Origin of the sequence: Streptomyces sp. NPDC051243, assembly GCF_044455405.1 — a bacterium.
Classification (GTDB): Bacteria; Actinomycetota; Actinomycetes; order Streptomycetales; family Streptomycetaceae; genus Streptomyces.
Genome location: NZ_JBITES010000025.1, coordinates 1 through 56,470 on the forward strand (window position 1 = coordinate 1; position 56,470 = coordinate 56,470).

General features: G+C 71.1%; 54 protein-coding genes (1 of these 54 cut by a window edge). 27 read left to right on the top strand and 27 right to left on the bottom strand.

Annotated elements, in window-relative coordinates:
* Positions 1–362 precede the first annotated feature (362 nt).
* From ACIBAG_RS42620 to ACIBAG_RS42640, 5 genes are all read right to left on the bottom strand, one after another.
* On the bottom strand, positions 363–1,418 hold the full coding sequence (locus ACIBAG_RS42620) for a hypothetical protein (RefSeq protein ID WP_399113114.1): 1,056 nt from the start codon (positions 1,416–1,418) through the stop codon (positions 363–365).
* Complete coding sequence (locus ACIBAG_RS42625) at positions 1,418–2,080, bottom strand: RNA polymerase sigma factor (protein ID WP_399113116.1); 663 nt, start codon at positions 2,078–2,080, stop codon at positions 1,418–1,420. Before ACIBAG_RS42625 ends, ACIBAG_RS42620 begins: the two co-directional genes overlap by 1 nt.
* A gap of 838 nt (positions 2,081–2,918) precedes the next feature.
* Positions 2,919–4,424, bottom strand: a complete 1,506-nt coding sequence (locus tag ACIBAG_RS42630) for an ATP-binding protein (protein ID WP_399113117.1) — start codon at positions 4,422–4,424, stop codon at positions 2,919–2,921.
* Positions 4,425–4,915: 491 nt separating this feature from the next.
* Positions 4,916–5,815: a hypothetical protein gene (locus tag ACIBAG_RS42635; RefSeq protein ID WP_399113119.1), complete on the bottom strand. Its 900-nt coding sequence runs from the start codon at positions 5,813–5,815 to the stop codon at positions 4,916–4,918.
* 269 nt (positions 5,816–6,084) lie between these two features.
* Entirely contained in the window at positions 6,085–6,702 is a 618-nt protein-coding gene (locus tag ACIBAG_RS42640) for an RNA polymerase sigma factor (RefSeq protein ID WP_399113121.1), read from the bottom strand.
* A gap of 301 nt (positions 6,703–7,003) precedes the next feature.
* On the opposite strand from ACIBAG_RS42640, the gene ACIBAG_RS42645 reads away from it, so the two are divergent.
* Positions 7,004–7,888 (top strand): septum formation family protein, encoded by an 885-nt coding sequence (locus ACIBAG_RS42645; protein ID WP_399113123.1) that lies wholly within the window; start codon positions 7,004–7,006, stop codon positions 7,886–7,888.
* A gap of 236 nt (positions 7,889–8,124) precedes the next feature.
* Positions 8,125–10,872 carry an FG-GAP-like repeat-containing protein gene (locus ACIBAG_RS42650; protein WP_399113124.1) on the top strand — a complete coding sequence of 916 codons (2,748 nt, stop codon included), beginning with the start codon at positions 8,125–8,127 and terminating at the stop codon, positions 10,870–10,872.
* Positions 10,873–10,946: 74 nt separating this feature from the next.
* On the opposite strand, the gene ACIBAG_RS42655 is transcribed toward ACIBAG_RS42650, so the two are convergent.
* A complete protein-coding gene (locus ACIBAG_RS42655) occupies positions 10,947–11,342 on the bottom strand; it encodes a hypothetical protein (RefSeq protein ID WP_399113126.1) in 396 nt (131 codons plus the stop codon).
* A 195-nt stretch (positions 11,343–11,537) separates the two neighbouring features.
* On the opposite strand from ACIBAG_RS42655, the gene ACIBAG_RS42660 reads away from it, so the two are divergent.
* Positions 11,538–12,026 carry a DUF1877 family protein gene (locus ACIBAG_RS42660; protein WP_399113128.1) on the top strand — a complete coding sequence of 163 codons (489 nt, stop codon included), beginning with the start codon at positions 11,538–11,540 and terminating at the stop codon, positions 12,024–12,026.
* Between the two features lie 22 nt (positions 12,027–12,048).
* Here the strand turns inward: ACIBAG_RS42660 and ACIBAG_RS42665 are convergent, their stop codons facing one another.
* From ACIBAG_RS42665 to ACIBAG_RS42680, 4 genes are all read right to left on the bottom strand, one after another.
* Positions 12,049–12,660, bottom strand: coding sequence for a hypothetical protein (locus ACIBAG_RS42665; RefSeq protein ID WP_399113129.1), 612 nt, complete (start codon positions 12,658–12,660; stop codon positions 12,049–12,051).
* A 118-nt stretch (positions 12,661–12,778) separates the two neighbouring features.
* A complete protein-coding gene (locus ACIBAG_RS42670; RefSeq protein WP_399113131.1) occupies positions 12,779–13,291 on the bottom strand; it encodes a hypothetical protein in 513 nt (170 codons plus the stop codon).
* Positions 13,292–13,382: 91 nt separating this feature from the next.
* Positions 13,383–14,069, bottom strand: a complete 687-nt coding sequence (locus tag ACIBAG_RS42675; RefSeq protein WP_399113133.1) for a DUF4328 domain-containing protein — start codon at positions 14,067–14,069, stop codon at positions 13,383–13,385.
* Positions 14,070–14,187: 118 nt separating this feature from the next.
* Positions 14,188–15,786 carry a family 20 glycosylhydrolase gene (locus ACIBAG_RS42680; protein WP_399113285.1) on the bottom strand — a complete coding sequence of 533 codons (1,599 nt, stop codon included), beginning with the start codon at positions 15,784–15,786 and terminating at the stop codon, positions 14,188–14,190.
* 230 nt (positions 15,787–16,016) lie between these two features.
* Between ACIBAG_RS42680 and ACIBAG_RS42685 the strand changes: the two genes are divergently transcribed.
* The 10 genes from ACIBAG_RS42685 (at position 16,017) to ACIBAG_RS42730 (ending at position 24,246) form a co-directional block, all read left to right on the top strand.
* Positions 16,017–16,556 carry a 2-oxo-4-hydroxy-4-carboxy-5-ureidoimidazoline decarboxylase gene (locus ACIBAG_RS42685; protein ID WP_399113287.1) on the top strand — a complete coding sequence of 180 codons (540 nt, stop codon included), beginning with the start codon at positions 16,017–16,019 and terminating at the stop codon, positions 16,554–16,556.
* Between the two features lie 251 nt (positions 16,557–16,807).
* A complete protein-coding gene (gene sdhC / locus ACIBAG_RS42690; RefSeq protein ID WP_079056196.1) occupies positions 16,808–17,188 on the top strand; it encodes a succinate dehydrogenase, cytochrome b556 subunit in 381 nt (126 codons plus the stop codon).
* Between the two features lie 5 nt (positions 17,189–17,193).
* Positions 17,194–17,676: a succinate dehydrogenase hydrophobic membrane anchor subunit gene (locus ACIBAG_RS42695; protein WP_398820704.1), complete on the top strand. Its 483-nt coding sequence runs from the start codon at positions 17,194–17,196 to the stop codon at positions 17,674–17,676.
* A 22-nt stretch (positions 17,677–17,698) separates the two neighbouring features.
* A complete protein-coding gene (gene sdhA, locus ACIBAG_RS42700) occupies positions 17,699–19,453 on the top strand; it encodes a succinate dehydrogenase flavoprotein subunit (protein WP_399113135.1) in 1,755 nt (584 codons plus the stop codon).
* Positions 19,453–20,214, top strand: coding sequence for a succinate dehydrogenase iron-sulfur subunit (locus ACIBAG_RS42705; protein ID WP_399113137.1), 762 nt, complete (start codon positions 19,453–19,455; stop codon positions 20,212–20,214). The genes sdhA and ACIBAG_RS42705 overlap by 1 nt, the downstream gene beginning before the upstream one ends.
* 438 nt (positions 20,215–20,652) lie before the next feature.
* Entirely contained in the window at positions 20,653–21,063 is a 411-nt protein-coding gene (locus ACIBAG_RS42710) for a VOC family protein (RefSeq protein ID WP_399113139.1), read from the top strand.
* A 118-nt stretch (positions 21,064–21,181) separates the two neighbouring features.
* Positions 21,182–21,589 (top strand): hypothetical protein, encoded by a 408-nt coding sequence (locus tag ACIBAG_RS42715; RefSeq protein ID WP_031477656.1) that lies wholly within the window; start codon positions 21,182–21,184, stop codon positions 21,587–21,589.
* Between the two features lie 58 nt (positions 21,590–21,647).
* A complete protein-coding gene (locus tag ACIBAG_RS42720) occupies positions 21,648–22,193 on the top strand; it encodes a DCC1-like thiol-disulfide oxidoreductase family protein (protein WP_399113289.1) in 546 nt (181 codons plus the stop codon).
* A gap of 159 nt (positions 22,194–22,352) precedes the next feature.
* Positions 22,353–23,378 (top strand): trypsin-like serine peptidase, encoded by a 1,026-nt coding sequence (locus tag ACIBAG_RS42725; protein WP_399113141.1) that lies wholly within the window; start codon positions 22,353–22,355, stop codon positions 23,376–23,378.
* A gap of 37 nt (positions 23,379–23,415) precedes the next feature.
* A complete protein-coding gene (locus tag ACIBAG_RS42730; RefSeq protein ID WP_399113142.1) occupies positions 23,416–24,246 on the top strand; it encodes a TetR/AcrR family transcriptional regulator in 831 nt (276 codons plus the stop codon).
* A gap of 18 nt (positions 24,247–24,264) precedes the next feature.
* Here ACIBAG_RS42730 and ACIBAG_RS42735 read toward each other — a convergent pair whose 3' ends face one another.
* On the bottom strand, positions 24,265–26,682 hold the full coding sequence (locus ACIBAG_RS42735; RefSeq protein WP_399113291.1) for an MMPL family transporter: 2,418 nt from the start codon (positions 26,680–26,682) through the stop codon (positions 24,265–24,267).
* A 166-nt stretch (positions 26,683–26,848) separates the two neighbouring features.
* On the opposite strand from ACIBAG_RS42735, the gene ACIBAG_RS42740 reads away from it, so the two are divergent.
* Positions 26,849–27,538, top strand: coding sequence for a response regulator transcription factor (locus tag ACIBAG_RS42740; RefSeq protein ID WP_399113144.1), 690 nt, complete (start codon positions 26,849–26,851; stop codon positions 27,536–27,538).
* 5 nt (positions 27,539–27,543) lie between these two features.
* Complete coding sequence (locus tag ACIBAG_RS42745) at positions 27,544–29,010, top strand: ATP-binding protein (RefSeq protein ID WP_399113146.1); 1,467 nt, start codon at positions 27,544–27,546, stop codon at positions 29,008–29,010.
* Positions 29,011–29,025: 15 nt separating this feature from the next.
* On the opposite strand, the gene ACIBAG_RS42750 is transcribed toward ACIBAG_RS42745, so the two are convergent.
* The 4 genes from ACIBAG_RS42750 to ACIBAG_RS42765 all read right to left on the bottom strand — a co-directional run bounded on the left by ACIBAG_RS42750 (position 29,026) and on the right by ACIBAG_RS42765 (position 33,084).
* A complete protein-coding gene (locus tag ACIBAG_RS42750; protein WP_399113148.1) occupies positions 29,026–29,439 on the bottom strand; it encodes an ATP-binding protein in 414 nt (137 codons plus the stop codon).
* 96 nt (positions 29,440–29,535) lie between these two features.
* A complete protein-coding gene (locus ACIBAG_RS42755) occupies positions 29,536–31,095 on the bottom strand; it encodes an ABC transporter substrate-binding protein (protein WP_399113150.1) in 1,560 nt (519 codons plus the stop codon).
* Positions 31,096–31,359: 264 nt separating this feature from the next.
* Positions 31,360–32,787: a metallophosphoesterase gene (locus tag ACIBAG_RS42760; protein ID WP_399113152.1), complete on the bottom strand. Its 1,428-nt coding sequence runs from the start codon at positions 32,785–32,787 to the stop codon at positions 31,360–31,362.
* 57 nt (positions 32,788–32,844) lie between these two features.
* Positions 32,845–33,084: an SCO4848 family membrane protein gene (locus tag ACIBAG_RS42765; protein WP_031477638.1), complete on the bottom strand. Its 240-nt coding sequence runs from the start codon at positions 33,082–33,084 to the stop codon at positions 32,845–32,847.
* A 91-nt stretch (positions 33,085–33,175) separates the two neighbouring features.
* Here ACIBAG_RS42765 and ACIBAG_RS42770 point away from each other — a divergent pair, with 91 nt between their 5' ends.
* Positions 33,176–34,462, top strand: a complete 1,287-nt coding sequence (locus tag ACIBAG_RS42770) for a D-alanyl-D-alanine carboxypeptidase family protein (protein ID WP_399113154.1) — start codon at positions 33,176–33,178, stop codon at positions 34,460–34,462.
* On the opposite strand, the gene ACIBAG_RS42775 is transcribed toward ACIBAG_RS42770, so the two are convergent.
* The 4 genes from ACIBAG_RS42775 to ACIBAG_RS42790 all read right to left on the bottom strand — a co-directional run bounded on the left by ACIBAG_RS42775 (position 34,410) and on the right by ACIBAG_RS42790 (position 37,948).
* Complete coding sequence (locus ACIBAG_RS42775; protein WP_399113155.1) at positions 34,410–35,522, bottom strand: YhjD/YihY/BrkB family envelope integrity protein; 1,113 nt, start codon at positions 35,520–35,522, stop codon at positions 34,410–34,412. The two genes, ACIBAG_RS42770 and ACIBAG_RS42775, sit on opposite strands and share 53 nt — an antisense overlap.
* Positions 35,510–35,995 carry a GtrA family protein gene (locus ACIBAG_RS42780; RefSeq protein WP_399113293.1) on the bottom strand — a complete coding sequence of 162 codons (486 nt, stop codon included), beginning with the start codon at positions 35,993–35,995 and terminating at the stop codon, positions 35,510–35,512. The genes ACIBAG_RS42775 and ACIBAG_RS42780 overlap by 13 nt, the downstream gene beginning before the upstream one ends.
* Positions 35,996–36,426: 431 nt before the next feature.
* Positions 36,427–37,419, bottom strand: coding sequence for a decaprenyl-phosphate phosphoribosyltransferase (locus ACIBAG_RS42785; RefSeq protein WP_399113157.1), 993 nt, complete (start codon positions 37,417–37,419; stop codon positions 36,427–36,429).
* Positions 37,412–37,948: a phosphatase PAP2 family protein gene (locus ACIBAG_RS42790; protein ID WP_399113159.1), complete on the bottom strand. Its 537-nt coding sequence runs from the start codon at positions 37,946–37,948 to the stop codon at positions 37,412–37,414. Before ACIBAG_RS42790 ends, ACIBAG_RS42785 begins: the two co-directional genes overlap by 8 nt.
* A 133-nt stretch (positions 37,949–38,081) precedes the next feature.
* On the opposite strand from ACIBAG_RS42790, the gene ACIBAG_RS42795 reads away from it, so the two are divergent.
* Positions 38,082–39,437 carry an FAD-binding protein gene (locus ACIBAG_RS42795; RefSeq protein WP_399113161.1) on the top strand — a complete coding sequence of 452 codons (1,356 nt, stop codon included), beginning with the start codon at positions 38,082–38,084 and terminating at the stop codon, positions 39,435–39,437.
* A 128-nt stretch (positions 39,438–39,565) separates the two neighbouring features.
* Positions 39,566–40,321 (top strand): decaprenylphospho-beta-D-erythro-pentofuranosid-2-ulose 2-reductase, encoded by a 756-nt coding sequence (locus ACIBAG_RS42800; RefSeq protein WP_399113162.1) that lies wholly within the window; start codon positions 39,566–39,568, stop codon positions 40,319–40,321.
* Between the two features lie 125 nt (positions 40,322–40,446).
* On the opposite strand, the gene ACIBAG_RS42805 is transcribed toward ACIBAG_RS42800, so the two are convergent.
* Entirely contained in the window at positions 40,447–41,025 is a 579-nt protein-coding gene (locus tag ACIBAG_RS42805; RefSeq protein WP_399113163.1) for a 2'-5' RNA ligase family protein, read from the bottom strand.
* Between the two features lie 232 nt (positions 41,026–41,257).
* Positions 41,258–42,271, bottom strand: a complete 1,014-nt coding sequence (trpS, locus tag ACIBAG_RS42810) for a tryptophan--tRNA ligase (RefSeq protein WP_399113165.1) — start codon at positions 42,269–42,271, stop codon at positions 41,258–41,260.
* A gap of 131 nt (positions 42,272–42,402) precedes the next feature.
* On the opposite strand from trpS, the gene ACIBAG_RS42815 reads away from it, so the two are divergent.
* The 4 genes from ACIBAG_RS42815 (at position 42,403) to ACIBAG_RS42830 (ending at position 46,264) form a co-directional block, all read left to right on the top strand.
* Positions 42,403–42,963, top strand: a complete 561-nt coding sequence (locus ACIBAG_RS42815; protein ID WP_399113167.1) for an RNA polymerase sigma factor — start codon at positions 42,403–42,405, stop codon at positions 42,961–42,963.
* Positions 42,964–43,285: 322 nt separating this feature from the next.
* The gene (locus ACIBAG_RS42820) at positions 43,286–44,119 is read left to right on the top strand and encodes a hypothetical protein (protein ID WP_399113295.1); all 834 of its coding nucleotides are present in this window, start codon (positions 43,286–43,288) and stop codon (positions 44,117–44,119) included.
* Between the two features lie 585 nt (positions 44,120–44,704).
* A complete protein-coding gene (locus ACIBAG_RS42825; RefSeq protein ID WP_399113168.1) occupies positions 44,705–45,337 on the top strand; it encodes a hypothetical protein in 633 nt (210 codons plus the stop codon).
* 174 nt (positions 45,338–45,511) lie between these two features.
* Positions 45,512–46,264 carry a hypothetical protein gene (locus ACIBAG_RS42830; protein WP_399113170.1) on the top strand — a complete coding sequence of 251 codons (753 nt, stop codon included), beginning with the start codon at positions 45,512–45,514 and terminating at the stop codon, positions 46,262–46,264.
* Positions 46,265–46,292: 28 nt separating this feature from the next.
* Here ACIBAG_RS42830 and ACIBAG_RS42835 read toward each other — a convergent pair whose 3' ends face one another.
* On the bottom strand, positions 46,293–47,741 hold the full coding sequence (locus ACIBAG_RS42835) for a glycine hydroxymethyltransferase (RefSeq protein ID WP_399113171.1): 1,449 nt from the start codon (positions 47,739–47,741) through the stop codon (positions 46,293–46,295).
* 296 nt (positions 47,742–48,037) lie between these two features.
* On the opposite strand from ACIBAG_RS42835, the gene rocD reads away from it, so the two are divergent.
* Positions 48,038–49,285: an ornithine--oxo-acid transaminase gene (rocD, locus tag ACIBAG_RS42840; RefSeq protein WP_399113172.1), complete on the top strand. Its 1,248-nt coding sequence runs from the start codon at positions 48,038–48,040 to the stop codon at positions 49,283–49,285.
* Between the two features lie 80 nt (positions 49,286–49,365).
* Here the strand turns inward: rocD and ACIBAG_RS42845 are convergent, their stop codons facing one another.
* Together ACIBAG_RS42845 and ACIBAG_RS42850 are read right to left on the bottom strand one after the other, a co-directional pair.
* Complete coding sequence (locus tag ACIBAG_RS42845) at positions 49,366–50,550, bottom strand: glutathionylspermidine synthase family protein (RefSeq protein ID WP_399113174.1); 1,185 nt, start codon at positions 50,548–50,550, stop codon at positions 49,366–49,368.
* 55 nt (positions 50,551–50,605) lie between these two features.
* Positions 50,606–50,965 (bottom strand): hypothetical protein, encoded by a 360-nt coding sequence (locus ACIBAG_RS42850; RefSeq protein WP_399113176.1) that lies wholly within the window; start codon positions 50,963–50,965, stop codon positions 50,606–50,608.
* Between the two features lie 141 nt (positions 50,966–51,106).
* Between ACIBAG_RS42850 and ACIBAG_RS42855 the strand changes: the two genes are divergently transcribed.
* Entirely contained in the window at positions 51,107–51,973 is an 867-nt protein-coding gene (locus tag ACIBAG_RS42855; RefSeq protein WP_399113297.1) for a hypothetical protein, read from the top strand.
* A gap of 181 nt (positions 51,974–52,154) precedes the next feature.
* Here ACIBAG_RS42855 and ACIBAG_RS42860 read toward each other — a convergent pair whose 3' ends face one another.
* Positions 52,155–53,705, bottom strand: coding sequence for a PLP-dependent aminotransferase family protein (locus tag ACIBAG_RS42860; protein WP_399113177.1), 1,551 nt, complete (start codon positions 53,703–53,705; stop codon positions 52,155–52,157).
* 47 nt (positions 53,706–53,752) lie between these two features.
* Here ACIBAG_RS42860 and ACIBAG_RS42865 point away from each other — a divergent pair, with 47 nt between their 5' ends.
* The 3 genes from ACIBAG_RS42865 to ACIBAG_RS42875 are packed head-to-tail and all read left to right on the top strand — an operon-like array spanning position 53,753 to position 55,277.
* The gene (locus ACIBAG_RS42865; protein WP_399113179.1) at positions 53,753–54,268 is read left to right on the top strand and encodes a carboxymuconolactone decarboxylase family protein; all 516 of its coding nucleotides are present in this window, start codon (positions 53,753–53,755) and stop codon (positions 54,266–54,268) included.
* Positions 54,269–54,327: 59 nt separating this feature from the next.
* Entirely contained in the window at positions 54,328–54,522 is a 195-nt protein-coding gene (locus ACIBAG_RS42870; protein ID WP_399113181.1) for a hypothetical protein, read from the top strand.
* Positions 54,519–55,277, top strand: coding sequence for an isocitrate lyase/phosphoenolpyruvate mutase family protein (locus ACIBAG_RS42875; RefSeq protein ID WP_399113182.1), 759 nt, complete (start codon positions 54,519–54,521; stop codon positions 55,275–55,277). Before ACIBAG_RS42870 ends, ACIBAG_RS42875 begins: the two co-directional genes overlap by 4 nt.
* Positions 55,278–55,280: 3 nt before the next feature.
* Here ACIBAG_RS42875 and ACIBAG_RS42880 read toward each other — a convergent pair whose 3' ends face one another.
* Positions 55,281–56,258 (bottom strand): ABC transporter substrate-binding protein, encoded by a 978-nt coding sequence (locus tag ACIBAG_RS42880; protein WP_399113184.1) that lies wholly within the window; start codon positions 56,256–56,258, stop codon positions 55,281–55,283.
* A 1-nt stretch (position 56,259) separates the two neighbouring features.
* Positions 56,260–56,470, bottom strand: the 3' portion of a protein-coding gene (locus ACIBAG_RS42885; protein WP_399113186.1) for an ABC transporter permease. Its footprint extends 1,736 nt past the window's final position; 211 of the gene's 1,947 nt are visible here — the last part of the coding sequence; its start codon lies off the right edge, out of view; the stop codon is at positions 56,260–56,262.

Below are 56,470 nucleotides of genomic sequence, written 5' to 3' on the forward strand. Positions count from 1 at the left end.
CCCCGCACGAAGCCGCGCACCGGGACACCGCCTCCGGCGGACACCTCGGGCCGCGGGCCCGGGGGCCCGCCGGGGGGGGGGGGGGGGGCGGCGGCCCCGGGGGGGGGGGGGGGGGGGGGGGGGGGGGCGCGCGGGGCCCCCCCCCCCCCCCCCCCGCCAATGCACGAGCCGCAGGTACGGGGGGAACCCCGGCTCTGTGCGACGGCCGATGACCAGTCGGCTCACTCAGTTCAGCGCCACGACGGCCGAAAACGTCACTGCTTTCGCCGAGAATTTCTCCGGGATTTTTCCTGGGCCGCAAAACCGCAGGTCAGCGGCGTGTGACAGGAGTGAGCGTGGGTGACTCCGAGCGGTGGGTCCGCTCAGAGCATGCTGTACGACGGGCTCGGCACCAGGGACGTGGGCGGTTGGACGGCGTCCGGCAGGAGGCCGGGCACGGTGGACGGGGCCTCCGCGGCGCCGTCCGTGCGGTGGGCGTTGCCGCGGCCCTTGCCGGGCGGGCGGTCCTCGTCGCCCTTGTCCTTGCCGTCGTCGTCCTTGCCCTTGCCGTCGTCGTCACCCTTGCCCGCGTCCTGACCGTCGCCACCCGTGGGTACGTCGCCCGTGGCGCGCGTGCTCTCGCCGGCGCCGGTCAGCACGGTCTTGCAGTAGTTCCACACCTGGGCGGAACTGCCCGCCGCGCCTTCCAGGGCACGGCGGCGGTCGCGGGGCAGTTCCTTGCCGTCGCGCATGTCGCGGCAGGACTGGACGGTGTTCCACCAGCCGCCGGTCGGCCGGTCCTGTTCGGCGCCCGGTGTGCCGCGGTCCGTGGCGGGGCCACCGGGGCCGGGGTCCTGGCTGGTGCCGGATCCGGTGGGGCCGCTCGACGTGCCGTCGGGGGTGGGCTCGTCCTGCGCGCCGATCTCCGGCGAGGGCGAGACGAGGGGACGCTCCGGGGGCACCGCCGCCGAGACCGTGGCGGCGGGGCGAGCGGGCTCGTCCTCGCCGAACGGCGTCCGCAGCACTCCGGTTCCGGCCGCGACCGCGACTCCGCCGACCATGCCCACGGCCAGCGCGGCGGCGAGGCCGAGCCGCAGGGGACGGCCCCAGCGGGGGCGACGGGCGGCGCGGCCGGAGACGGCGCCGATCCGGACCAGTCCGACGTCGGAGGTCTGGGCGGCCCGGGCGCCGGAGCCTTCGCCGGCGGTCTCGAAGGCCTCGTCCCGGTTCGCGCGGGCCGCGCGGAACGCCGCCAGCGCGGCGGTCTCCCCGGGGAGTTCCACGCTGCTCAGCGGGGGTTCGGCGGTCAGCGCCTCAAGTGTCTTGGCGAGCTGTTCGGCCTGGTCGCGATGGGCCGCGTCGACAGCTTCGAGTGACTCTCCGCGCAGCAATCGCTCCGCCGTTTCGCGGTCCAGCCACCTGTACTGCTCGTCGGCCATCACACATCCTTCTGCGTCCGCGAACGCATATGCGTCACACTCGCAGACGTCACCGCGCGGTCGCGGGTTCCTCGCTGGGGAGGCAGGGCGTCGAGCACCCCGGCCGATTCCGGATCGTCGCCGAGCAGCTCGGCCAGCCGCTTCAGACCCCGGTGCGCGGCGGTCCGTACGGCACCCGGTCGCTTGCCCAGCGTCTCCGCGGCCGTCTTGGCGTCGAGCCCCACGACCACGCGCAGGACGACCGCCTCGGCCTGGTCCTGCGGGAGCCGCGCGATGAGGGAGAGGGTGCCGTCGGTGGCCAGCGCCTCCATGGCCTCGCCCGCGGTGTCGGACTCGGCGGCCCTCCCGGTGAGCTCCGTCTCGTCGCCGCCGATGGCGGGGCGGCGGCCGCGCATGCGTATGTGGTCCAGCGCGCGGTTGCGGGCTATTCGGGCGGCCCAGCCGCGGAAGCGGTCGGCGTCCCCGCTGAACCGCTCCAGGTCACGCGCTATCTGCAGCCATGCCTCCGAGGCGACGTCCTCGGCGTCGGGGTCGCCGACCAGCGTCCGCACGTACCCGAGCAGCCGCGGGTGCACCGAGCGGTACACAGTCCGGAAGGCGGTCTCGTCCCCGTCCTGTGCCGCAAGCACCGCGGCGGTCAACTCCGCGTCGTCCCCCAGCACCTGCTGCGCGCCCTTCTGCGCCTAAACCGGCACCGCTCTCGCGGACCGGGTTCTCGCCGTCGTGGTTGCTCAAATCGATGGTTGCGGTCTTCAAGACCGCAGGTCTTGCGGTGGTCTCGTCTCCTCCGCTGTCGGCGCGAATGGCACGTTACGGCCTGAAACCGCTGCTCGTCCATGTCCGTACAACATGCAACTACCTGGGAACCCGCGTTCCGTCCGGCCAGGTGTGACACAAAACGCAGTCTCGGCGCTGTAGAGAGTACGGGCCGCTGCGCGGCCCGCACCGCGCGACGGCCGGGGCCTCTCCTGTGGGGGGTGGCGGCCCCGGTCGTCTCCGCGGTTTACCCACTCTGACCTGGGGCGATGCGCGGAATCGGTGACCACCGTGGTCAACGCGTGACCAACCGGCCGGATGCCTCGTGTGATCCTGTCCAGCACTAGGCACTGAACCGTCAGATGCGGCTCTGGAGTCTCTTCGACTCGGCGCTCACCGTGCTCGGCCATGGCGCGGTCCGGCCGGTGAGCCTTTTCCAAACTGATGTGACCGACCGCGAGTCCGGCTGTCCTGCGCAAGGACGAAGCCGCCAGGCAGCAGAAGATCGGAACACGGTAGCGGCGGCTTTCCGCCGCACGTCAGGTCCTGCTCGCCTGATCCACCTGGGGTGTTTGCCGCTCCATACCGGAAGCCGTCAGACCCCAGACCATCATCAACGGCCGAAGGGCCACCGCGGCAGCCTGAGGCGGGGCTCGCCAAGAACCCTGCGCACCATGTCCTTGGAAATGTCGTGGCGGCCCCGGTTGTAATAGATCCCAAGCTTCAGCACAAGCCCTGGCTGGGTCAACTGCCGTAGAGGGCGGGCAGGTCGACCAGGAGGAGGTCGTCACGACGATTGGCCAGGTCGACCAGGTCGGGATAGAAGCCGTACAGGGAGTACAGGGCCAGAGTGGTGGCAGCGGTGTCGTACCCCTGATCAGCGAGCAGGCCACGGATACGTTCGAGGCGCTCCAGGTCACCGGTCCCACGACGGGCGGCGGTCACCTTGGCTTCGCCCAGCAGCGCGATCCTCGCGCGGGGGGCCTGCGGGCGCTCGCCGGCGGCCAGGGCGATGACATCGATCTCGTGCTTGGTCCGGGCTGCCTGGTCGGCGACCTCGGTGGTGCCGACCGGGCCGGGCAGTCCACCGGGCAGCAGGGTGTGGGCGTAGCGGCGGGTGAAGTCGCGGGCCAGGTCCTCAAAGTGCGGTCCGAGGATCTTGGAGTTGAAGGTCGGGGCGGCCTGCTGCCAGACCTGCTCGGCGAAGCCCTGCTCCACCGCGGCTGCCTGCGGGAGGGTAATGAGCTGATTGAAGCGGATGAAGGGGTCGGCGAGGGTGATGACGGGGTGCTTGGAGCGGAGGATGTCCTGCTCGCGCCGGATGTAGCCGGTGGATTCCAGGACCCCGAGGGGGTGAGCGACAGCGTTGCGCGGACGCTCCAGAGCGGCACCGATCTTGCTGGGCGTGGTGGCGCCGTTCGCGATGGCGGTGAGGATGTCGTAGTACAGCGTGTGCTGCGTGATCCTAGGATCCTCGCGCAGCAGGTACTCGGTTTCGGTGCGCGAGTACACCGCCCGGCCCGGATCGAGCAGTGTCCGGGTGAGCCACGTGTCGAAGCCGTCATCCGGATGCGGTCGGCCCGCCACCGGCCGGTAGCCGGGTGCCCCGCCAAGGACCGCGTGCACCTTCAGCGCCGTCAACGGGTCTGCGATCTGCCAGAAGTCCCGGCTGTCCCGGTAGTCGAAGGCACCTAGCCGTAGATCGACCACGGCCCTGCCCCGCAGCGGCTTGGTCCCCGAGAGCAGTTCGTGCATGACGCTCATAGCGGAACCGCACAGGATCAGCCGGGGCCCCGGCCCAGCACCAGGCTGAGCGCCGCGCTGGCGTTCGTCGTAGAGCTGCTGCAACAGACCCGGGATCTCAGGCGAATGCTGGAGCAGGTACGGCAACTCGTCAATCACCAGAAGCGGATGCGCCGAACGGGCCGTCACATCAAGGGCATTGGACAACACGTCACGCCAGTCGGTCAGGCGCAGACTGCCCGGCCTCAGACCGGCATGCGTGGCAACCGCGTCACTGAACCGCTGGATCGCAGGCAGCCGCCCCTCCTCCCGGACCGCTGTGACGTACAGGCCGCCGACTTGCTCGGACAGGGCCTGAAGGAGGTACGACTTCCCGTGCCGCCGCCGCCCGGACACGATGCCGAGCCGCATCGCCGGGTCCGGATCGGTGAGGAACTCTGCGAGCAGATCCCACTCCCGGTCCCGGTCGACCACGTCGTCCGGCTTGGTGGGCAGGCTCTTTCTCACACGTCCTCCAGCACATCAACTGCGTCGAACTACGTCTAAGTCTACTTCGACAGATATCGACCTACTGGAATTCTTCTCCGAGCACGATCATTCCGACGGCCGGCAGTGGCCGCCCCTGACCGCTTACTGGTCACGTGATTCTGGCTGTTCCTGACCGCTACTGGTCACGCGCTGCGGCGAGACAGCAAAGCACCTGGTCAGAGGCCCTTTATGCCGTTACCGGGCCGGGGGTGGCGGCCCCGGTCGTCCCGCGAACAGCCGCGCTGACCGGGCATTGACCCAGGCGCGAGACGCCCGAGGCCGAGGAGCCGGGCGGTTCCCGACGCGAGCTGCAGTTCCCGACGCGCGCTTGCGAGCCCCTCCCGGCCGACTGCCGCGGTTCGTCGACACCGCGGGCAGTCAGCGGTGTCGTCATCTCGGCACTGAGCCGGTGGGGGCCGCCTCGACCCGGGACCGGTGGCCGTCGCATCGGTCGGGAGTCGCTCTTTGCGTCAGTTCTTCTTCCCCGTCTCGGCGCTGGTGCCGGACCCGCTCCCGGCGGCCGCACCAGTGCCGGATCCGCCCGTGCCCGATCCGCCCGTGCCCGATCCGCCGGCGTTCGATCCCCCCGTGCCGGACTCGCTCGTGCCGGACCCACCGGTGCCGGACCCGCTCGCACCGGACTCACTCGCATCGGACCCGCTCGCGCCGGCCCCGCTCGCATCCCTTTGGTCCTGCCCGTTGTCCGCCGCACCGTTCGGGTCGGCCGTCCTGCCCGGCGCATCCGCAGCCGCCGCCAGTTGCTGCGCACAGTAGGCGGCGACCTTGTCCGCGCCGCCCGCCTCGGTGACCAGCCGCTGCCAGGCCGTCGAGTCCAGGGCGCTGCCGCGGCCGTCGACCTGCTCATAGGCGCGGCACTTGGCCTCGGTGTCCTGTGCGGTGGCCGGGTTACCGGGCTTCCCGGAGGAGGTGCCGGGCTCGGCGGAGGGGTTGGCGGCCGGCCGGTCGGGGGCGCCGGCCGTCGGAGTGGTACCGACCTTGTCGTCGGGGGAGGCGTCCGGGGTGTCCGACGAGCCGATCGCCGCGAAGGCCACGCCGCCGAGCGTGAGGCTCGCGACGAACAGGGAGAGCGCCGTCTTCACCGAGCGGGCCAGTCGCCGTTGCTCACGGGGCCGCCAGTCGTCCCGGCGCCGGGTGCGCGCACGGTGTGCCCCGGCGTCCCGGGCGGCCCGGAAGGCGGCCACGGCACGCTGCTCGGCCTCGTTGTCCACGCGGTGCCCGCGCAGCACGGCGGCGGAGAGCAACGCCTCCAGCGCGGCGCCGTCGAGCGCCACGGCCGGGCCGGGCGCGTGCTCGAAGACCCGGCCGGACGCGTGGTCGGCCTGGTGACCGGCCCCGTGGCCATGGGCCATGCCGTCAGGGTGCACACGCCGACGGCCGGTGGACCCACCGCCGCTCTGCTGTTCACCCATGTCCGCTTCCCGTTCCTGTCCGACCTGATGTGTAGGGGCCTACGTGATGCACGCGTCGTATGTGATCTACGTAACCTGTGTGACCGCTGTGACTGACAACCTCGTAGAGCCTGTACGTTCCCGACGCCCCGTACGACTCACCGCACACACCGCCTCGCCTCAACGAGGCGCCGTTGTGCCGTCCTGGCCACCGCAGTCGCCCGCACTGTTCATTTCGATTCCCCCAGCGTCCGGGGGCCGTCTTCCGTCACACCTGCGACGCCCATCTGCTTGGCCAGCCGCTTCAGCCCGCGGTACGCGGCCGTCCGCACCGCGCCCGGGCGCTTGCCGAGGACGCGTCCGGCGGCGGGGGCGTCCAGGCCGACGACCACCCGCAGCAGCACGGCCTCGGCCTGGTCCCTCGGCAGCCCGCGGACCAGCTCCAGGGCCTGCTCGGTGGAGATCGACTCCAGAGCCTGGTCGTGCGTGCTGTGCGGGCCGGGCATGTCCAGTACGTCCTGTTCCAGCACCGACGACCGGGGCCGCGCCTTCTGCCGGCGCAGATGGTCCAGCGCCCGGTGCCGGGCGATGGTCGCGCTCCAGCCCCGGAACCCGGCTCCGTCACCCTTGAACCGGCCGAGGTCGCGGGCGATCTGCAGCCAGGCGTCGGACGCCACGTCCTCCGCGTCGTCCCCCACCAACCCCCGCAGGTATCCGAGCAGTTGCGGCTGGACCAGCCGGTACGCGACCGTGAAGGCGGCCTCGTCACCCTCCTGGGCCCGCGCGACGGCCGCGCCCAACTCCTCGTCGTACGCGTGCACGCGGCGGGGTTCCGCTCCGTGGCCCAAGAACTGTCCTCGTCCGTACCGGTTCGTGACGAATCCGCACCCAGCGGCACGCCCACCCTTGCCGACGTTCCTCCACGCTCAACAGCGCCAGGACCCACAGAAGTGTCACAGGAGACGTAGGAAACCCGTCGCCCGTCCGCATCACAAGGCAGCGGGGAACCGCACCTGATGAGACCGACTACAACCATTGCGGCCGGCCGGGAGTCCAAGACCCCGCGAGCGCCGCACAGTCCATCCACATGAATGGCATACGATGCGCGCGCCGCCCCTCATAAAGTTCTCCTAAGAGGATGTACACGTCATGTCAACGCGTAGCCCGTTCCGCTCCGTTCGCGGTATATCTGCCGTCGTCGCCCTGCTCGCGATCGGCGCGGTGGGGTGCTCGGAGGTCTCCGACGCCGTCGACAGCGCCAAGGACGGTGCGAAGAAGGTGGCCCGCCAGCGGTCGGTGTTCTCGCTGGAGATCGGTGACTGCTACAACCCGAACAACTCGGGCGAGGGCACGGAGGTCCTCGTCGAGATCGTGCCCTGCACCGAGGCGCACTCGGGCCAGGCCGTGGGCGAGTTCAAGATCGACGACGAGAAGACGTTCCCCGGCGACGACGCGGTCTCGGCGATCGCCGACGAGCGTTGCCCGGTCGAGGCGAGCAAGTTCGCCGCGGACACCTGGGCGCTCCCCAAGGGGGTCGTCCTCTTCTACTACACCCCGACCCAGGAGAGCTGGGCGACCGGTGACCGCGCCGTGAGCTGCACTTACACCAAGGAATCGGGCACGTTCAAGGGCTCGCTGAAGCCCGAGTCCCTCAAGCCCGGGCAAAGCACGTACCTGAAGGGCTCGAACGCCGTTTACGAGGCCCTGTGGGCGAACCAGCCCGAGAAGGAGACCGTCGACGAGGATCTGCCGGGCTACAAGGCGCAGGCCAAGGCCGTCGCGGCCGCCCTCGACGCGCACCTGGCGGGCCTGAAGGGTGTCGAGGGCGCGGAGGTCGGCAAGCTCCGCGACCAGCTGACGAAGACGGCCGCGGAGTGGAAGAAGGCCGCGAACGCCGCCGACGCCGACGCGTTTTACATCGCCTACGACCCGGCCTTCACCGGTATCGACCCGAACAAGACGGTCGCCGCCCGCAAGGAGCTGGGCCTGGCCACCACCGTCCCGGCCGACGAGGCCGAGGTCTGGGCGAGCTGACGCCCCTTCGAACCAGCGGGGCCGCGTCCGCCAAGGACGCGGCCCCGCTTGCGCGTTCGGCCCGAGGTCGGGCCTCTTCGGTGACGTCGCCGAGGGTCCGCCCTGGACGACGCCGTCCCCGCCCGGCCCGCCCCCGCCTTCTCACCCGTGACGTTCCCGACCACTTGTGCGCTGTGTGTAGGTGCCACCTGTGGGACAGGTGATGCGAAGGTGACCATTCACTAGGGGTGGGGTAGTTGAGTCCTCGCAGGACCCATGCGTACAAACCGCTCAGCCTGAAGAGACGTTCGTGGCTGACGGTGGGCGCCGTCGTGCTCAGCGGTGCGGGTGTCGTGACGTACGCCATCGCGGATCCGTCCGCGCCGGCCACCGACGCCGGGCGGGAGCGCCGCGAGCCGTCGATCCACACGCTCGAGCTCAAGGACCGTGGCTCCGGCCGCAAGGGCCTGGCCAAGCAGGACACCGACCGCTTCACCGCCGTCGTGCTGACCTGGAACGATCCGGAGGCGACGGCCAAGGGCACGCCCGAGGTGCGCACCCGGGACACCGAGACCGGCAAGTGGTCCGGCTGGCAGAAGGTGACGGTCGAGCCGAGCCAGGCGGACGGCGCGGAGGGCGAGCGGGCGGCCCTGCGCGGCGGTACGGAGTCGGCGTGGACCGGCGACTCCGACGGCATCGAGGTGCGAGTCGTCGACGCGGCCGGCACCGAGGTGGGCGGCCAGCCGGCCGGCATGGACATCAGGCTGCTCGACCCGGGCACCGACCCGACGGACGCCGCGATACGCCCGGCCGCCTTCGCGGCGGAGGGGACCACCGCGCCGGCCACGGACACCCCGGCGCCGACGGACCCGGTCACCCCGCCGGAGACGGCCACCCCCACGGACCCGGCAACCCCCACGGACACCGTCACCCCCACCGACCCGGCCGCACCGACAGGCACCCCGGCGCCCGCGGACACCCCGACGGCGACCGGGACGCCCACCACGTCCACCTCCCCGACCCCCTCCCCCACCCCGACCTCCACGGTCCCCGCGCCCCGGCCCTCGACGGTCGTCGAGCCGCCGGTCATCACGCAGGCCGAGTGGGGTGCGTCGACGGACTACAACGGCACCCCGGAGTACGGCACCGGGATCAAGGCAGCCGTCGTCCACCACACCGGCGTCGACACCGACAACGGCCTGTCCTGCGCCGAGTCCGCGGCCCGGCTGCGCACCATCCAGCAGGCACACATCAGCAAGGGCTACTTCGACCTGGGCTACAACTTCGTCGTCGACAGGTGCGGCCAGATCTTCGAGGGCCGCAGCGGCGGAACGGACCTGCCGGTGATCGGCGCGCACAACGCCGGGTTCAACACCGACACGGTCGGCATCTCGTACATCGGCAACTTCGAGAAGGCCACGCCCAGCCGGGCCGGGATGGACGCGATCTCACGGATCATCGCCTGGAAGTTCGGGATGTACGGCATCGACCCGACCGGCAGGGTGACGCTGACGTCCGGCGCCGAGCAGGGCTACAGCGGCAACAAGATCCCGAAGGGCACGTCCGTCACGCTGCCGCGGGTCTTCGGCCACCGGGACACCAACAACACGGCCTGCCCCGGCGTCGGCCTCTACCCCAAGCTCAGCCGGATCGCCCAGGTCGCCAAGACCCCGGGCATCTCGCACGCCCTCGCCACCTCCGACCTCGACCGCGACGGCATCACCGACCTGGTCACCGGCACGCCCCGCGCGCTGAGCGACGGCGGCACGGTCACCGTCGTCCCGGGCGGCCTCGACGGCCCGGTCACCGCCTCGAAGCGGACGCTCACCCAGAACAGCACCGGCGTCCCCGGCTCCCACGAGTCCGGCGACGGCTTCGGTGCCGCCACCGCCTGGGGCGACGTCAACGGCGACGGCTACGCCGACCTCGCGATCGGCGCGCCCGGCGAGGACGACACCAGCGGCAACGCGGACCGGGGCCAGGTCACGGTCATGTACGGCCCGGCGCTGAACACCGGCTTCGCGTACACCACTTCGGGCAGCGTCACGGCGGCCGGCGCCAGGCTCGGCTCGACGGTCACCGTCGGCGACTTCAACGGCGACGGCAGGGCCGACGTGTTCGCGGCCGGCACCGGCAAGGGCGGCAACTGGCATGTGCGGCTGACCGGCGGCGCGACGACGTCCGGCACGCTCAAGACGGCCACCGGCGCCGTCGCCCACCTGGACGCCGCGACCGGCGACTTCAACCGGGACGGCTACGCGGACGTCGCCCTCAACTACCGCGACAGCGGCGGCATCGGCCGCGTGCTCCGCTTCGCGGGCTCGGCGACCGGCCTCACCAAGGTCGGCGTGATCTCCGTCAAGGGCGGCCGCTCCATCGCGGCGGGCGACATCGACAACAACGGCTACGACGACATCGTCATCGGCCAGCCGGTGACCTCGGAGTCGGGCGGCGTCTCGGGCGGCCAGATCACCATGCTGTTCGGCACGTCGACCGGCTTCACCACCACCGGGATGAGGACCATCCACCAGGACACGGCGGACGTCGCCGGCGCCAACGAGTCCGGCGACCTGTTCGGCGCCTCGGTCTCGGTGGGCGACCACAACGCCGACGGCTACGCGGACGCCCTGGCCGGCATGCCCGGCGAGGACGTCACGCGCGACGGCGTGAACCGCTCCGACGCGGGCCAGGCGCTGCTCTTCAAGGGCACCTCGTCCGGCCTGACCGGCACCGGCTCGACCTGGATCTCGCAGGACCGGTCGGGTGTCCCCGGCGTCACGGAGTCCGGCGACCTGTTCGGCTCGTCGGTGTCGCTGACGGACCTGTCCGGGTACGGCCGTGCGGACCTGACGTTCGGTGCGGAGGGCGAGGACGCCGGCGACGGCATCCTGATGTACCTCCCGAGCAACAGCACGGGCCTCGGCTTCACCACGATGGCGGTGCACACCCGGACCGCGCTGGGCACCCCGGCCGGCGCCCGTCTGGGCCGGACGCTGACGCCGTAACGGCCGAGAACACCTGGCCCGGCCGGGACCCCGCCCATTCAGGGGTCCCGGCCGGGCCATGTCCGAGCGCCGCCCTACCGCCGCGGCAGACCGCGCGTCGCCTCCCGGCACAGCAACCGCAGCGACCCGTCGCCCGCGAAACACCGCCGCGCCTCGTCGATCGGGTCCCACAGCCGGCCGTCGGGCGTACGGAGCCAGTGCTCGCCGCCCGATGCCCACCACTCGGCGCCGGTCTGACGGGCGATCACCTCACCGGCGTACGCGCCGAGACCGCGCAGCGTGGCCTCCACGGCGGGGTACGGGGTTCCCTCGCCGCGCAGGCCCTCGATCAACCGGTCGACCCGCCACAGGCTCTGCGCCGAGTAGTCGAGCCGCAGCCGCGCTCCCTCGCGCATCATCGCCACCGCGTCCGCCGCCCACCGCATCGGCTTGGTGGCTGCTGAGGGCCTGGTCTCCTGCTGAGTCGTCACATCCTGGAGAGCGTGGGCGAACAGCTTTTCGTCACGCGGATCCGGCGGCTTCCCAGGACCGGTGCAGGACCGCCGCACCACGCCCGGACGACGGTCACAGGACCCCCTCAGGAATCCGGGTTTACACCCGACTCCCCCCGGGTTGACGCGAGGGTGACGATTCGCCGCTCTCGTGCGCTCCAGTCACTGATGAGCATGTACTTCCATCTCCGCGCCGTGCCGCCCTCGGCACTGCGCAACAGCGCGACCTGGTTCCAGCGCCTGTTCGAGGACGACTGGGACACCGTGCGGGAGCGGATCGGCCGGCATCGCGAGGAGGTCCTCGACAAGCTGTACGGCGACGTCGAGCTCCTCTATTGCGGCATCCCCCCGAACCACGCGTCGGAAGGCCCTCGCACCCACGTGGTGCTCGGCGGCCGCCCGGCGTTCCACACCGACCCGGCCATGCCGCCGTTCCTGCTGCTCACCGCGGCACAGGTGTCCGGGGTCGCCGACTTCCTCGAGTCGGCCGACTTCGACGACCTGTGGCGGCAGGCGCGCATGCGGCTGCTGCGGCCGTACGACACCTCGGAGGTCGAACCCGAGGCGCGCGGTCTGTTCGCGGCGACCCACCGCGACCTGACCGCGTTCTACGCACGGACGGCCGAATACGGGGACGCGGTGGTGAAGTGGCTGGTGACCTGACCGTCTCCGGACGGCCGGGGCGTCAGCGCTTGCCCCGGGCCCGCCGCGACACGACCGCCCGCAGCACCCGCCGTCCCTCCGTGGACACCTCCAGCGCCCGGCGCAACCCGCCCGCGCCGTGTCCGGCGAGCAGTTCCAGAACGCTGACCTGACGGCGCAGTTCGGCGGCGACGAGCGGCGACATGCCCTCCGTACGGCCCGTGGCGGGTGCCCCGCCGGCTCGCACGGAATCGAGCGCCCGGGGCAGGGCGTCCGCCGGGGAGGCGTCGGCCTCCGCCGGGTCGAGCAGCCGGTGTATCTGCAGCGAGGCGACCGAGCAGGCGTCGGCCCAGATCCGCGCCTCGGCGGCGGACCGGACGGCCGGGGCGGCGGCCAGCATCCGCCGGGCGAGCAGCGCGGCCTCGTCCTCGATGTCCTCGTCGTCCACGATCTCCGCGACGCCCAGCTTCGTGCGCGCCTGCTCCAGCAGCCCGCCCCAGGCGGCCGGGTCGCCGCCCACGGCGAGATTCGCCCACAGCGGCCGCAGCACCTCGTCGTCACCGCCCAGCAAGGGCACACACCGATCCAAACAAGCCAACCCGCTGGCGGCCAGTCCGCGCTCGTCGGCCTGAGCGATCAATTCCACCAGGCTCATCCACGCCTCCCTAAGCGGGTGATCTCTGAGGGTCGGGGGTCCCCGCACAGGCCCCTGGCAGGCCCCTTCCCTTACGGAGCCAACACCTCCCCTTACTGCGTGCGACGGCCCGTGAGTGTCACAGCGGCACGACGCCGAGCCGGTCGAGCAGCCGGAAGAAGATGTTTTCGGCCAAGGGGTCCGCTGGGTCCACATCAGCGGTGAGTACGTCGACGACCGACTCGGCGTTCACCTCGTGCCCGGCCTCGGCCGCCCAGGCGACGGCCCGCTCGGCGGCGTCACCGGGTTCGAGGAAGTAGTCGTCCACGGTGAGGTCCGCGTCCCCGGCGCCGAGGTATCCGGCCATCGCGGCACGCGCCAGACAGGTCGTCCACGCCCCGCTCTCCGGCGCCGCGGCCTCCACGACCACGCAGTCGCTGTCCATGACGTATCCGAAGAGCGCGGGCGCCCCGCTCTCGCAGGCCAGGTCGTTCATGTTGCCGACCTCGCCGTCCCCGCTCGGGTACTCCCACACCTGCCAGCCGCCGGGCGCCTGCTTGCGCAGGGTCATCCCCTCGGCGCCGGCCAGCGCGTCCAGCTCCGCCAGCGGCCGCTCCCCGCGGCCCACGACGAAATACCCCCAATAACCCATTTCCGGCTCCCCCGGCGTCTCGGCTGCGGCTCGGGGCCGAATACACCACAGCCGTACGGCAGTTCGCAGCCGGATGGAAAAATCCGGCGTTTCAGGCGGGCACGGAGGCGGGGCCGCCCAGGGCCTTCTCATGCTGCATCCGCGTCAGCCGCAGCACGACGGCGATGGCGAACGCGGCGGCCACGATGTCCACGACGTCCGAGAACATCATCTGCCCTACCGCGCCCTGGATCTCCTGGGCGGTCTCGGCACGGCGGTACGCGGTGGCCGCGGTCCGGCCGGAGAGCAACGAGATGACCCAGAACGTCCACCAGGTGTTGACCAGCCCGTGCGACCGGGGCGCGCCCCAGGGGCTGCTGGCGTCCCAGATGTCCAGCGTGATCCGGCGCGGGAACCAGAGGTTCACGATCGGTACGATCCAGCCGCCGATCGCCCAGCCCCGCTTCTTGCTGTGCCCGTACGGGTCGAACACCTCGGCGTTGACCCGCACCCGGTGGAACCAGCACAGGAAAAGGACGGCTGCCGTGAGCAGCGCGACCGTCTGGACGGTGCCGGCGATGGCGTAAATCCGGTCCGCGCGGTCGGCTCGCCCGTCGAGCAGTGCGCCGCTCGCCAGGTCGCCCGCCACGTCGTACATGACGATGTCCGCCCAGACCGCGAACAGGTCGGCGGCGATGACCGCGCCGAGCCCCGCGACGGCGACCCACCCGATCCCGACCGGCGAACGCAGCCAGGCGGCCGGTGCGGCGCTGATGCGGGCATGCGGATTTTCGATCATGGTGAGGCATTCCCCCCGGGCGCTGAGAAAACGGAACGCGGCGCCCGGCTCTCCCCAGAACCTCACGCACGGTATGCGGAACATACGTCCACCAGCCCCGTACGTCCACTGCGTAACCTCAGCCCAGCCGGTCGGCCAGCGCCTTGAAATCCGTCCAGGAGAGCGCGGGCCGGTCCGCGTCCCACAGTTTCTGGACCAGCGCCCGCAGCGGCATCCGGATCCCGGCGGCGACCTGGGCCTGGGTCTGCGAGTTCGCCAGATCGCACCACACCGCGAAGGAACCGCCGAGGATCTGGTCGTCGTACGCCTCCGACACGGCCACCGTCCCCCGCACCACCCGCGGCGTCCACTGCTCGTAGATCCGCTGCCCCGTCGGATAGACGAAGGTCTGCGGCTGGCCGAGCACGTAGTAGAGGAACTCGTCGTTGTAGTTGATCAGCTTCCGTCCGGCCCGCAGGTACTCCACCGGCACCCGCGCCCCGATCTCCTTGCCGGTCCAGTACGCCACCTGGATGTCCTTGTCCGGCTGGACGGAGGTGTTCCGGAAGAACCCGTCGTTCCACGCCCGCACCGTGCGGTCGTGGGCGCGAACGGTGGCGGCGCGGTCGTTCAGCCACCCGGTGGCCAGGTCGGCGACGCCGGCGCCGGAGCCGTGGGCCTGGCGGGCGGCGGTGGCGAGCTGCGGGTAGGAGGCCTCGGGGTTCGACACGACGAGGGCCTGGTACTCGTCGGCGCCGAGATGCCACTGGCCGCCCGGGAAGAGACCGGCGTACTCGTTCAGCAGGTCGTCGACGATCTCGGCGGACTCGGGCTTGGAGATGTCGATGGCACCCCGCGTGGCGACCCCGTTCACATTGCGCAGCTGCAGATCGGGGTGCGCGGCGATGACGGCCCCCAGATGCCCGGGCGAGTCGATCTCGGGCACGACGGTGATGTGCCGACTGGCCGCCAGCTCGACGATGTCCCTGACCTGGGCCTTGGTCAGATGCTGCGGCGAGACGACCTCGGGATGCGAGTCGGACTCGATCCGGAACCCTTGGTCATCGGAGAAGTGCAGCCCCAGCTGGTTGAACTTCAGGTCGCCGAGCTCCCGCACCCGGTCCTCGATCCAGTCGGCGGTGAAGTGCTTGCGGGCGATGTCGAGCATGAACCCGCGCACCGGCTTGGCGGGCTGGTCACGCACGACACCCTCCGGCGCCGCACCACCGCCCCGCACCTCCTGCTTGAGCGTCCGCGTCCCGTAGAAGACACCCGCCTCGCCGGGCGCGTCGATGGCGACCCGCCCGTCCCGCACGGTCATGGTGTACGACTCCGGGCCCGCGCCCTTGCCCTCGCTCAGCGCCAGCCGCACGTCCCCGGCCCGTGAGTCCTCCTTCTCGCCGGCATACGTCAGCCCCAGCTCACCGGCGACGAGCCGCCCCTCGTCGGCGAGCTTCGGGTCGGTCACGACGACGCGCTCCCCGCGCGCGGGACGCCAGCCGGGCCCCCGCGCGGCGGTGTGGGAGCTCACCGCCGGAATGGTCTGCGGAGCCGTGGAGAGCGGATACGACCGAGTGGGTGACGGAGTGGGCGCGGCCGGCTTCCTCGGTGCGGACGGTGAGGCGGCCTCGGAGGTCACCGGCGCCGACCGTCGCTGCTCGGACTCGCCCGGCCCTCCGTCGCCGCCCGTGGCCAGGAGCCCGAGGCTCACCCCGGCCGCGACCGTCACGACGACCATCGCGACGATCAGCACCCACGTCTGCTTCAGCGCCCTCTTCGCCGGTGACCGGCGCCTGTGCTTGTGCTGGCTCACTTCGTCAACCTAGCTCCGTGACCACGTTCGGGCGTCCACCACACGTTCCGAAACTCTCCCGTTCGGCTGAAATTCGGGCATCCGTCGGACACGTCACGCCCGCTCTCGATAACGTGGCGACCACTCCTTTCCCAAAATCCCCTGCCGAAACCCACGTGACGCCCACACACCTTCCTGGCCGAGTCGCCATGCGGTCACTCCCCGAGCAGACCCGCACTCCACCGTCCCCGAACGCGCTGGAGTCCTTCAACACCGCCCCGGCCGACGAGATCAGGCGCGCCCTGCTGGCCTGCCTGAACAGCCCACGCTGGGCCGACCGCATCGCGGACCACCGCCCGTATCCGGACGTGGACGCCCTTCTGGCGGCGTCGGACGAGGCGGCGTACGACTTGGCTCCGGAGGATCTGGCGGCCGCGCTGGCAGCAGAAACGTTGCCGGTGTTGCCGGACGGGATCTACGGAGCCGCCCACACGGCACTCAATGCCGCAAATGCCGCATACGAAGCGAAATTCGGGCATGTATTCATCATCTGCCTGGATGACCTGGCACCGGCGGAGGCCCTGGACCACGTACTGCACGCCATCCGGTCTCGATTGGCAAACGATCCGGACGACGAACGGGTCCTGACGGCGGAGGAACTCCGGCGCCTGGCAAAGGGACGGCTGGTTCGCGCCCTCAGGGGCGCGGGGCTGTAGTCGATCTGCGGCTACCGCCGCGCGGGCGCGACCAGCCCAAACGGCGCCGCACCCGGCAACCACCGGGACGCACCACCCCAATAGCCGCGCATCACCCATCCGCGTGCCACTTTGATCACATCCCCAGGACCCCCGCTGAGCCGCACAGCGACACGTGGATACGATGCTGGGGGCCGGTGGACCGTACCCGGCCGGGCCCGACCGACAGCACAAGCCGGCAGGCCCCGATCCCCGCTCCCGGAGGAACTTCCGTGCCGGCTGGAACGCTGTACCGCGGCCGGGAAGGAATGTGGTCCTGGGTGGCTCACCGAGTCACCGGCGTCCTCATTTTCTTCTTCCTGTTCGTTCACGTGCTGGACACCGCTCTCGTCCGTGTCTCTCCCGAGGACTACGACAAGGTCGTAGCCACGTACAAGACGCCGATCGTCGCGCTGCTGGAGTACGGCCTCGTCGCCGCCATCCTCTTCCATGCGCTCAACGGCCTGCGCGTCATCGCCGTCGACTTCTGGTCGAAGGGCCCGCGCTACCAGAAGCAGATGCTCTGGTCCGTCGTCGGCCTCTGGCTGGTGCTGATGCTCGGGGCGATCTACCCCGTTCTCGGCCACGCCGCTCAGGAACTGTTCGGGAGCTGACGCGTATGTCCACCACTGAGAAGACCGCCACCGGTATCGGCCCGGTCGAGGGCGAGTCCCTCTACAACGTCGACAACCCGGCCCCCTACATCGAGGCGCCGCGCAAGCGCACCAAGAAGACCCCGAAGTCCACCCGGGGCAACTTCGAGATGGCCGCCTGGCTGTTCATGCGCCTGTCCGGCATCGTGCTGGTCGTCCTGGTCATCGGCCACCTGCTCATCCAGCTCGTGCTGGACGGCGGCGTGTCGAAGATCGGCTTCGCCTTCGTGGCGGGCCGCTGGGCGAGCCCCTTCTGGCAGGTCTGGGACCTGCTGATGCTGTGGCTCGCGATGCTCCACGGCGCCAACGGCCTGCGCACGGTCATCAACGACTACGCGGAGCGCGCGAACACCCGGCTGTGGCTGAAGGGCCTGCTCTACACCGCCACGGTGTTCACCATCCTGCTGGGCACGCTGGTGATCTTCACCTTCGACCCGAACATCCGCTAGGCACGGGGCTGAGGTACTCCTGATGAAGATCCACAAGTACGACACCGTCATCGTCGGCGCCGGTGGCGCGGGCATGCGCGCGGCCATCGAGTCCACGAAGCGCAGCCGCACCGCCGTGCTGACCAAGCTCTACCCCACCCGCTCCCACACGGGCGCCGCGCAGGGCGGCATGGCCGCCGCGCTGGCCAACGTGGAGGAGGACAACTGGGAGTGGCACACCTTCGACACGGTCAAGGGCGGTGACTACCTGGTCGACCAGGACGCCGCCGAGATCCTGGCGAAGGAGGCCATCGACTCCGTCCTCGACCTGGAGAAGATGGGCCTGCCGTTCAACCGCACCCCGAACGGCACGATCGACCAGCGCCGCTTCGGCGGTCACAGCCGTAACCACGGCGAGGCCCCGGTGCGCCGCTCCTGCTACGCGGCCGACCGCACCGGCCACATGATCCTCCAGACGCTGTACCAGAACTGCGTCAAGGAGGGCGTGGAGTTCTTCAACGAGTTCTACGTCCTGGACCAGCTGATCACCGAGGTGGACGGCGTCAAGAAGTCCGCCGGTGTGGTCGCGTACGAGCTGGCGACCGGCGAGATCCACGTCTTCCAGGCGAAGGCCGTGATCTACGCGTCCGGCGGCTGCGGCAAGTTCTTCAAGGTGACGTCCAACGCGCACACGCTGACGGGCGACGGCCAGGCGGCGGTCTACCGCCGTGGCCTTCCGCTGGAGGACATGGAGTTCTTCCAGTTCCACCCGACCGGCATCTGGCGCATGGGCATCCTGCTGACGGAGGGCGCCCGTGGTGAGGGCGGCATCCTCCGCAACAAGGACGGCGAGCGCTTCATGGAGAAGTACGCGCCGGTCATGAAGGACCTCGCGTCCCGTGACGTCGTCTCGCGTTCCATCTACACGGAGATCCGCGAGGGCCGCGGCTGCGGTCCCGAGGGCGACCACGTCTACCTCGACCTCACGCACCTCCCGCCGGAGCAGCTGGACGCCAAGCTGCCCGACATCACCGAGTTCGCCCGTACGTACCTCGGCATCGAGCCGTACACGGACCCGATCCCGATCCAGCCGACGGCCCACTACGCGATGGGCGGCATCCCGACGAACGTCGAGGGTGAGGTCCTGGCGGACAACACCACGGTGGTCCCGGGCCTGTACGCGGCCGGCGAGGTCGCCTGCGTGTCCGTCCACGGAGCGAACCGTCTCGGCACCAACTCGCTGCTGGACATCAACGTGTTCGGCCGCCGGGCGGGCATCGCGGCGGCGGAGTACAGCCAGAAGGCGGACTTCGTCGAGCTGCCGGAGAACCCGGCGCAGCTGGTGATCGAGCAGGTCGAGAAGCTGCGTACGTCCACCGGCACCGAGCGCGTGGCGACGCTCCGCAAGGAGCTGCAGGAGACCATGGACGCCAACGTCATGGTGTTCCGCACGGAGCAGACGATCAAGACGGCGGTCGAGAAGATCGCGGAGCTGCGCGAGCGCTACAAGAACGTCTCGATCCAGGACAAGGGCAAGCGGTTCAACACGGACCTGCTGGAGGCCATCGAGCTCGGCAACCTGCTCGACCTCGCCGAGGTCATGGCCGTCTCCGCGCTGGCCCGCAAGGAGTCCCGCGGCGGCCACTACCGCGAGGACTACCCGAACCGCGACGACGTCAACTTCATGCGCCACACCATGGCGTACCGCGAGGTGGGCGACGACGGCACCGAGACCGTGCGCCTGGACTACAAGCCGGTCGTCCAGACCCGCTACCAGCCGATGGAGCGTAAGTACTGATGGCAACCCCCGTTATGGACAAGGCCGAGGCTCAGTCCGCGGACTCCCCGTACATCACGGTCACGTTCCGGGTCCGCCGCTTCAACCCGGAAGTCTCCGCAGAGGCTGTGTGGGAAGACTTCCAGCTGGAGATCGACCCGAAGGAGCGCGTCCTCGACGGCCTCCACAAGATCAAGTGGGACCTGGACGGCACGCTGACCTTCCGCCGCTCCTGCGCCCACGGCATCTGCGGCTCGGACGCGATGAGGATCAACGGCAAGAACCGCCTTGCCTGCAAGACCCTCATCAAGGACATCAACCCCGAGAAGCCGATCACGGTCGAGCCCATCAAGGGCCTGACGGTCCTGAAGGACCTCGTGGTCGACATGGAGCCGTTCTTCCAGGCGTACCGGGACGTCATGCCCTTCCTCATCACGAAGGACACGAACGAACCGACCCGCGAGCGGCTGCAGTCGGCCGAGGACCGCGAGCGCTTCGACGACACGACGAAGTGCATCCTGTGCGCGGCCTGCACGTCCTCGTGCCCGGTCTTCTGGAACGACGGCCAGTACTTCGGCCCGGCCGCCATCGTCAACGCGCACCGCTTCATCTTCGACTCGCGTGACGAGGCAGGCGAGCAGCGCCTGGAGATCCTCAACGACAAGGACGGCGTCTGGCGCTGCCGCACGACGTTCAACTGCACGGACGCCTGCCCGCGCGGTATCGAGGTCACGAAGGCGATCGCCGAGGTGAAGAAGGCGCTGATCACGCGCCGGTTCTGACGGGACACCAGAGGCGCTTCGAGGGGCCGCTCCTTCCACCGGTGGAAGGAGCGGCCCCTCGGCATGAGCTGATCCGGTCCTGGTTGCGTCCGCCCCTTTCACCTTCCCGGCCTTCGACAAGCTGAAGCTGGGCTGGCAGTTGCACCAGGCCGACCCGACACCGTCGTCGTACGGCATCCGGCTGGACGACATCGCAGTCGGCGTACGGAGGGTCGGCGGCTGCGCCTCCTGAGGTCGACCGAGGCCCTCGGCCGGCCCTGTTCACAGCCGGCTCAGGAACGTGGGGTCCGTGATCTTCGTGCCGCCGGCCGCATCGAGCCCGCCGCCGGATCAACTCGCGCGCGCTGAGCCGCTCGTCGGCGATTCCCATGACGACGACAGTACGAGCCACCACTGACAATCACCGGTTCCGGCCGATCATCCCCTTACTCTGACGGTATGTCAGATGAAGAGTCGTACGAGCTGCTCGGGTTCGACAACGTGCTGCTGCCGGTCGGCGACCTCGGCGAGGCCGTCCGGTTCTACGAGCGTGCCGGATTCGCGGTCGGGTTCCGGCTCGACGAGGCCGGGATCGCGCTGCTGAAGGTCGGGGGCGAGATGCCCGGGATCCTGCTGCGGCACGAGGAGACGCTGGCGCACCGGCAGCCCCCCTGGCTGCACCCGCGGGTGTGGCTGGAGGTGCCGGACGCGCGGGCCGCCGCGCGGGTGCTGGCCGGGGCGGGCATCGTGCCGCTCGACGAGCCCTTCTCCGTGACCACCGGCTGGACCGTCGAGATCGCCGACCCCTGGGGGAACGTCATCGGGTTCACGGACTACTCCAAGCGGCGGGAGCTCGGCCGCAGGCCGTGACGCCGGCTCCGGCGCGGACGTGACGGAGGCCTCACCCGATTGAGTTGAACATGTTCAAAGGCGGGGCCTACAGTCATCCCTGTCAGCGTTTTGAACGCGTTCAAGAAGGGGGCAGGCCATGGACCGCACGGTCATCGCCTACGTCATCTACCTGGTCGTCAGCATCGCCCTCACCGTCTGGGTGGCCCGCACACTCAGCCGCAACGGACGGATCTTCCTCGCCGACGTCCTGCGCGGGAACGAGAAGCTCGCGGACGCCGTGAACCACCTTCTGGTGGTCGGCTTCTACCTCGTCAACCTCGGCTTCGTCGCGCTGTACCTGGGCGACGACGACACCGTCGTCGACGCACGCGGGGTCTTCGAGGCCCTGTCGACCAAGCTCGGCGTGGTGCTGCTGGTGCTCGGCGTGATGCACCTCGGCAACGTCTACGTCCTCAACAAGATCCGGCGGCGTGGGGTGATGGAGCGGGAGCAGGTGCCTCCGGTCGCCCCGCAGAACTGGGTCGCCCCGTCGGCCGGGGCGTGACCCCGTGACCGGCAGGACGGACGCCGTCACGACCGGCGGGCACGGCGCCAAGAGCCCCGTGCCCGCCGGGGCACACACCCCGAGCCCCCGGCCCGCCACCCCGGTCCACCGGCTGACGGTCCTCTACGACGCCGGGTGCTCGGTGTGCACCTTCGTGCGCGACTGGCTCGTGAAGCAGCCCAAGCTGGTGCCGCTGGAGCTGGTGCCGGCCGGATCCGAGGAGGCCCGCCGGCGCCACCCCGACCTCGACCACGGCGCCACGCTCGACGAGATCACCGTCGTCGGTGACGCCGGGCAGGTGTACCGGGGTTCCGCCGCCTGGATCGTCACCCTGTGGGCCCTGCGTGAGCACCGGCCGCTGGCCCATCGCCTCAGCACTCCGTCGGGGGCGCGGCTCGCCAAGGGGGCCGCGCTCGCCGCCGCCAAGTGGCGCGGGGCGCCGTGGCCACAGGGGGTGCAGGAGACACGGAGGGGCGGGGCCCAGTGGGGCGGGCGGGTCTATCGGAGCTCGGAGGGGTGGTCGTACGACCCGAGTCGGGGCTGGACGTACAACCCGCCGGGCTGCGACGCGGACACATGCGCCACGCAGCCCGATCCCTCCTGAATGCCCCGCTTTCCGACTCCGTTTTGGCATGCGCCCTTCCAAAACGGTGCTCGGGTTGGCACGCTGCCTCCCGGTTCTCCACTCCGCACTCGCACCGACTGTCTGTCAGCCGGGCGGCCCACCCGGTCGCCCGGTCCCCCCATCGCAGAAGGAGTACGCGTGAGAGGCATACCCGCCGTCACCCGGATACCCCGTCCCTTCCTCGGCGCTCTGGTCGGCGTCACCGCGCTGCTCACCGCCGGTGCCCTGGCCACTCCCGCGGGCGCCGCTCCGAAGCCCGTCACGGCGAACGGCGTCAGCCCGTTCTCGGCCGGCGCGCAGCAGCAGGCCCGCGACTTCTGGACAGCGGAACGGATGCGCGAGGCCACCCCGCTCGACCTGGTGAGCGTCAACGGCCGGATCGACGGCGGCTCGGCACCCCTCAAGGGCACGGCGACCACCGTCGCGCCCACCGCACCGGCCGCGAAGGTCGGCAAGGCCGCCGCCGACATCGGTCTGATGGCCTTCCCGAACAGCGGCGGTCAGTGGACCGGCGGCGGTGCCGTCGTCTCCACGGCGGGCCGTGTGTTCTTCACCTACCAGGGACGTACGGCGTCCTGTTCCGGCAACGCCGTCACCAGCGCCAACAAGAGCACCGTCATCACGGCCGGCCACTGCGTGAAGCTGGAGGGCGCCTGGCACACCAACTGGGTCTTCGTGCCCGGCTACCACGACGGGCAGGCCCCCTACGGCCGCTGGACCGCGTCGAAGACGCTGTCCACACCGCAGTGGACGGCGAGCGAGGACATCAACTACGACGTCGGCGCGGCCGTCGTCGCCCCGCTGGACGGCAAGCTGCTGACGGACGTCGTCGGCGGGCAGGGGCTGGCCTTCAACACCGGCTACAACCTGCGCATGTACGCCTTCGGCTTCCCGGCCGCCGCCCCGTACGACGGCGAGAAGTTCATCTACTGCAGCGGCAACACCAACCGCGACTTCCTGCTCTCCAACGACCACGGGATGAACTGCAACATGACCGGTGGGTCCAGCGGTGGCCCCTGGTTCACGCAGTTCAACGAGTCCACGGGCACCGGCCTGCTGTCCTCGGTGAACAGCTTCAAGTACAACTTCCTGCCGAACCGGATGTACGGCCCGTACTTCGGCGCCGACGCCCAGAACCTGTACCAGACGGCACAGGCCTCCTGACGCTGGGCGGAAAAGGCACTCGTTAGGCTCTGGTTCCGTGTCCTCGAAGAACGACAGCCCTGAACAGGGCGATGCGCCCAGCAAGTCCGAGCAGACCCGCGCGCTGATCCTGGAAACCGCCATGCGGCTGTTCCAGGAGCGGGGCTACGACAAGACGACGATGCGGGCGATCGCCCAGGAGGCCGGGGTCTCCGTCGGAAACGCGTACTACTACTTCGCGGGCAAGGAACACCTGATCCAGGGCTTCTACGACCGGATCGCCGCCGAGCACCAGGCGGCGGTCCGGGAGGTCCTGGCCCGTGAGACCGATCTGGAGGCGCGGCTCGCGGGCGTGCTGAAGGTGTGGCTGGACATCGCCACGCCGTACCACGAGTTCGCGGTGCAGTTCTTCAAGAACGCCGCCGATCCCGACAGCCCGCTCAGCCCCTTCTCGCCCGAGTCGGAGCACGCGCGCGTGGAGGCCATCAGCGTCCATCGGCAGGTGCTGGCGGGCGCGACGAAGACCAAGGTGCCCGAGGAGCTCCGGGACGTGCTGCCGGAGTTGATGTGGCTGTCCCAGATGGGGCTCGTCCTGTACTGGGTCTTCGACCGGACCGAGGGCCGCGAGCGCAGCTACCGGCTCGCCGAACGGGGTGCCCGGCTGACCGCGCGGGGTGTCTCGCTGGCGAGGTTCCGGGTGCTGCGGCCGTTGGTGCGCGAGGTGCACGAGCTGTTCACGGACTTCCTGCCGGGGATGACGAACGCCATTCCGGATCCGGCCAAGAAGAAGGCGGAGAAAACGGAGAAGGGGGAGAAGGGGGAGAAGGTCGGGAAAGGGGACAGGGGCGCCACCGGCAAGGGGGCGCCCGCTGAGCACGAGCGCCCCTGAGACCTCCTGCGCCGACGCTCAGTTGACGGCGTCCACCTCCCCCTCGGCCAGCTCCACGTCGTACACCAGCGGCCCGTCCGCCACGACCACCTGCCCCGCCCGGGAGCCGTACGACTCGGCCGTCGTCGCCAGCAGATACGTCCCCGGAGCCGGCACCGAGACGATGTACGAGCCGTCGGCCAGGGACGTCACCCGGTCCAGCTGACGGCCGCCCTTCGTCAGCAGCGTCACGGACGCGCCGTCGACCGGCTCACCGTCGGCGGTGCGGATGAAGCCGTGGACGACCGAGGAGCTGCCCGCCACGACCGGTCCCTCCTCGGCGTCCACCACCGCCGTCTCCTCCTTCGGCTCGACCGCGAGATGCGGCAGCCGCTTCTCCAGCCAGTCCGGCAGCCACCAGTTGACCTTGCCGAGCATGTGCATCGCGGCCGGCACCAGGGCCGTACGCAGGATGAAGGCGTCCAGGGCGACTGCGGCCGCCAGACCGATGCCCGCCATCGCGCCCTCCATGTCGCCGCTCAGCACGAACGCGCTGAACACACAGATCATGATCAGGGCGGCCGAGTTGATGACCCGGCTGGTCTCCGCGAGACCGACGCGCACCGCGCGCGCGTTGTCCTTCGTGTGCACCCACTCCTCGTGCATGCGGCTCACCAGGAACACCTGGTAGTCCATGGAGAGGCCGAACAGCAGGGACAGCATGATGACCGGCAGGAAGGACGTGATCGGGCCCTCCTTGCCCACGCCGATCAGCTCCGTCCCCCAGCCCCACTGGAAGATCGCCACCAGGACGCCGAACGACGCGGCGGCCGCGATGAGGTTCATCAGCGCGGCGGTCAGCGGCACCACCAGCGAGCGGAAGGCGACCAGGAGGAGCAGGAAGCCGAGCGCGATGATCGTCGCGATGAAGTAGGGCAGGCGTTCGCCGGTCACGGAGGCGAAGTCCTTGAAGACCGCCGTCACGCCGCCCACATGGGCCTCGGTGCCCGACTGCGGGATCACGTCGTCGCGCAGGCGGTCGATCAGCCGGTCGGTCTGCTCGGCCTGGGGTGATGTCGTCGGTACGACCTGGATGACCGTGACGCCGTTCGCGGGCGGGACGGCGGCCACCTGGGCGACGCCCTCGGTCGACCTGATCTCGTTCACCAGGCCGGCGGGGGCGTCGCCCTCGACGACCACCTGCAGCGGGCCGTTGAATCCGGGTCCGAAGCCTTCGGCGAGCAGGTCGTAGGCCTGACGGGTGGTGGTCGACTCCTGGTGGTTGCCCTGGTCGGTGGCGCCGAGGCGGAGCGACAGCACGGGGATCGCGAGGACCGCCATGACGACGACGGCCAGCGCGGCGACCGGGCGCGGGCGCTTTTGGACGTACGACGACCAGCGCGCCGCGAGACCGCTCGTCTCCTCCGGCTCCGGTCCCGCCGCGGCGAGCCGGCGCCGCTGCCGGCGGCTGAGGACCCGCATGCCGAGCAGGCCCAGGAGGGCGGGCAGCAGGGTGATCGCGGCCAGCACGCTCAGGACGACCGTGAGCGAGGTCGCGACGACCACGCCGTCCAGGAACCGCATGTTCATCACCAGCATGCCGGCGAGCGCGATGCAGACCGTGCCGCCCGCGAACAGCACCGCCCGGCCGGAGGTGTTGAGGGCCGTCACGGCCGCCTCCTCCGGCTTCATGCCGCGCAGGATCCCGCGCCGGTGCCGGGTGACGATGAACAGGGCGTAGTCGATGCCGACGCCCAGACCGATCAGCGAGCCGAGCAGCGGGGCCACTTCGGGCACGTCCGTGACATGGCTGAGCAGCATCGTCCCGATCAGGCCGGTGCCGACGCCGGCGATGGCCACGACGATCGGCAGCAGCATCGCGAACAGCGAGCCGAAGGCGAGGAACAGCACGATCGCCGCCGCGAGGATGCCGACGGCCTCCGCGATGCCCTGCGGCGGCTCCTGCGTGCGGGCGATGGCCTGGCCGCCCAGCTCGACCTGGAGTCCGCCCTGTTCCGCGGCCTGCGCCGTGTCGACGACGTCCTCGATCAGCTCCGTGGGGATGGCGTTCGCCTGATCGGTGAAGGTGATCTGGGCGTAGGCGATCCGCCCGTCCCGGCTGATCTGCGCGGCTCCCTGGGCCGCGTACGGGTCGGTGACCTCACCGACCCCCTTCATCCGCCCGATATCCTGAAGCGCGGGCGCGATCCGGGACCGTACGGACTCGTCCCGTACGGAGCCCTCGTCCACCTTCCACACCACCGTGTCGGTGTCGCCCGCGCGCTCCGGGAAGGCCTTCTCCATCAGGTCGTACGCGGTCGCGGAGTCCGTGTCGGGGAGGGAGAAGACGTTCGCGTAGTTCGTGCCGGCGGCCGAACTCGCCGCGCCCAGGCCGAACAGTGCCCCCACCCACAGCAACAGGACCACCAGCCGGTGCCGATAGCACCACCGTGCCAATGCAGCCACGCTCAACGCTCCTTATTCGGTTTCGGTCGGTCCCCCAGGTCCTGGGCAACAGGATCGGCGGCGGCACGCGCGCGTGGCGGGCGACGGCCATGACTCTCAAGGAACTCCAAAGCGGCCGGCCCACCCGGTTGTCAGTGGCCCCGCCGATACTGGGGGCATGACGACGGCTTCAGGCACCGTGCTGGTGGTGGAGGACGAGGAGTCCATCGCGGACGTCCTCGCCATCGCCCTGCGCTACCACAGCTTCGAGGTCATGGTCGCGGGCACCGTCCGCGAGGCGCTCTCCCTCGCCGAGCGCACCAGGCCCGACGTCGCGCTGCTCGACGTCATGCTCCCGGACGGCGACGGCCGGGCCCTCGGCCGTGAACTGCGCGAGCGCCGCCCCGACCTGGCGCTCGTCTTCCTCACCGCGCGCGACTCGCCCGCCGAGATCGTCGGTGCCCTCGGCTTCGGCGACGACTACATCACCAAGCCGTTCAACATCGACGAGGTCGTGGCGAGGATCACGGCGGTGCTGCGCCGCACCCGGCCGGCCGACGTGCTGCCGCAGCAGCCGCCGCTGCGGTACGGCGATCTGGAGCTGGACGAGACGACGTACTCGGTGCGCCGCGCGGGCCGCACCGTCGAGCTCACCCCGACCGAGTACGCCCTGCTGCGCTTCCTGGTGCGCAACGGCGGCCGGATCGTGCCCAAGGAGCAACTCCTGCGCCATGTCTGGCAGTACGAGCACACGCCGCCCGAGTCGACCGTCGTGGAGACCTACATCAGCTATCTGCGACGCAAACTGGACGCCCTGGGACCGCCGGTGATCACCACCCGGCGGGGCGTCGGATACGGGCTGGCATGAGGGCCTTGAGGATCCTCGAGGGGTTTCAGCGCCGGCGCGGCATCCACTCACTGCGCGGCAAGCTGACGCTGGCGAACGTGGCGCTGCTGGCCGTCGGCATCGTCGTCGCGACCGCGGTCAGCCTGATGACCGCGCGGTTCTATCTGCTCGACAAGGTCGACAGCGAACTGAAGAACGCGCGCACGACACTGCGGAACGCCGGGTTCACGCTGCGGCAGATCGAGTCGCTGAGCGAACTGGGCATAGCCCTGGACAAGTTCAACGGCGACGGAGCCACGGACACGGATCCGCTGCCGAGCCCGACCATGGTGTACGTCGCGGTCGACTCCGCCGGACGGCCGGCGGCCCTCGGCCCGCTGGAGCCCACACCGCGCCAGCACGCGCTCGCCGCCGCCACGAGCGACCCGGTCGCCCTCGCCGCCGACGAGGAGCCGCGGGACGTACGGGTCGAGGGCGACCGCTACCGGATGGCCGGCGCGCGGCTGGCGGACGGCACCGTCGTGCTGATCGCCATGCCGACCGAGGGCCTGCACGAGGGCATGGGCAAGGCCCTGAGGATGGACCTGGCCGTCGGCACCCTGCTGCTGGCGCTGCTCGGCTGGATGACCATGATCGGCGTGCGCCGCCGGATGCGGCCGCTGGAGGACATGGTGGAGACGTCGTCGGCGATCGCCGAGGGCGATCTGACCCGGCGCGTCCCCTCCAGCCGCGACCCCACCCTGGAGGTCGAGCAGCTCCGGGTCGCCCTCAACTCCATGCTCCACCAGGTGGAGTCGGCGTACCGCACGCGCGAGCGCAGCGCGGCCCAGCTGCGCCGCTTCGTCGGCGACGCCTCGCACGAGCTGCGCACCCCGCTGTCCGCGATACGCGGCTACCTCCAGCTGTACGACAAGGGGATGCTGACGGAACCGGCCGAGCGCAAGCGGGCCTGGGACCGGATGAACGGCGAGGTCGACCGCATGGGGCGCCTCGTCGACGAACTGCTCACCCTCGCCCGCCTCGACCAGCGGCCCGAACTGCGCTTCAGAAACGTCGACTTGAGCCGCCTGGTGCGTGACGCCGCCGAGGATCTGCGGGCACAGCAGCCGGAGCGGCCCATCACGGTCGGCGCGGACGGCACGCTGCTCGTGCGGGCCGACGAGTCGGGTCTGCGCCAGGTCCTGGGCAACCTGCTGAGCAACGTCCGCACGCACACGCCCGCCGACGTGCCGGTGCGGCTCGGGGTGGAGCGCGCGGACGGCGTCGTACGGCTGTGTGTCGAGGACAAGGGGCCGGGGCTGTGCGAGGAGGACGCGGCGCGCGTCTTCGACCGGTTCTTCCGGGCCGGCGGGGGCGCGGGCAGCGGGCTGGGGATGGCGATCGTGCAGGGGGTGGTGGAGGCGCACGGCGGGGACGTCACGGTGCGGACGGCTCCGGGTGAAGGGCTGGCGGTGACGGTGACACTGCCGGCCGGGACGCCTTCACGGTCATAACCACCTCACGGCCGCTCAGTTGTCGGCCGCGGCGTTGGCGAGTATCAGCGCCCAGACCGTCTTCCCATGGCGCCCCCGGCTCCACACCCCCCACGCCGCGGCCAGGTGTTCCACCAGGTGCAGGCCGCGGCCGGCCTCCTCCCACTCCTCCACCACCCGTAACCGGGGCTCCAGCCGACCCTCGTCCGACACCTCGATCAGGCAGGAACCGTCGGCGAGCGCGGTCACGGCGACCTCGAACTCGCGCTCCAGGAGAGGGCCGTGGCGTACGACGTTGGTGGCCAGCTCCGAGACGAGCAGCACCGCGTCCTCCAGTGCCGGATCCCGCGGTCCGTGCCCCCAGTCGGCCAGGTGGTCCCGGACCCGGCGCCGGGCGAGTCCGACCGACGCCGGGTGCCGGGGCAGCCGAAAGGCGTTGCGTCTCAACACGTTTGCTCCTCACCCCGCGCACACCTCCGTCACATGGTGCAGCGCCGAGTGGCACCCTGGCACCACCGCATGGACTGTCAAGGCCGCGAGATCGCGTCAGATCCAGTTGAGACGCCAGAGGCGGAAGACACCCGTGCCGTCGGACAGGTACTGGCCACCGCCGACGTTCTCGCTGGTGACGACGTACTCCTTGGCCTGCCACAGCGGGATGACGGGGACATCGCGGGCGACGGCCTCCTGCACCGAGCGGAAGTCCCGCGTGGCCTCACTGCGGTCGGCGTACTGCTGGCTGGCCGTGATCAGCCGGTCCACCGTTCGGTTGCGGTAGCCGGTGCTCATGGTTCCGTTGCTGCCGACGAGCGGGCCGCCGTAGGTGTCCGGGTCGGGGAAGTCGGCGACCCAGCCGACGGCGTACGCGTCGAGCTTGCCGCCCGCCCAGCGCTTCTGGAAGTCGGTCCACTCGTAGCCCTTGACCGTCACCTTGAACAGCCCGCCGGCCTCCAACTGCCGCTTCACCTCGGCGGCTTCCTCGGCGCTCGCGGCGCCCCGGCCGGTGGCGTAGCCGTAGGTGAGGCGGACGGGCAGGCTGGCGCCGGCGGCGGTGAGCAGCGCGCGCGCCTTGGCGGTGCTGAGCTGGGGATAGCTGTCGAAGAACGATGTCGTGTGGCCGGTGATGCCGGTCGGGATCAGTGAGTACAGCGGGTCGACGGTGCCCTTGTACACCGTGGCCGCCAGCTTGTCGCGGTCGATCAGCCAGGCCATCGCCCGGCGGACGCGGGTGTCGTGCAGGGGCGAGCCCTCGCGGGTGTTGAGGTACAGGTTGCGGATCTCGGCGCTGTCGGCCACGGAGACTCGCTGGCCGGGGTCGGCGGCGTTCAGGCCGGCGAGGACCTCGGGCGGCAGCGTGCGCGTGGCGACGTCGATCCGCTTCTCCTTCCAGGCGCCGGCCAGGGCGTCGGAGTCCGGGTAGTAGCGCAGTTCGACGGGGCGGCCGGTGCCGTCGAGGGCGCCCCGGTAGTGCGAGTTGGGAGCGAGGACGGCCTTCTTGTCCCTCGTGTACGTGGTCAGGGTGTACGGGCCGGTGCCGTCGACAGCGTTGTCAGTGCGCAGCGCGTCCGCCGGGTACTTCTCACGGTCGACGATGGAGCCCGCCCCGGTGGCCACCTTGAGCGGGAACGTGGCGTCGGGCGACGACAGCCGGAAGGTGACCGTACGGCCGCTCGCAGTCACCGAGCCGAGCGTGTCCAGCAGGGAGGACGGGCCGACGTTCGACTTGATCCGCTTGACCCGGTCGAAGGAGTACTTGACGTCCTGCGCGGTCATGACGCGGCCGCTCGGGAAGGTGAGGCCGTCGCGCAGCTCGCAGCGGTAGGTGCTCAGGTCGGTGCCGACGAATCCGCAGTTCTCCGCCGCGTCCGGCACGGGTGTGACGCCGCCCGGTTCGAAGGTCAGCAGTGACTGGAACACGTTGTTGAACAGCGCCCAGGACCCGGCGTCGTAGGCTCCGGCCGGGTCGAGCGACGTGACGGCGTCCGTCGTGCCGACCGTGATGGTCCTGTTCTGGTCGTCCCGCGACGGCAGCAACTGCCAGCCGCCCACTCCCACGGCCGCCAGCACGAGCAGCGTCGCGAGAATCCGCATGCGAACCGAACGCATGGGTGCCCTCTCCCCAGGCCCTCGACGGGCCCCCGCATGAGCAATGGATTGCGCCACTCCCCTTGGTGGCGCGCACACCTAATCACAGGCGTTTCAGCGGGGGGAAGGGAATTCTGGTGACATGGGAAAGAACTTACCTACGGGCGTTTCCAGCGGGTTTCACAGGCTGTTCACAGAAAGGGGGCCTGTGGCCGTACGGCCGTTCGGGGCGGGCGTCGGGGTCGGCATCGGGCCGACGCCCGGGCGGGCTTCGGGGCCCGCTCGTCAGGCCTGACGGGACGCCAGCTCGATCACCGTGATGTCCGACGGGGCGCCCACGCGCGTCGGCGGTCCCCAGGCTCCCGCGCCCCGGCTGACATACAACTGGGTGTCGCCGTAGCGCTCCAGGCCGGCCAGGGTCGGGTTCGCCAGGTCGGCGATCAGGTTGCCGGGCCACAGCTGGCCGCCGTGGGTGTGGCCGGAGAGCTGGAGGTCGACGCCGTGGTCGACGGCGTCATGGATCTGGACCGGCTGGTGGGCGAGGAGCACGCACGCGCGTGCTCTGTCCCGGTCGCCGAGGGCCTTGGCGAAGTCGGGGCCCTGGCCCTCGCTCTCGCCCGCGACGTCGTTGACACCGGCCAGGTCGAAGTGGGGCAGTTCGGTGCGGGCGTTCTCCAGCGGACGCAGGCCAAGGCGGCGTACCTCCTCGACCCACTGCTCGGCCCCCGAGAAGTACTCGTGGTTGCCGGTGACGAAGAACGCCCCCTGTCTGGCGCGGAGTCGGGCGAGCGGGGCCGCCGCCGGGCCGAGGTCCTTCACGCTGCCGTCCACCAGGTCGCCGACCACCGCGATGAGGTCGGGCTGGGTGCCGTTGATCGTGTCGACGACCTTCTGGGCGAAGCCGCGGCCGAGAACGGGCCCCAGGTGGACGTCGCTGACGACCGCGATGCGGTAACCGTGCGCCGCGCGCGGGAGCTTGGCCAGCGGGACGGTGACCCGCTTCACCTTCGGGCCGCGCAGGACGCCGTAGGTGCCGTAGCCGACCGTGCCGACGGCGGCGGTGGCGACGGCGCCGGCGACGACTCGGGAGACGAAGAGGCGGCGGGTGGGGGTGGCGAGGGGGCGGGACGGGTCGGTGGAGCCGGGGCTGGGGGCGGGGGAGGCGGTGGGGGCCGGGGTGGGCTTGGTGGACGACGTCTCGTCGGGCGTGGTCGGGAGCGTCTGGTTCTCGGTCGGCTCGGTGGCGGGCGACGTGGCGGTAGTCGTGGCAGTAGTCGTGGTGGCAGTCGTGGTGGTCGACGCGACGGAGGCCCCGGCGGCGGGTGTGGCCACCGTCACTCCCGCCGGTACCGGATCCGGCTCCGGCTCCCGTACGGCTTCCTCGGCACGCGTCCGCCGCTCGAGCCGGCGCCGCAGCAGCGGCCGTACGAGTTCACCCGCCAGCACACCCAGCAGCAGGTATATCGACAGGGCCAGCCACAGGAAGCCCGGCCATGCCAGGACCTGCTGGAGCCGGAAGGGGGCGCCCGCGCGTTCGGCGACGAAGGCCCCGACCGTCAGCGCCCAGCCACCGGCGATCACCACCACACCCGCCCGGCGCACGAACCCGGGCCCGCGCGTGGTGTCGCGGAACAGACGACGCCACACCCACCAGTTGCCCGCCACCAGGACGGACAGCACGAGCAGTGCGACAAGCGCGAAGACGATGACCACGCCGACGTTCCCTTTCCCTTGCGTGCTGAGTGAACGTCCCGGGTCGTGGCCGAGTTCCTATGGCGTCCGGCGCAGTGCGCGCACTCCACGCAACCCGATGACCCCGATGACCGTCCCCAATACGAAGGAGACGACAGCCAGCAGCAGATGCACCCAGAAGTACGCCGTCGGGTGACCGTCGTCGAAGGCGAGCCCGCTGCTGTCCTTGATCAGGTTTTTGACGAAAGTGACCCAGATGACCCAGCTCCACACCCCGAAGGCGAGCAGGAACCAGGAGACGGGGCGGCTGAGCTTCATGAGTTCAGTATCACCGCTGCGCGTCCGGCTCCCCGAGCGGGGTGGGGACGGAAGCGGGACTTCCATGGGAACGGCATGTACTTTCTCCGTCGTGCCCGCACCCAAGAAGACCGCCAGGCGATCCCTGCTGGTCACTTCCGCCGTCCTGTCGTCCCTCGCGCTGACCGCGCCCGTCTCCCACGCGGCTCCCAAGCCGTCACCGAGTACGAGCCCGTCGGCCACTCCCCCGGCCGGCATGTCGACCGTGGGCGGCGAGCGGCTGGGGCGTCCCGGGACCCAGGTGAACCTCGCGAGCGGCGTCCCCGTGCTGCCGAAGGACGTGACCGCGCGCTCCTGGATCGTCGCCGACGCCGAGTCCGGCGAGGTGCTCGCCGCGCACAACTCGCACTGGCGGCTGGCGCCCGCGAGCACCATGAAGATGCTGTTCGCCGACACGGTGCTGCCGAAGTTCCCGAAGACCATGAAGCACAAGGTCGTCCCGTCCGACCTGGCCGACATCGGTTCCGGCTCCAGCATGGTCGGGATAAAGGAGGGCGAGACGTACTCCGTCCACGACCTGTGGCTCGGGGTCTTCCTGCGCTCCGGCAACGACGCCGTGCACGTCCTGTCGAAGATGAACGGCGGGATCGAGAACACCGTGAAGGAGATGAACGAGCACGCCGAGGAGCTCCAGGCGCTCGACACCCACGCGGTGTCTCCGGACGGCTACGACGCGCCGGGCCAGGTCTCGTCGGCGTACGACCTCACCCTGATCGCCCGTTCCGGGCTGCAGAAGAAGGACTTCCGCGAGTACTGCTCGACCGTCACCGCCAAGTTCCCGGGCGAGACGACGAAGAACAAGAAGGGCAAGTCGGTCCGCGGGTCCTTCGAGATCCAGAACACCAACCGGCTGCTGGCCGGCGACAGCGACGTGCCGGTCTACCAGGGCATCGCGGGCGTCAAGAACGGCAACACCACCAACGCCGGAGCCACCTTCACCGGTGTGGCCGAGCGGGACGGAAAGGTGCTGCTCGTCACGGTCATGAACCCGGAGAAGAGCGAGCACAACGAGGTCTACAAGGAGACCGCGAGGCTCTTCGACTGGGGCTTCAAGGCGGCCGGCAAGGTGCAGCCGGTGGGTGAGCTGGTGCCGCCGAAGAGCGCGGTCCAGGCAAGCGCGCAACCCGGCGCCAACGACTCCGGGGAGGCCGGTGGCACCGGGGACGGCAAGGAGACCTCGAAGTCGGCGGTGGGCGCCTCGGCCGCCGGCGGCTCCAGCGGCATCGGGGTCGCGCTCGGAATCACCGGCGGGGTGGTGGTGCTGCTCGCGGCGGGCGCGTTCCTGATCAACCGCCGGTGGCCGCTGCCCGACCTGGTGCGCCGTCGGGGCCGCTCCTGACGCCGGGCTTCGGGGACTCGTCGGCCGATTCTCCGGAGTCGTCGATGGGTTCCGAGCGCCCGGAGCCGTCGGCCGATTCTTCGGACGCGTCGGCCGCTTCACCGGGCCGGGCGACTGACTCCGTTGCGGACTCATCGGCCGGCTTCCGGGACTCGCCGGCCGACTTTCCGCACTCGTCGCCCGACTTCGCGGAATCGTCGGCGAGTTCGACGTCCTTGCCCTGCGTCGCCGTCCAGGCGGCGCAGAACACCACCAGCTTCGCGGTGAAATTGATCCACAGCAGCAGGGCGACCGGCACGCCGAACGCGCCGTACATGCTCTTCGCGGCCACGCCCTGCATATAGCCGCTGAGCAGCAGCTTCAGCAGCTCGAACCCGATCGCGCCGATCAGCGCCGCCACCATGAGCCGGCGGCGCGGCGGTTCCACGCCGGGCAGCAGGGTCAGGACGTAGAGCAGGAGCAGGAAGTCGGCGAGTACGGCGACGAGGAACGCGGCGACGCGCAGCAGGATCCCGCCCCAGCCGCCCTCGTCGATGCCGAGCTGCCGGGTGATCCAGCCGACCATGGCGGAGGCGACCGTGGAGGCGGCGATCGTCGCGAGCAGGGCTCCGCCGAGGCCGACCAGGACGCCCGCGTCCTTGGCCTTGCGCAGGACCGGGTTCTCCTCCTCGTCGGGCAGCTCCCACACGGCGCGCAGACACTCGCGCATGGAGCCGACCCAGCTGATGCCGGTGAACAGCAGGAGCGCGGCGGCGATGAGCCCGACGGTGCCGGCGTTCTGCACCAGGGCGTCGATGTCGAGTTGGTCGGAGATGCCGGGCACCTGGTCGGCGAGCTTGTCCTCCAGTTTGTTCTGCTGTTCCTGGCTGAGCGTCGCGGCGGCGATCGCGGCGGCGAGCGTCAGGAGCGGGAAGAGCGCGATGAAGCTGATGAAGGTCATCGCGGCGGCCAGCCGTGTCCACTTCACCCGGTCCATGCGCTCGTACGACCGCCACGCGTGCGTGGCCATCAGCCGGGTCACCGCGGGCCCGACGCCGGGAAGTTTCTTCAGCCAGTCCATGATCCGACTCTGCCCTCCACGCGGAAGACCAATGTCCGAGTGCCCCAAAACCTCACGACAGTAGCCAGCGCCATTCCGATGCCGGCCCCGGAGACGATGTCCGCACGCCGGGAGGTGAAGCCGAGGGCGTAGTGGCTCACGGTGAGACACAGCAGCTGTACGGCCGCCCCGGCGACGTTCACCGCGAGGAAGACGGCACAGGGGCGCAGGCCTCTCGGACGCGTGTGACGGTAGGTGCCGAGGGCGTTCCCGGCGTAGGCGACCGCGCAGCCGGCGACGAAGGAGAGCGTCTTGGCGGTGAGGGGGCCGAGGGCGACGGGGCCGCGGAGCCAGGTGAAGAGCGCGAGGTCGACGGCGTAGGCGAGGAGACCGACGGTGGCGAAGCCGAGGAGTTCGCGGCGGGTGGTTTTCGGACCGGTGAGTGGGGATGGGGGCGGGCCCGCGTGCGGAGGGTGGCCGTGAACCTCTGCCAGGTCCGTGTGCGGGGGCGGGGGCGGGGGCGGGGATTCACTGTGAGCTTCTGCCGGGCTCGTGGGCGGGGGCGGGGATTCGCCATGAGCTTCAGCCGGGACCGCGCGCGGGAGCAGGGATTCGCCATGAGCTTCAGCCGGGACCGCGCGCGGGAGCAGGGATTCACTGTGAGCTTCAGCCGGGACCGTGGGCGGGAGCCGAGATTCGCCATGAGCTTCAGCCGGAACCGCGCGCGGGAGCCGAGATTCACTGTGAGCTTCAGCCGGGACCGTGGGCGGGACATGCTCGGGATGGCGTCGATCGTTCTCGCGGACCAGGGGCGGTGGTGCGCCATCGCTTCGGTCGGCCCACGCGCGCGTGCCGGCCGCCTCCCCTCGGTTCCGCCACACGTACGTGCGGAGCCTTCTCCCCCGGCTCCGCCACGCGCGCGTGTCTACCAATTCGCCACCGCCAACCCGTACATAGCCAGCCACACCACTCCGATGAGAGCGAGCGCGCGGTCACGCAGGACGACGTCCTCGGGTTCGCCCGCCGTGCCGCGGTCGGCGAAGACGGCGTAGCGCAGGATCGCCAGGATGAAGGCGATCATGGAGAGCTGACGCCAGGGCAGCACACCGGAATGCGGCACGCCGCCCTCCTCCATGGCCCACAGGCAGTACCCGAGGACGGCGACCCCGGCCGCCAACTGCCAGACGAAGCGCAGGTAGCCGGTGGTGTACTCGGTGAGCAACGCGCGCGTGGCGCCCGCGTTCCCGGCCATCTGCACGGCCTCGGAGTAGCGCTTGGCGGACACCATGAACAGCGCCCCGAACCCGGTTGTGATCAGGAACCAGCGCGACAGCGGGATCCCCAGCGCTAGCCCGCCGACCATCGCCCGCATCAGGAACCCCGTCGTGACGACGGCGAGGTCGACGACCAGGACGTGCTTGAGGCTGACGCAGTACGCCAGTTGCATACAGGTGTACGCCGTGAGCAGCCCCGCGACAGCGGGCGAGGTCAGCCAGGCCGCGGCGGCCGGGGCGAGGACGGCGAGGGCGCCCCCGACGGCGTACGTGACGGGCACGGGCACCTCTCCGGCGGCGACGGGGCGGCGTCGCTTGGTGGGGTGCGCGCGGTCCGCCTCGGCGTCGCGGGCGTCGTTGATCAGATAGACGGCGGCGGCACAGGCGGTGAAGAGGGCGAAGACGAGCGCGAGTTGGGTCGCCGCGTGGATCGAGAAGAGCCGTCCGGCGGCGGCCGGGGCCGCGACGACCAGGACGTTCTTGACCCACTGCTTGGGCCGCGCGGTTCTGAGGAGGCCTTTCAGCAGCGTACGGATGCCGCCTTCGCGAGATGGTGGCACGGCCTGTCGTGGGGGCGTGCGCTGCTCGCGGAGCGCCGCCGGCCCGGTCCGTGCAGCACTCGTGAGGGGAGCGGTCTCAGACATGGGCGCCCCCTCTCAGCATCCAGCTCGACCCGGCGCACGCGGCGAGCGCTCCCAGGGCCGCGCCCGCCACCACGTCCGAGGGGTAGTGCACGCCGACGACCAGGCGTGAAAGGCACATCGCGGCGGCGAGCGGCGGGATCGCGTACGCCCCGAGCGCGCCGTAGGCGACGGCGGCCGCCGCGGCGGAGGTCGCGTGGGAGCTCGGGAAGGAGTGCCGGCCGACAGTACGCACGAGGGGCTCGACATGCGCCGGGCGCGGGCGGCGCACCACCCTTTTCACACCCATGCTGACGACGTGCGCGCCCGCAGTGAGCGCCGTACCCCGCAACCAGGCGCCCCGTCGCCCACCGTCCACGGCGGCCCCCGCGAGCCCCGCCACCAGCCACAACGCGCCGTGCTCGCCCACCCGTGAGAGGGCTCGCGCGGCGGAGGCGACGCGCGGGTCCCGGGCGCGGCCATGGACCGCCGAAAGGATTCGGCGGTCCGCGCCCCGAAGGCTTCGATGGTCCTTGTCATCGAGGTGATCCATGTGGACCCACTGTCCACGCCACCCGCACAAGAACTATGGCAATACTGAACGACATCCCATTAATCACCCATTTCGCGGACGAGAGGAATGTTTCAGGACTGAACGTCCAGAAATGGGCGCTACGGTCGCCGACATGCCTGCCGACACCGTCTCCGTCACGGGATGGGGCCGCACCGCCCCCACCACCGCCCGTCTGATCCGCCCCCGGACCTACGAGGAGGCCGCGGCCGCCGTCCGGGACTGCGGGGCCCGCGGAGGCATCCCCAGGGGGCTGGGGCGGGCGTACGGAGACGCGGCGCAGAACGCCGGGGGCACGGTGTTCGACATGACGGGGCTGGACCGCATCCACGCAATCGACGTCGACGGCGGCACCGTGCTGTGCGACGCGGGAGTGTCGCTGCACCGCCTGATGGAGGTGCTGCTCCCGCTCGGCTGGTTCGTGCCGGTGACGCCCGGCACCCGCCATGTGACGGTCGGCGGCGCGATCGGAGCCGACATCCACGGCAAGAACCACCACGTCTCCGGTTCCTTCTCCCGCCATGTCATGTCGCTGGAACTCCTGACCGCCGACGGCGAGATCCGCATGGTCCGCCGCGGCACGCCCCTGTTCGACGCGACCACCGGCGGCATGGGCCTGACCGGCGTGATCCTCACCGCGACGGTCCAGCTCCAGCCCGTGGAGACCTCGCTGATGTCGGTCGACACGGAGCGTGCGCGGGACCTCGACGACCTGATGGCCCGTCTGGTCGCCACCGACGACCACTACCGCTACTCGGTCGCGTGGATCGACCTGCTGGCGCGTGGCGCGGCGACGGGGCGCGCGGTGCTCACGCGAGGCGACCACGCGCCCCTGGAGGCGCTGCGCGAAGGCACGCGCGCGCGTAGGGACCCGCTGGCCTTCCGCCCGTCCGCTCTGCCCGCCGCGCCTTCCTTCCTGCCGGAAGGACTGCTGAGCCGCCGTACCGTGAGCTGGTTCAACGAGCTCTGGTACCGCAGGGCTCCGCGCGCGCGTGCCGGCGAGTTGCAGAGGCTCGCCGCCTTCTTCCACCCGCTGGACGGCGTGCCCCACTGGAACCGGATCTACGGCCGGGGCGGCTTCGTGCAGTACCAGTTCGTCGTCGGACGCGGTCAGGAGGACGCGCTGCGCCGGATCGTGCGGCGCATCTCGGAGCACCGCTGCCCGTCCTTCCTGGCAGTCCTCAAACGCTTCGGGGACGCCGATCCCGGCTGGCTCTCCTTCCCCGTGCCCGGCTGGACGCTGGCCCTGGACATCCCGGCAGGCCTGCCCGGCCTCGCCGCCCTCCTCGACGAGCTGGACGAGGAGGTGGCCGGGGCCGGCGGGCGCGTCTACCTCGCCAAGGACTCCCGCCTGCGGCCCGAGTTGCTCGCCGCGATGTACCCACGACTGGCCGATTTCCGCGCCCTGCGCGCCGAGATCGACCCGCGCGGGGTGTTCGTGTCGGACCTGGCCCGCCGCCTAAGCCTCTAGAACCCGCCCGGGCTCCTGGAAGCCGGCCGTCCCGGCACGCGGAGACCCAGCCGCCTCGCCCGTCGCACCCGCCATCAGATCTCTCGGACTCTCAGATCTCTCGGACTCTCAGATCCCTAGGAGCTGTCGTGAAGGACGCCTTCGGTCTCCCCCAGTCCCTGCTCGTCCTCGGCGGTACGTCCGAGATCGCGCTGGCCACCGCACGCCGCCTGATCGCGCGCCGTACCCGCACCGTCTGGCTCGCGGGCCGCCCGTCGCCCGCCCTGGAGCGGTCCGCCGCCGATCTGCGCGCCCTGGGGGCCGAGGTGCGCACCGTGACCTTCGACGCGCTGGACCCCGAGTCCCACGAGCCGGTGCTCGGCAAGGTCTTCGCGGAGGGCGACATCGACATGGTGCTGCTCGCCTTCGGGCTCCTCGGCGATCAGGCACGAGACGAGCGCACGCCGCTGAACGCCGTACGGGTCGCCCAGACCAACTACACGGGCGCCGTGTCGGCGGCCCTGGTCAGCGCGAGCGCGCTCCAGTCCCAGGGGCACGGCTCGCTGGTCGTCCTGTCCTCGGTCGCCGGCGAGCGTGCCCGCCGCGCCAACTTCATCTACGGCTCCAGCAAGGCCGGCCTGGACGCCTTCAGCCAGGGCCTGGGTGACGCGCTGCACGGCACCGGCGTCCACGTCATGGTCGTACGCCCCGGATTCGTACGGTCGAAGATGACCGCCGGCCTGGAGGAAGCCCCGCTCGCGACCACCCCGGAGGCGGTGGCGACGGCGATCGAACTGGGCCTGCGGCGGCGCTCGGAGACGGTGTGGGTGCCGGGCACGCTCAGGGTGGTGATGTCGGCGCTGCGGCATGCGCCGCGGGGGCTGTTCCGGCGGTTGCCGATCTAGGCTCGGGAAGGCGTGGTGTTCCCGGCTGGGGCGCCCTGTCGGCTGCAGCGTTCGGCGAGGCCCCAAGGGGCGCGGGGCTGTGTCGATATGCGGTAGTCGCGGCCGGCCCTGCCGGACCGGCGGAGCTAACCGGCCGGAATCGACCCGCGGTCCACACGGCCCGGCTGCGGCGGCACCACCGGCCCCCCGAAGGCGAAGTCCCTCAGCTTGCGCCACACGCCGTCGGCGCCCTGTTCGTAGAGGGCGAAGCCGGTGCAGGGCCAGCCCGCCTCGTAGTCGGCGAGTTCCTCGAAGGCGCGGTCCATCGCCTCGTCCTCGATGCCGTGCGCGACCGTGACGTGCGGGTGGTACGGGAACTGCAGTTCGCGCGCGACGGGCCCGGAGGCGTCGCGGACCTGCTTCTGCAACCAGGTGCAGGCCTCGGCGCCCTCCACGACCTGGACGAAGACGACCGGCGAGAGGGGCCGGAAGGTGCCGGTGCCGGACAGCCGCATCGGGAAGGGGCGGCCGGCGGCCGCGACCTCGACGAGATGCGCCTCGATCGCGGGCAGCAGCGCGGCGTCGACCTCTGTCGGCGGCAGCAGCGTGACATGCGTGGGGATACCGTGAGCCGCGGCGTCGCCGAAGCCCGCGCGCCGCTCCTGGAGCAGGCTGCCGTGAGGCTCCGGGACCGCGATCGACACACCGATCGTTACGGTCCCCACGTCGTCTCCTGTCGTCATGTCGGTGAACTCGTCCGTCGCGAGGAGCTCGTCCTGTTGTGAGCCCGTCCTGTGGTGAGCTCGTACCCGGTTGGTGGGCGTGAGTGACCGCTGATGCGGCCACTCGGCTATCGACTGTACGGCCACGGATGTGCTGCGGGCAGGCGCAACCGTAGTGATGTGCAGCGCTGTGCGGTGGTACGGCCGTGTTCCGGCCGTGTGCCGTGGTGCGGGCTCAGTGCTTGGCGGGCAGGAAGCCCACCTTGTCGTACGCCTGGGAGAGCGTCTCCGCGGCCACGGCACGCGCCTTCTCCGCGCCCTTGGCCAGGATCGAGTCCAGCGTCTCCGGGTCGTCCAGATACTGCTGGGTGCGCTCCCGGAAGGGCGTCACGAACTCGACCATGACCTCGGCGAGGTCCGTCTTGAGCGCACCGTAGCCCTTGCCGTCGTACTTCTGCTCCAGTTCCGCGATTCCCGTGCCCGTGAGGGTCGAGTAGATGCTGAGCAGGTTGCTGACGCCGGGCTTGTTCTCGGCGTCGTAGCGGATGACGGTGTCGGTGTCGGTGACCGCGCTCTTGACCTTCTTGGCTGTGGCCTTGGGCTCGTCGAGGAGGTTGATGAGGCCCTTCGGCGTGGACGCCGACTTGCTCATCTTGATCGACGGGTCCTGCAGGTCGTAGATCTTCGCCGTCTCCTTGAGGATGTACGGCTTCGGGACGGTGAAGGTCTGGCCGAAGCGGCCGTTGAAGCGCTCGGCGAGGTCACGGGTGAGCTCGATGTGCTGGCGCTGGTCCTCGCCGACCGGGACCTCGTTGGCCTGGTACAGCAGGATGTCCGCGACCTGCAGGATCGGGTACGTGAACAGGCCGACGCTCGCGCGGTCGGCGCCCTGCTTGGCGGACTTGTCCTTGAACTGGGTCATGCGGGAGGCCTCGCCGAAGCCGGTGAGGCAGTTCATGACCCAGGCGAGCTGGGCGTGCTCGGGGACGTGGCTCTGGACGAAGAGCGTGCAGCGCTCGGGGTCGAGCCCGGCGGCGAGGAGCTGGGCGGCGGCGAGGCGCGTGTTGGCACGCAGCTCCGCGGGGTCCTGCGGAACCGTGATCGCGTGCAGGTCGACGACCATGTAGAACGCGTCGTGGGTCTCCTGCAGAGCCACCCACTGGCGGACGGCGCCGAGGTAGTTGCCGAGGTGGAACGAGCCGGCGGTGGGCTGGATGCCGGAAAGCACGCGGGGTCGATCAGAGGCCATGTTCACCATTCTCTCAGGTTCCACAGGCCGGTCCGGAACTGGTCGGAAACAGATGGGAACCGATCCGTCTCCGGCGGTGTAACAAAGGTGTGAGGACGCGGGAGGGGGGCCGCATCGTCGATGAGGCCGCGGTGATCGCACGCGTACGCGCCGGGGAGCCGGAGGCGTACGCGCAGCTGGTGCGGGCCCATACGGGCATCGCGCTCAGGGCGGCCACGGCGCTCGGGGCGGGGGCGGACGCGGAGGACGTGGTGCAGCAGGCCTTTGTGAAGGCGTACTGCTCGCTGGGCCGGTTCCAGGACGGCGCGGCGTTCAAGCCGTGGCTGCTGGCGATCGTGGCCAATGAGACGAGGAACACAGTGCGCACGGCGGCCCGTCAGCGCACCCTCGCGGGGCGCGAGGCGGCGTTCGTCGAGGCGGAGCCGCTGATACCGGAATCGGCGGACCCGGCAGTGGCCGCGCTCGAGATAGAGCGCCGCGCCGCGCTCCAGGCCGCCCTGCAGAAGCTGAGCGAGGAGCACCGCCTGGTCGTCACCTACCGCTATCTCCTGGAGATGGACGAGTCAGAGACGGCCCAGGCCCTGGGCTGGCCCCGGGGCACGGTGAAATCCCGCCTGAACCGCGCGCTGCGCAAGCTGGGGCGCTTGCTGCCGGATTTCCAGCCTCGGGAGGGAGGTGATGAGCATGGGTGACGGAGGGATGCCGTACGACAGGGACGGGCGGACTCCGTACGGCGGAGAGGGACGGGGCCGGGCCGACGGGGACGGGCGGACCCCGCACAACCGGGACGGGCAGGCCCCGTACGACGGAGAGGGGCGGGCTCTGGCTGACGGGGACGGGCTCGGGGCGTACGGGGCTGCCGGACGGCGTGCCGACGGCCATGACGGCACCGGGCGCGGCGCAGGTACCGAACGGAACGGCCGGCGTGGCGGCGATGCAGGCAGCGGAGATCGGGGTCGGCATGGCGGCCGCGGTGGAACCGGTGATCGCCCTCGGCGTTCGGACGCCGCGCGCCTGCCCCAGGAACTGCGGGCGCTCGGCCGCTCGCTGGACGCGCCCGGCGCGGCGGACGACGCCGAGACGATGGTCGAGCGGGTGCTCGGGCAGATACTCGCCGAGCAGGTGCCTGTTCCGGTGCCCGAGCCGCCGGGTGCCGCCGAGCGGCTGCGGGCGGTGCGGCGCTGGACGCGGATGCGCTGGCGTTCGCTGACCGCGGCGCTGTGCGGCCTGCTGACGGTGCTCGTGCTCACGCCCCCGGTGCGGGCGGCGGTCTTCGACTGGTTCGGCTTCGCCGGAGTCGAGGTGCGATACGACCCGTCGGCGGTCCCCTCACCCGGCGCCGCCGTCCCCGGCTGCGCCGACTCCGTGTCGCTGGCGCAGGCAGAGCATCGAGCCGGGTTCGAGCCACTGGTCCCGCAGAAACTCGGCCATCCGGACGCGGCGGCGGTGACGGGTGAGCCGCGGGGCCGGCTCGCGGTGAGCCTGTGCTGGCGTGAGAACGGACGCACGATACGGCTGGACGAGCGCCGGGCGAGCCTGGACATCGGCTTCGCGAAGACCGTGCGCGAACCGCCGGAGTGGATCTCTCTGGGCAGGGACACCTTGGATGGCGGCGCTTCCGACCAGGCCCTGTGGTTCGCCCGGCCGCATCTGCTGACGTTCTGGCTGGTGGACGCGAGCGGAGGGCGCTACGCGCGCGAGGAGCGCACTGCCGGGCCGACGTTGCTGTGGACCAGCAGGGCCGGGGGCGAGACCGTGACGCTGCGGCTGGAAGGGGTTGCGTCGAAGGCGCGGGCGGTGGAGATCGCGCGGTCGATCCAGAGTGCGTCCGAGGTGGCAGCGAAGTAGTCGGGAGACCCTCCAGGGAACAGCCCCGGGCCTCCTCGGACCAGCCCGGCGAGCCTCCTCCGTCCAGCCGGGGAGTCTCCTCCGGCCCGTCCGGGAGTCCTCGGACCAGCCCATGAGCCCTCTGACCAGCCGGGGAGCCGCTGACCAGCCCGTGAGCCGCTGCCCAGTCGGAAGACTTCCTCGGAACTGTTCGGAACAGTTCGGAACTGTTCGGTACAGCCGGGACTCCCCGGAACAGCAGCTCCGAAAAAGTGGGCCAAGGGTGGGAACCCAGACCGGTCGGGCGGTGTACCAGAAGTGACAAGCGGCTCGGGACGGGCCGCACGGGGATCGCTCGGCTTGGGGGTTCGGATGGGCGGACATGGGGTCGACCGCTGGGAAGACCGGTGGCGCCGGAAGAGTCGGAGGGGAACGGTGGTCGGCCGCTCGGCAGATCGGTCACGTGGACGCGACGCGTCACTCGGGCAAGGGGCCGGCTGCAGGCTCAGGCGGCGTCGCGAACTGGCGGCACTGGCAGGGGCGTTGGCAGCACTCGCCCTCATCGTCTGGGGCGCGGCACCCGCATCGGCCGGAGGACCGACGAGCGTGCTTCTGGTCTCGCCGGAAAGCACGGAGACGGCCTCGCTGTACTACTCCGACAAGGAGTACAGCGCACTGGAGCAGTTGCTCGGCGCACCGGGCGGCGCGGGCACGCGTGACAAGCCGCCCGAGGCCGACCTGACCTCGGCCCGCCAGATCAACGTCACCTGGTTGATCCACGACGTGACGCCGTGGCGCCTCGACCGGGTCTTCTCGACCGACGACGGGCGGGACGTCTGGATCCACACGGCGGCCAACCCGGACCGGACGACGAACGGCACCTGGCACCGCGCCGGCCATCCGACCCAGCTGCGGGCCCTGCTCAAGAAGCTGGGTCTGATGGGCAAGGCCTCGGGCGAGGGCGGCGCGGCGATCTTCCCGCCGGCGTCCGAGGTGAACGGGACGGACGACGACGTGAAGCATCCGGCCGACACAGCGGCCGAGGCAACCGAGGCGGCGGCCGAGGCGTCCCCGGCCCAGCCGACTCGATCGGGCAATGGCACCGACTGGTGGTGGGCACTGCCGGGCGTTGCAGCAGGGGCGGTGCTCGCGCTGGTCCTGCGCCCCTACGTCGCCCGCCTGCCGCTGAACCGTCTGCGGGGAGAGCCGGGGCCGAGGCAGGAGCTGCGCGACGTGTGAGGGCAGGCTCGGGGGCCGATGTGACTCGTCAGGGGCGGAACGGGGGCGACGCGGGCCGGGCCCAGGTGAAGCCCGGTGAGCTGCTGGGGGCCGGTGCGAGCTGGTGGCAGCCGGTGCCGGCCGGTGCCAGCGGTGTGGGATGCGATGGGGCTGATGGGACGTGGAGGGGGTCCGATGAGGGCACGAGCCCGCAGTTTGATCAGAAGGTGGAGCAAGAAGGGAAGGACACGGCTCACGCTCGTCGTGCCGGTGTCGGCTGCGCTGGCGCTGGCCGGGCTGTCCGGGACGGTGACCATCGCGGCGGCCGCGCCGACGCGGGCCCGGGACGTCCCGGATGTGGCGGTGGTCGTCGCGGGCGGCACAGGACGGACGGTGTCCCTGCACTCCGGCGAACCGGCCTTCGCCCGTCTGTGGCAGCTGCTGCAGCCGACGTACGTCGGGACGGAGCGGGTGTCGGAGGAGTGGGTCGAGGGCCGTCATCCGCCGATGCGGATCACGGTGGTGTGGGGGCTGACCGGGGTCGGTGGCTGGCCGCAGACGGACCGGCCTCCGGGAGGGGACGTGGCCATCCAGCGCCAGGACCAGCTCTTCGTGACCGAGGACGGCACCCCATGGGTGCGGTCGGATCTCGCGCCGGAGGTGGAGGACGACGACATCCGCTGGCACCGGGCCCCGCGCTCCGTCTTCGAGCGGCTGGACCTGGCGAGGCTGTTCGGTGAGACGAAGGACGGACTCGTCACGCAAGCCGCCGCCACCACCGGGCCCGGTCCTGCTGTGGACGACGCCGGCTGGGCGGTGGCGGGGCTGGCCGCCGGGTTCGCGGCGGGCGTCGGCGGCACCCTGCTGATACGCCGCGCGGCGGCCCGGCCGGGAGCCGGACCGCCGCGGGAGGAGCCGGGGCAGGTGTTGATAGACCTGGACCGGTGAGGGCTGCGGGGGTGTGTCGCCCTCGGCGTCAGCCCAGGTCGACCTCCGGGTACAGCGGGAAGCCGGCCACGAGGTCGGTGGCGCGGTGGGAGATCTCGTCGGCGACCTTCGGGTCGAGCACGTGCTGGGCCTTGGAGGGGGCGCCCTTGCTGGTGGTGCCGGCCTCGGTGGTGGTGAGGACCCGGTCGATGAGTGCCGCGACCTCGTCCATCTCGGCGGTGCCCAGGCCACGGGTGGTCAGGGCGGGCGTGCCGATACGGATACCGGAGGTGTACCAGGCGCCGTTGGGGTCGGCGGGGATGGCGTTGCGGTTGGTGACGATGCCGGACTCGAGGAGGGCGGCCTCGGCCTGGCGGCCGGTGAGGCCGTAGGAGGAGGCGACGTCGATCAGGTTCAGGTGGTTGTCGGTGCCGCCGGTCACCAGGATGGCGCCGCGGCGCATGAGGCCGTCGGCCAGCGCGCGGGAGTTGTCGACGATGCGCTGGGCGTAGTCCTGGAAGGCGGGCTGGCGGGCCTCCGCGAGGGCGACGGCCTTGGCGGCCATGACGTGCGGAAGCGGGCCGCCGAGGACCATCGGGCAGCCGCGGTCGACCTGGTCCTTGAGGGAGTCGTCGCACAGGACCATGCCGCCGCGCGGGCCGCGCAGCGACTTGTGGGTGGTGGTGGTGACGATCTGGGCGTGCGGGACCGGGTCGAAGTCGCCGGTGAGGACCTTGCCGGCGACGAGACCCGCGAAGTGGGCCATGTCGACCATGAGCGTGGCGCCGACCTCGTCGGCGATCTCGCGCATGATCCGGAAGTTCACGAGACGGGGGTAGGCGGAGTAGCCGGCGACGATGATGAGCGGCTTGAACTCACGGGCCGAGGCGCGCAGGGCGTCGTAGTCGAGCAGGCCGGTGGCGGGGTCGGTGCCGTAGGAGCGCTGGTCGAACATCTTGCCGGAGATGTTCGGGCGGAAGCCGTGGGTGAGGTGGCCGCCGGCGTCCAGGGACATGCCGAGCATGCGCTGGTTGCCGAAGGCCCGGCGGAGTTCGGACCAGTCGGCGTCGGAGAGGTCGTTGACCTGGCGGACGCCGGCCTTCTCCAGGGCGGGGGCCTCGACGCGGGCGGCGAGGACGGCCCAGAAGGCGACGAGGTTGGCGTCGATGCCGGAGTGCGGCTGGACGTAGGCGTGGCGGGCCCCGAAGAGCTCCTTGGCGTGCTCGGCGGCGAGGGACTCGACGGTGTCGACGTTGCGGCAGCCGGCGTAGAAGCGGCGGCCGACGGTGCCCTCGGCGTACTTGTCGCTGAACCAGTTGCCCATCGCCAGGAGGGTGGCCGGGGAGGCGTAGTTCTCGGAGGCGATCAGTTTGAGCATCTCGCGCTGGTCGGCGACCTCCTGGCCGATGGCGTCGGCCACGCGCGGCTCGACGGCGCGGATCACGTCGAGAGCGGAACGGAAGGCGGTGGACTCGGTGGAGAGGGGCTCGGCTGACATGGGGACCTCCGGACGTCGTGGACAGCGTTCACGGTACGGCCCAGGCGCACGGCACTCGGTGCTGGACGACACGGTCCAGTGGGCCGCTCCCCGATGGTCGGTCCCATCCCAGCGCGCCAGTCACGGCCCGTCGATCAGCCTACCGGGCGCGCCGACGGGGCATGGTCCCGCGTCCACCATGCGAGCAACGATAGGAAGGGGCCGCAAAGCACTCGAACGGTCAGAAATGGACAGTGGCCACGAGCCTCGTGAGCGGCGGAGCGCGAGCCCTCGTGGTGGCGGAAACGGAGAGCCCCGTGACTACGTCGAGCACCACCGAATCCCTGATCGCCGCGGCCGACGCGCACAGCGCGCCCACCTACCACCCGTTGCCGGTCGTGGTGGCGACGGCGGACGGGGCCTGGATGACGGATGTGGAGGGGCGGCGGTACCTGGATCTGCTGGCCGGGTATTCGGCGCTCAACTTCGGGCACGGCAACCGGCGGATCCTGGAGGCGGCGAAGGCGCAGCTGGAGCGGGTGACGCTGACGTCGCGGGCGTTTCATCACGACCGGTTCGCGGCGTTCTGCCAGCAGCTCGCCGAGCTGTGCGGGATGGAGATGGTACTGCCGATGAACACCGGGTCGGAGGCGGTGGAGACGGCGGTGAAGACGGCCCGGAAGTGGGGGTACCGGGTCAAGGGCGTGCCGGCGGAGATGGCGAAGGTCGTGGTCGCGGGGAACAACTTCCACGGCCGCACGACGACGATCATCAGCTTCTCCACCGACCCGGAGGCACGGGCGGACTTCGGGCCGTACACGCCGGGCTTCGAGATCGTGCCGTACGGGGATCTGACGGCGATGCGCGAGGCGCTGACGGAGAACACGGTGGCCGTACTGCTGGAGCCGATCCAGGGCGAGGCGGGGGTTCTCGTTCCTCCGGCGGGCTATCTGCCGGCGGTGCGGGAGCTGACGCGGGAGCGGAACGTGCTGTTCGTGGCGGACGAGATCCAGTCGGGGCTGGGGCGCACGGGTCGTACCTTCGCGTGCGAGCACGAGGGTGTGGTGCCGGATGTGTATGTACTCGGGAAGGCGCTCGGGGGCGGGGTCGTGCCGGTGTCGGCGGTGGTGTCCAGCGCCGCGGTGCTCGGGGTGTTCCGGCCCGGGGAGCACGGGTCGACCTTCGGCGGGAATCCGCTGGCCTGTGCGGTGGCGCTGGAGGTGATCGCGATGCTGCGGACGGGCGAGTTCCAGGCGCGGGCGGCGGAGCTGGGCGAACATCTGCACCGGGAACTGGGGGCGCTGGCCGGTACGGGACGAGTGGCTGCGGTGCGGGGGCGCGGGCTGTGGGCGGGGGTGGACATCGCGCGGGCTTACGGCACCGGGCGGGAGGTGTCCGAGAAGCTGATGGAGCGGGGGGTGCTGGTGAAGGACACGCTCCCCCACAGCCTCAGGGGCGTGGGCGGTGCCCCCTCGGCGACGATCCGTATCGCGCCGCCCCTGGTGATCGGGAAGGAGGATCTGGACTGGGGGCTCGCCCAGTTGCGGGGCGTGCTCGGCCTGTGAGGGAGTGTCCTGGAGGCCCGGAAGGGGACGGGGCGGGTGTGCGGGTGCCGCGGGATTTGTCGGCGCCGTATGCGGGGCCGTTACAGGATGACGTGCGGCAGGAAGCGGGCGTACTCGTCGGTGATCAGGCCGGACGACTCGCGGATGCCGAGGCCCGCCGACTCGTCCTCGACGACCCACGCGCCGAGGACGACGTGGTTGCCGTCGAAGGTGGGGAGCGGGGCCAACTGCTGGTAGCAGCAGGGCTCTTCGCGGACGACCGCCTCGGCGCCGGGTTCGTGGATCGTCACTCCGGCGCCCTCGCGGCCGAGCAGGGGTTTGGCGACATAGCCCGTGGTGCTCGCCAGCTCCCTGGGGCCGTCGAGATAGGCGGGCAGAAGGTTCGGGTGGTCCGGGTAGAGCTCCCAGAGGATGGCGAGGAGGGCCTTGTTGCTGAGGAGCATCTTCCAGGCGGGCTCGATCCACAGGGTCGTGCCGGTGCCGCCGCCGTTGTCGAGGGTGTCGAGGACGTGGCCGGCGAAGCGGTCGGTGGTGAGCCACTCCCAGGGGTAGAGCTTGAAGCAGCTGCGGATGAAGCGGAGTTGGGTGTCGACGAAGCGGCCCGAGAGGCGGTCCCAGCCGATCTCCTCCATGGAGATCCACCCGGTGTCCAGGCCGGCCTGTTCCGCGGTCTCCTTCAGATAGGCGACGGTCATCAGGTCCTCGCCGAGTTCGTCGGCCGAGGAGTACGCGAAGTAGAGCGGGCTGCCGGGCGGGAGCAGGGCGGACTGCTTCTGCCAGGCGGCGATCAGGCGTTCGTGGAGGGAGTTCCACTGGTCGGCGCCGGGGAAGCGTTCCTCCATCCAGAACCACTGGGGCGAGGCGGCCTCGACCAGTGAGGTGGGGGTGTCGGCGTTGTACTCCAGGAGCTTGGCCGGGCCGGTGCCGTCGTAGCGGAGGTCGAAGCGGCCGTAGAGGGACGGGAGTTCGGCGCGGCGGCGCCAGGCCTCGGCGACCGCGTCCGCGACGCGCGGGTCGGTGATGCCGAGGTCGGCGAAGCGGTGCTCGGTGACGATGTGCTCGGCCGCCGCCAGGCACATGCGGTGGAGTTCCTCGACGACCTCCTCCAGCGCCTCGACCTCCGCCAGGGAGAACACGTAGTGGGCGCTCTCGTCCCAGTAAGGGCGCAGGGAGTTGTCGGGGTGGCGGGTGAGGGGGTAGATGAGCCCTTGTTCCTCGACGGTCTGCTGCCAGCCGGGGCGGGGCTCGATCGTGCGGCGCTCCATGTGCGTGTCCTGCGGGTTCCTGCCGGTTCCGGTTGCCGTTGCCTCGGTGCCCTGCTCAGCCGCCGCTGCTGCCGGAGCCCGAGCAGCCGAAGCCGCCGCGGTCGACGGCCTCGCTGCGGCTGAAGGTGCCGTAGTCGGCGCGGCCGCCGTCGACGTCGGAGTCGTAGTACCAGGCGGCGTCGCCGCTGCCGGAGCCGGTCTTCTTGCGGCCCTTGCTGTAGGAGGAGCCGACGGTGGTGGAGCCGGACTTGCAGTTCTTGTCGGCGATGACCTTGTAGCCCTCGTAGGTGTAGCTGTCGCGGTCGACGCAGCGGCGGTCGGGTTCCGAGCCGCAGGAGGTCAGGGCCGCGGCTATGACTCCCATGCCACCGAGTACGACCGTGCTGGAGCGCAGTCGACGTCGCGTTTCCGCCATGTGTGTCTCCCCCGATGATCCGGTTGCTGTCCGGCGATGATCCGGTTGTTGTCCGGCGGACAGCCTAGAGATCGTCGCGTGCGCGGCTGTCGGCGGGCTGGCCTTGTGGCGCTCACCTACAGTCGCTTTGTGCTGCTTGGGATGTTGTGTGCGCTTGGTGCGGCGGTCTGTTTCGGTACGGCCACCGTCCTTCAGGCGGTGGCCGCGCGGGTGGCGAGCGCGCAGGGGGGTCGGGGCGGCGAGGCCGGGCTGTTGCTGCGGGCGCTGCGGCAGTGGCGGTATCTGGCGGGGCTGGCCCTGGACGGGCTGGGGTTCGTGCTGCAGGTGGTCGCGCTGCGGGCGCTTCCCATCTACGCCGTCGCGGCCGCCTTGGCGTCCAGTCTCGCGGTGACGGCGGTGGTCTCGGCGCGGTTGCTGCGGGTGCGGTTGCGGCGGGGTGAGTGGGCCGCGGTGGCGGTGGTGTGTGCCGGGCTGGCGATGCTCGGGCTCGCCTCGGGGACGGAAGGGGATCTGGGCGGGTCGGACGCGCTGAGGTTCGCGATGCTCGGGGTGGCTGTGGCGGTGTTGGGGGTGGGGCTGGCGGGTGGGCTGCTGCCGGAGCGGGGGCGGGGGCTGGTACTCGGGCTGGCGGCCGGGTTCGGGTTCGGGGTGGTGGAGGTGGGGGTGCGGCTGATCGACTCCGTCACGGTGTCGGAGCTGGTGGCGAATCCGGCGACGTATGCGCTGCTGCTGGGGGGTGGGGCGGCGTTTCTGGCGCTGACGTCGGCGTTGCAGCGGGGGTCGGTCACGACGGCTACGGCGGCGATGGTGATCGGGGAGACGGTCGGACCGGCCGTGGTGGGGGTCGTGTGGCTGGGGGATCGTACGCGGGAGGGGTTGGGGTGGCTGGCGGTGCTGGGGTTCGCGGTGGCGGTGGCGGGGGCGTTGGTATTGGCGCGGTTCGGGGAGGCGCCGGTTGTCTCCGGCGGGGAGGGGGAGGGGCGGGGGCGGGAGGCGGCTGTTCGGTGAAGGGGAGTCGCGGTCACCGCCCCGGGGGGGAACCCCGCCGTCCCGCGCGGATACCGCCCCGGAGGGCGACCCCGCAGCCCCGCCGTCCCTCCCCCCTCTCGCCCGATTCCGCAAGCAGGCTGACGCCCAGCGCCTCACCAACCGTCTTCTGAGCCGTACGGGCCCGCTTCCGGACGAACCCTCACGGCAGCACCCTGCACAACGCCTCCAGCGCCCCCGCCCACGCGTGATCCGGCGGAGTGCCGTAGCCGACGACGAGCGCGTCCACGGGTTCTGTCCTGGCGGACTCGTGGCGGAAGAAGGTCAGGCCGTGGAGGGCCAGGCCCTGCCAGGCTGCCGCTTGAACCACTGACTGTTCCGTGCCGGGCGGGAGGCGCAGGAGGACGTGGAGACCGGCCGCGATGCCGGTGACGTCGATGTGGGGGGCGTGGGTGGCCAGGGCCCGGACCAGAGCGTCCCGTCGGCGCCGGTAGCGCAGCCGGGCGGACCGGACGTGGCGGTCGTGGGCGCCGGACGTGAGGAACTCCGCCAGGGTCAGCTGGTCCAGCGCGCCGCAGGTGTCCACATGGCCCTTCGCCGCCGTCACCTCCTCGACCAGCGTCGGCGGCAGCACCATCCAGGCGAGCCGCAGGCCCGGAGCGAGGGACTTGCTGGCCGTACCCAGGTAGACGACGTGATCGGGGTCCAGGCCCTGCAACGCGCCCACGGGCTGGCGGTCGTAGCGGAACTCGCCGTCGTAGTCGTCCTCCAGCACCAGGCCGCCGGTGCGCCGCGCCCAGTCCACCACCACCGCCCGTCGGTCGCGGTGCAGGGGCACGCCCATAGGGAACTGGTGGGCGGGGGCGAGGAGGAGTGCCGACTGGTCCGTCAACTCCCCCGGATCAGTGCCGAGTTCGTCGAACGGGAGCGGGGCCGTGGTGAGGCCCGCCGTCGTCAGTTGGTTCCAGTGCGGTGGCAGGCCGTACGACTCCACCGCCGCCGTCTGCGCCCCGCGCGCCCGCAGCACCCTGCCGAGCAGTTGCAGACCGTGCCCGAATCCCGCGCACACCACGATGCGCTCGGGGTCGGCGCGCACGCCCCGCGCGCGGGAGAGGTAACCGGCGAGGGCGGCCCGCAGTTCGACGCGGCCGCGCGGGTCGCCGTAGCCGAGAACGTCGTGCGGCGCGGCGAGGAAGGCGCGGCGGGCCGCCTTGAGCCACTCCGTGCGGGGGAAGGAGGAGAGGTCGGGGGAGCCGGGCAGCAGGTCGTAGGCGGGACGGGGGTGCTGTGGGCGGGGTGGGGCCGTGATCCGGGGCTGGCCGGGGAAGCGGGGCGACAGGGGGGCGCGGTGTGGCGCTGGGGCTCGGGGTGAGGCAGGGGCGGGGGGCACCGCGCCGTCGCGACCCGTGGACGTCACCGCGCCCTCGCCACCCGGACGGCCCCACGCGCCGTCCGCCCCGCCCGCCCCCGTCACTGCCCGGTCCGCCACCGCCCGGTCCGCCACCCGCGTCCCCGACCCCTGCCGGGCCGTGAGCCAGCCCTCGGCGACCAGGTCGGCGTAGGCCTCGGCGACCGTGTTGCGGGCGATGCCGAGGTCGGCGGAGAGGGAGCGGGAGGAGGGCAGGCGGGTGCCCGGCGCGAGGCGTCCGGTGCGGACCGCGTCGCGCAGGGCGTCGGTCAGGCCTCGGCGCAGGCCCGGACCCGTCGGTTCCAGGTGGAGGTCGACGCCCAGAGTGGCCCAAGGTTTCCGCATGAAAGTGGACCATACTCCTGGGCTGCTTCACTTCTAGGGTCGACGTCATGACGACGATCGACAGCACCGACCACACCACCGCCGTGGGGTACGCCCCCGAACGCCCCGCCCGCCTCAACTGGGCCCAGCACGCCCCCGAGGTCTACAAGGCGATGATCCGGCTCGACGCGGCCGCCCGGAAGGGGCTCGAGCCGACGCTGTACGAGCTGGTGAAGATCCGTGCCTCGCAGCTCAACCACTGTGCGTTCTGCCTGGACATGCACACCAAGGACGCGCTCGCGGCGGGCGAGAGCGTCGAGCGGATCGTGCAGCTCGCCGCGTGGGAGGAGTCGGCGCACTTCTACACCCCGAAGGAGCTCGCGGCGATCGAGCTGACGGAGGCCGTGACCGTTCTGACGGACGGGTTCGTGCCCGACGCGGTGTACGAGAGGGCCGCGGGGCACTTCGAGGAGGCCGAGCTCGCCCAGCTCATCGCCGCGATCACGGTGATCAACGCCTGGAACCGGTTCGGGGTGACCTGCCGTATGGCTCCGGGGCACTACCAGCCGGGGCAGCACCAGTGAGCACCGCCACATCGGCGAGCCCCCGTACACGGCTCCTCGACCCTGCCGTCGGGATGGCCATGTCCACGCTCAGCGCCAGCGCCAAGAAGGATCTGCTGGCCGCCCGGGAGGAGGCCGAGGGCTTCCACGAGCGTGCCGCCGCGCACTTCGGCGCCTCCGAACTCGCCCATCTCCTCGGGCTGATCGTCGCCGTCAACAATGGGAACCGGGTGATGGTCACCCGCCGCATCCCACCAGGGGGTTACACACCGTGACCGAAACCGTGACCGAGGCCACTGCCAAGGCCGCCGCCTTACGCGCGCTCCACCGCCGCCGCTCCCCCGGCGACCCGCTGGTCCTGCCCGGCCCCTGGGACGCGGCCAGCGCCCGCGTGTTCGCCGAGGCGGGGTTCCCGGCGCTCGCCACGCCCAGCGCGGGGATCGCCGCCTCCCTCGGGTACGAGGACGGGCGGACCCCGGCGGACGAGATGTTCGCGGCGGTCGCGCGGATCGTACGGTCCGTCGACGTGCCGGTGTCGGCGGACATCGAGGGCGGTTACGGGATCGCGCCGAAGGAGCTGGTGGAGCGGCTGCTGGAGGCCGGTGCCGTGGGGTGCAACCTGGAGGACTCCGAGGACGGGGCGCTCAAGGACGCCCAGGAGCACGCCGACTGGCTCGCCGAGGTACGGCACGCCGCCGCCGACCGGGTCTTCGTCAACGCCCGGATCGACACCTTCATCCGGGGCGACTCCGATCCCAAGAGGGCCGCCGAGCAGGCCATCGAGCGGGCCGCGCTGTACGTCGCCGCCGGCGCCGACTGCGTGTATCCGATCGGCGCCCCCGTCGACGTACTGCCGTTGCTGCGGTCCGGCATCCAGGGGCCGATCAATGTGCACGGCACGGTGACCGGGGGCCCTTCGCCCGCCGAACTCGGCGAACTCGGGGCCACCCGGATCACGTTCGGGCCGCAGCTCCAGCGCGCTGCCGCCGAGGCGCTCCGGGACATCACGGCCGACGCCCTCCCGAAGTGACCGTCAGGACAGCCACGCCTTCCACGTGGACTCGTGGCTGTCCACCCACTTCTTCGCGGCCTCCTGAGGCGCCATCTTCTGCTCGGCGATCATCAGGGAGACCTCGTTCTGGTCCTCGGTCGTCCACTTGAAGTTCTTCAACAGGGCCGCCGCCTCGCCGCCGTCCTTCGCGAAGTCCGCGTTGAGGTACTTCTGCAGCGGGGTGTGCGGATAGGCGCAGGCCACCTTCTCCGGGTCCGCGTCGCAGCCCTCCTTGTACGCCGGCAGCTTCACCTCGGTCATCGGGACCTTCTTGAACAGCCACTGCGGCTCGTACCAGTAGGTCAGGAAGGGCTTCTTCTCCTTGGCGAACTGCTTGATCTGGGTGATCTGGGCCGCCTCGGAACCGGCGAAGACCACCTGGTAGTTCAGGTCCAGGTTGTTCACCAGTGCCTTGTCGTTGGTGACGTAGGACGGCGAGCCGTCCATCAGCTGGCCCTTGCCGCCGCTCTCCGCGGTGCGCATCTGCTCGGCGTACTTGTTCAGGTTCTTCCAGTCGGTGACGTCCGGGTGCTCCTCGGCGAAGTACGTCGGGACGTACCAGCCGATGTGCCCGGTGACGCCGAGGTCGCCGCCGTTCACGATCGTCTTCTTGTCCTTGACGTACCGCTGCTCCTGCTCCGGATGGCCCCAGTCCTCCAGGAGCGCGTCGACCCGGCCCTGGCTGAGCGCGTCCCAGGCGGGGACCTCGTCGATCTGGACGGTGTCGACGCGGTAGCCGAGCTCCTTCTCCAGCAGGTACTGGGCGACGGCCACGTTGGCCTGCGCGCCGACCCAGGACTGCACGGACAGGGTCACGGTCTTGGCGCCCTGGGCGTTGGCGAAGGGCGACGCCTGCTTGGTCATGTCGGCGGCGCCGCAGCCGGTCAGCAGCACAAGCGACAGCGAGGACGCGCCGGCCACCACGGCAGTCGTACGGATGTGTCGGGTGCGAAGTCGCATGTCAGGCTCCCTTCTTCGCGCGGCGTGCCGTCGGCTGTGTCACCCGGTCCAGCATCAGACCGAGGCACACGATCGCCGCGCCGGCCACCAGACCGGTCGCCAGGTCGCCCTGCGCGAGGCCGAAGACGACGTCGTAGCCGAGGGCGCCTCCGCCGACCAGGCCGCCGATGATGACGACGGCGAGGACCAGGACCACGCCCTGGTTCACAGCG

Excerpts from the sequence above, each read along its gene's own strand:
- ACIBAG_RS42620 (WP_399113114.1), bottom strand. The coding sequence starts at position 1,418 with ATGGCCGACGAGCAGTACAGGTGGCTGGACCGCGAAACGGCGGAGCGA.
- ACIBAG_RS42635 (WP_399113119.1), bottom strand. The coding sequence starts at position 5,815 with ATGGCCCATGGCCACGGGGCCGGTCACCAGGCCGACCACGCGTCCGGC.
- ACIBAG_RS42645 (WP_399113123.1), top strand. The coding sequence starts at position 7,004 with ATGTCAACGCGTAGCCCGTTCCGCTCCGTTCGCGGTATATCTGCCGTC.
- ACIBAG_RS42660 (WP_399113128.1), top strand. The coding sequence starts at position 11,538 with ATGTACTTCCATCTCCGCGCCGTGCCGCCCTCGGCACTGCGCAACAGC.
- ACIBAG_RS42665 (WP_399113129.1), bottom strand. The coding sequence starts at position 12,660 with ATGAGCCTGGTGGAATTGATCGCTCAGGCCGACGAGCGCGGACTGGCC.
- ACIBAG_RS42670 (WP_399113131.1), bottom strand. The coding sequence starts at position 13,291 with ATGGGTTATTGGGGGTATTTCGTCGTGGGCCGCGGGGAGCGGCCGCTG.
- ACIBAG_RS42675 (WP_399113133.1), bottom strand. The coding sequence starts at position 14,069 with ATGATCGAAAATCCGCATGCCCGCATCAGCGCCGCACCGGCCGCCTGG.
- ACIBAG_RS42680 (WP_399113285.1), bottom strand. The coding sequence starts at position 15,786 with ATGGTCGTCGTGACGGTCGCGGCCGGGGTGAGCCTCGGGCTCCTGGCC.
- ACIBAG_RS42695 (WP_398820704.1), top strand. The coding sequence starts at position 17,194 with ATGTCCACCACTGAGAAGACCGCCACCGGTATCGGCCCGGTCGAGGGC.
- sdhA (WP_399113135.1), top strand. The coding sequence starts at position 17,699 with ATGAAGATCCACAAGTACGACACCGTCATCGTCGGCGCCGGTGGCGCG.
- ACIBAG_RS42705 (WP_399113137.1), top strand. The coding sequence starts at position 19,453 with ATGGCAACCCCCGTTATGGACAAGGCCGAGGCTCAGTCCGCGGACTCC.
- ACIBAG_RS42710 (WP_399113139.1), top strand. The coding sequence starts at position 20,653 with ATGTCAGATGAAGAGTCGTACGAGCTGCTCGGGTTCGACAACGTGCTG.
- ACIBAG_RS42715 (WP_031477656.1), top strand. The coding sequence starts at position 21,182 with ATGGACCGCACGGTCATCGCCTACGTCATCTACCTGGTCGTCAGCATC.
- ACIBAG_RS42740 (WP_399113144.1), top strand. The coding sequence starts at position 26,849 with ATGACGACGGCTTCAGGCACCGTGCTGGTGGTGGAGGACGAGGAGTCC.
- ACIBAG_RS42755 (WP_399113150.1), bottom strand. The coding sequence starts at position 31,095 with ATGCGTTCGGTTCGCATGCGGATTCTCGCGACGCTGCTCGTGCTGGCG.
- ACIBAG_RS42765 (WP_031477638.1), bottom strand. The coding sequence starts at position 33,084 with ATGAAGCTCAGCCGCCCCGTCTCCTGGTTCCTGCTCGCCTTCGGGGTG.
- ACIBAG_RS42775 (WP_399113155.1), bottom strand. The coding sequence starts at position 35,522 with ATGGACTGGCTGAAGAAACTTCCCGGCGTCGGGCCCGCGGTGACCCGG.
- ACIBAG_RS42785 (WP_399113157.1), bottom strand. The coding sequence starts at position 37,419 with ATGTCTGAGACCGCTCCCCTCACGAGTGCTGCACGGACCGGGCCGGCG.
- ACIBAG_RS42790 (WP_399113159.1), bottom strand. The coding sequence starts at position 37,948 with ATGGATCACCTCGATGACAAGGACCATCGAAGCCTTCGGGGCGCGGAC.
- ACIBAG_RS42795 (WP_399113161.1), top strand. The coding sequence starts at position 38,082 with ATGCCTGCCGACACCGTCTCCGTCACGGGATGGGGCCGCACCGCCCCC.
- trpS (WP_399113165.1), bottom strand. The coding sequence starts at position 42,271 with ATGGCCTCTGATCGACCCCGCGTGCTTTCCGGCATCCAGCCCACCGCC.
- ACIBAG_RS42830 (WP_399113170.1), top strand. The coding sequence starts at position 45,512 with ATGAGGGCACGAGCCCGCAGTTTGATCAGAAGGTGGAGCAAGAAGGGA.
- ACIBAG_RS42835 (WP_399113171.1), bottom strand. The coding sequence starts at position 47,741 with ATGTCAGCCGAGCCCCTCTCCACCGAGTCCACCGCCTTCCGTTCCGCT.
- ACIBAG_RS42845 (WP_399113174.1), bottom strand. The coding sequence starts at position 50,550 with ATGGAGCGCCGCACGATCGAGCCCCGCCCCGGCTGGCAGCAGACCGTC.
- ACIBAG_RS42850 (WP_399113176.1), bottom strand. The coding sequence starts at position 50,965 with ATGGCGGAAACGCGACGTCGACTGCGCTCCAGCACGGTCGTACTCGGT.
- ACIBAG_RS42855 (WP_399113297.1), top strand. The coding sequence starts at position 51,107 with ATGTTGTGTGCGCTTGGTGCGGCGGTCTGTTTCGGTACGGCCACCGTC.
- ACIBAG_RS42860 (WP_399113177.1), bottom strand. The coding sequence starts at position 53,705 with ATGCGGAAACCTTGGGCCACTCTGGGCGTCGACCTCCACCTGGAACCG.
- ACIBAG_RS42865 (WP_399113179.1), top strand. The coding sequence starts at position 53,753 with ATGACGACGATCGACAGCACCGACCACACCACCGCCGTGGGGTACGCC.
- ACIBAG_RS42870 (WP_399113181.1), top strand. The coding sequence starts at position 54,328 with ATGTCCACGCTCAGCGCCAGCGCCAAGAAGGATCTGCTGGCCGCCCGG.
- ACIBAG_RS42880 (WP_399113184.1), bottom strand. The coding sequence starts at position 56,258 with ATGCGACTTCGCACCCGACACATCCGTACGACTGCCGTGGTGGCCGGC.